The 56222-nt window shown below is 71.3% G+C and carries 56 protein-coding genes (2 of these 56 cut by a window edge); 28 read left to right on the top strand and 28 right to left on the bottom strand.

Translation table 11 applies throughout. From position 1 onward, the window contains the following. The 3 genes from HNR67_RS04115 to HNR67_RS04105 all read left to right on the top strand — a co-directional run. On the top strand, nt 1-134 hold the 3' portion of the coding sequence (locus HNR67_RS04115; protein WP_312986394.1) for a helix-turn-helix transcriptional regulator. 2527 nt of this gene lie to the left of the window's left edge; the window shows 134 of its 2661 coding nt (coding positions 2528-2661); the start codon falls outside the window, past its left edge; it ends in the stop codon at nt 132-134. Nucleotides 135-208: 74 nt separating this feature from the next. Beyond that, nucleotides 209-889, top strand: coding sequence for a S1 family peptidase (locus HNR67_RS04110; protein ID WP_185000790.1), 681 nt, complete (start codon nt 209-211; stop codon nt 887-889). A 5-nt stretch (nt 890-894) separates the two neighbouring features. Next, a complete protein-coding gene (locus tag HNR67_RS04105) occupies nt 895-1602 on the top strand; it encodes a S1 family peptidase (RefSeq protein ID WP_312986393.1) in 708 nt (235 codons plus the stop codon). 44 nt (nt 1603-1646) lie between these two features. Here the strand turns inward: HNR67_RS04105 and HNR67_RS04100 are convergent, their stop codons facing one another. From HNR67_RS04100 to HNR67_RS04085, 4 genes are all read right to left on the bottom strand, one after another. Continuing rightward, the gene (locus tag HNR67_RS04100) at nt 1647-2690 is read right to left on the bottom strand and encodes a glucose 1-dehydrogenase (protein WP_185000789.1); all 1044 of its coding nucleotides are present in this window, start codon (nt 2688-2690) and stop codon (nt 1647-1649) included. After that, on the bottom strand, nt 2687-4558 hold the full coding sequence (locus HNR67_RS04095; protein ID WP_312986391.1) for a glycoside hydrolase family 15 protein: 1872 nt from the start codon (nt 4556-4558) through the stop codon (nt 2687-2689). The genes HNR67_RS04100 and HNR67_RS04095 overlap by 4 nt, the downstream gene beginning before the upstream one ends. A 48-nt stretch (nt 4559-4606) precedes the next feature. Then, nucleotides 4607-7156 (bottom strand): glycosyl hydrolase 2 galactose-binding domain-containing protein, encoded by a 2550-nt coding sequence (locus tag HNR67_RS04090; RefSeq protein ID WP_185000788.1) that lies wholly within the window; start codon nt 7154-7156, stop codon nt 4607-4609. Nucleotides 7157-7294: 138 nt separating this feature from the next. Further along, nucleotides 7295-9988: a glycoside hydrolase family 2 protein gene (locus HNR67_RS04085; RefSeq protein ID WP_185000787.1), complete on the bottom strand. Its 2694-nt coding sequence runs from the start codon at nt 9986-9988 to the stop codon at nt 7295-7297. Between the two features lie 187 nt (nt 9989-10175). Between HNR67_RS04085 and HNR67_RS04080 the strand changes: the two genes are divergently transcribed. After that, nucleotides 10176-11870, top strand: a complete 1695-nt coding sequence (locus HNR67_RS04080) for a glycosyl hydrolase family 28-related protein (protein ID WP_185000786.1) — start codon at nt 10176-10178, stop codon at nt 11868-11870. Nucleotides 11871-11978: 108 nt separating this feature from the next. Then, nucleotides 11979-12521 (top strand): hypothetical protein, encoded by a 543-nt coding sequence (locus HNR67_RS04075; protein ID WP_185000785.1) that lies wholly within the window; start codon nt 11979-11981, stop codon nt 12519-12521. A gap of 233 nt (nt 12522-12754) precedes the next feature. Here the strand turns inward: HNR67_RS04075 and HNR67_RS04070 are convergent, their stop codons facing one another. From HNR67_RS04070 to HNR67_RS04060, 3 genes are read right to left on the bottom strand one after another with little or no spacing between them, the layout of a single operon-like run. Then, nucleotides 12755-13456, bottom strand: coding sequence for a FadR/GntR family transcriptional regulator (locus HNR67_RS04070; RefSeq protein WP_185000784.1), 702 nt, complete (start codon nt 13454-13456; stop codon nt 12755-12757). Nucleotides 13457-13483: 27 nt separating this feature from the next. Continuing rightward, nucleotides 13484-14110 (bottom strand): bifunctional 4-hydroxy-2-oxoglutarate aldolase/2-dehydro-3-deoxy-phosphogluconate aldolase, encoded by a 627-nt coding sequence (locus tag HNR67_RS04065; RefSeq protein WP_185000783.1) that lies wholly within the window; start codon nt 14108-14110, stop codon nt 13484-13486. 13 nt (nt 14111-14123) lie between these two features. Continuing rightward, entirely contained in the window at nt 14124-15836 is a 1713-nt protein-coding gene (locus HNR67_RS04060) for an IlvD/Edd family dehydratase (protein WP_185000782.1), read from the bottom strand. A gap of 110 nt (nt 15837-15946) precedes the next feature. Between HNR67_RS04060 and HNR67_RS04055 the strand changes: the two genes are divergently transcribed. After that, nucleotides 15947-16327 carry a sterol carrier family protein gene (locus HNR67_RS04055; RefSeq protein ID WP_185000781.1) on the top strand — a complete coding sequence of 127 codons (381 nt, stop codon included), beginning with the start codon at nt 15947-15949 and terminating at the stop codon, nt 16325-16327. 39 nt (nt 16328-16366) lie between these two features. On the opposite strand, the gene HNR67_RS04050 is transcribed toward HNR67_RS04055, so the two are convergent. Together HNR67_RS04050 and HNR67_RS04045 are read right to left on the bottom strand one after the other, a co-directional pair. After that, nucleotides 16367-18220 carry an alpha/beta hydrolase gene (locus tag HNR67_RS04050; protein WP_312986386.1) on the bottom strand — a complete coding sequence of 618 codons (1854 nt, stop codon included), beginning with the start codon at nt 18218-18220 and terminating at the stop codon, nt 16367-16369. Next, nucleotides 18217-18528, bottom strand: coding sequence for a hypothetical protein (locus HNR67_RS04045; protein WP_185000780.1), 312 nt, complete (start codon nt 18526-18528; stop codon nt 18217-18219). The genes HNR67_RS04050 and HNR67_RS04045 overlap by 4 nt, the downstream gene beginning before the upstream one ends. A gap of 68 nt (nt 18529-18596) precedes the next feature. Here HNR67_RS04045 and HNR67_RS04040 point away from each other — a divergent pair, with 68 nt between their 5' ends. From HNR67_RS04040 to HNR67_RS04030, 3 genes are all read left to right on the top strand, one after another. Further along, a complete protein-coding gene (locus HNR67_RS04040; RefSeq protein WP_185000779.1) occupies nt 18597-19337 on the top strand; it encodes a maleylpyruvate isomerase N-terminal domain-containing protein in 741 nt (246 codons plus the stop codon). A 43-nt stretch (nt 19338-19380) separates the two neighbouring features. Further along, nucleotides 19381-20661, top strand: a complete 1281-nt coding sequence (locus HNR67_RS04035; RefSeq protein WP_185000778.1) for an MFS transporter — start codon at nt 19381-19383, stop codon at nt 20659-20661. A 70-nt stretch (nt 20662-20731) separates the two neighbouring features. Next, nucleotides 20732-21223, top strand: a complete 492-nt coding sequence (locus tag HNR67_RS04030; RefSeq protein WP_185000777.1) for a hypothetical protein — start codon at nt 20732-20734, stop codon at nt 21221-21223. Here the strand turns inward: HNR67_RS04030 and HNR67_RS04025 are convergent. Continuing rightward, a complete protein-coding gene (locus tag HNR67_RS04025; RefSeq protein ID WP_185000776.1) occupies nt 21190-21789 on the bottom strand; it encodes a VanZ family protein in 600 nt (199 codons plus the stop codon). The two genes, HNR67_RS04030 and HNR67_RS04025, sit on opposite strands and share 34 nt — an antisense overlap. A gap of 167 nt (nt 21790-21956) precedes the next feature. On the opposite strand from HNR67_RS04025, the gene purF reads away from it, so the two are divergent. From purF to HNR67_RS04010, 3 genes are all read left to right on the top strand, one after another. Continuing rightward, nucleotides 21957-23474 carry an amidophosphoribosyltransferase gene (gene purF, locus HNR67_RS04020; RefSeq protein WP_185000775.1) on the top strand — a complete coding sequence of 506 codons (1518 nt, stop codon included), beginning with the start codon at nt 21957-21959 and terminating at the stop codon, nt 23472-23474. A 40-nt stretch (nt 23475-23514) separates the two neighbouring features. After that, the gene (gene purM, locus HNR67_RS04015) at nt 23515-24603 is read left to right on the top strand and encodes a phosphoribosylformylglycinamidine cyclo-ligase (RefSeq protein WP_312986384.1); all 1089 of its coding nucleotides are present in this window, start codon (nt 23515-23517) and stop codon (nt 24601-24603) included. 77 nt (nt 24604-24680) lie between these two features. Then, complete coding sequence (locus tag HNR67_RS04010; protein WP_185000773.1) at nt 24681-25448, top strand: hypothetical protein; 768 nt, start codon at nt 24681-24683, stop codon at nt 25446-25448. Here the strand turns inward: HNR67_RS04010 and HNR67_RS04005 are convergent. After that, nucleotides 25445-26122, bottom strand: coding sequence for a response regulator (locus HNR67_RS04005; RefSeq protein ID WP_185000772.1), 678 nt, complete (start codon nt 26120-26122; stop codon nt 25445-25447). The genes HNR67_RS04010 and HNR67_RS04005 overlap by 4 nt on opposite strands. Then, the gene (locus tag HNR67_RS04000; RefSeq protein ID WP_185000771.1) at nt 26119-27714 is read right to left on the bottom strand and encodes a sensor histidine kinase; all 1596 of its coding nucleotides are present in this window, start codon (nt 27712-27714) and stop codon (nt 26119-26121) included. Before HNR67_RS04000 ends, HNR67_RS04005 begins: the two co-directional genes overlap by 4 nt. Before the next feature lie 132 nt (nt 27715-27846). Between HNR67_RS04000 and HNR67_RS03995 the strand changes: the two genes are divergently transcribed. From HNR67_RS03995 to HNR67_RS03975, 5 genes are all read left to right on the top strand, one after another. Further along, nucleotides 27847-28833 (top strand): Bug family tripartite tricarboxylate transporter substrate binding protein, encoded by a 987-nt coding sequence (locus HNR67_RS03995; RefSeq protein ID WP_185000770.1) that lies wholly within the window; start codon nt 27847-27849, stop codon nt 28831-28833. Next, nucleotides 28830-29351 carry a tripartite tricarboxylate transporter TctB family protein gene (locus tag HNR67_RS03990; protein ID WP_185000769.1) on the top strand — a complete coding sequence of 174 codons (522 nt, stop codon included), beginning with the start codon at nt 28830-28832 and terminating at the stop codon, nt 29349-29351. Before HNR67_RS03995 ends, HNR67_RS03990 begins: the two co-directional genes overlap by 4 nt. A 1-nt stretch (nt 29352) precedes the next feature. After that, on the top strand, nt 29353-30888 hold the full coding sequence (locus tag HNR67_RS03985) for a tripartite tricarboxylate transporter permease (protein WP_185000768.1): 1536 nt from the start codon (nt 29353-29355) through the stop codon (nt 30886-30888). An 80-nt stretch (nt 30889-30968) separates the two neighbouring features. Further along, entirely contained in the window at nt 30969-31469 is a 501-nt protein-coding gene (locus HNR67_RS03980; protein ID WP_185000767.1) for a SigE family RNA polymerase sigma factor, read from the top strand. Continuing rightward, complete coding sequence (locus HNR67_RS03975; protein WP_185000766.1) at nt 31466-32017, top strand: hypothetical protein; 552 nt, start codon at nt 31466-31468, stop codon at nt 32015-32017. The genes HNR67_RS03980 and HNR67_RS03975 overlap by 4 nt, the downstream gene beginning before the upstream one ends. A 50-nt stretch (nt 32018-32067) precedes the next feature. On the opposite strand, the gene HNR67_RS03970 is transcribed toward HNR67_RS03975, so the two are convergent. Continuing rightward, entirely contained in the window at nt 32068-33558 is a 1491-nt protein-coding gene (locus HNR67_RS03970) for a CoA-acylating methylmalonate-semialdehyde dehydrogenase (protein WP_185000765.1), read from the bottom strand. A 1-nt stretch (nt 33559) separates the two neighbouring features. Further along, nucleotides 33560-34570 carry a LacI family DNA-binding transcriptional regulator gene (locus tag HNR67_RS03965; protein WP_185000764.1) on the bottom strand — a complete coding sequence of 337 codons (1011 nt, stop codon included), beginning with the start codon at nt 34568-34570 and terminating at the stop codon, nt 33560-33562. Nucleotides 34571-34690: 120 nt separating this feature from the next. On the opposite strand from HNR67_RS03965, the gene HNR67_RS03960 reads away from it, so the two are divergent. The 9 genes from HNR67_RS03960 to iolD all read left to right on the top strand — a co-directional run bounded on the left by HNR67_RS03960 (nt 34691) and on the right by iolD (nt 43993). Continuing rightward, on the top strand, nt 34691-35701 hold the full coding sequence (locus HNR67_RS03960) for a Gfo/Idh/MocA family protein (RefSeq protein ID WP_185000763.1): 1011 nt from the start codon (nt 34691-34693) through the stop codon (nt 35699-35701). 65 nt (nt 35702-35766) lie between these two features. Beyond that, nucleotides 35767-36579 (top strand): TIM barrel protein, encoded by an 813-nt coding sequence (locus HNR67_RS03955; RefSeq protein ID WP_185010108.1) that lies wholly within the window; start codon nt 35767-35769, stop codon nt 36577-36579. 17 nt (nt 36580-36596) lie between these two features. After that, entirely contained in the window at nt 36597-37577 is a 981-nt protein-coding gene (locus tag HNR67_RS03950; RefSeq protein ID WP_185000762.1) for a sugar ABC transporter substrate-binding protein, read from the top strand. A gap of 1 nt (nt 37578) precedes the next feature. Next, entirely contained in the window at nt 37579-38619 is a 1041-nt protein-coding gene (locus HNR67_RS03945; protein WP_185000761.1) for an ABC transporter permease, read from the top strand. Continuing rightward, nucleotides 38616-39398, top strand: coding sequence for an ATP-binding cassette domain-containing protein (locus HNR67_RS03940; RefSeq protein ID WP_185000760.1), 783 nt, complete (start codon nt 38616-38618; stop codon nt 39396-39398). The genes HNR67_RS03945 and HNR67_RS03940 overlap by 4 nt, the downstream gene beginning before the upstream one ends. Further along, on the top strand, nt 39395-40336 hold the full coding sequence (gene iolC / locus HNR67_RS03935; protein WP_185000759.1) for a 5-dehydro-2-deoxygluconokinase: 942 nt from the start codon (nt 39395-39397) through the stop codon (nt 40334-40336). Before HNR67_RS03940 ends, iolC begins: the two co-directional genes overlap by 4 nt. Beyond that, nucleotides 40333-41220 (top strand): Cgl0159 family (beta/alpha)8-fold protein, encoded by an 888-nt coding sequence (locus tag HNR67_RS03930; RefSeq protein ID WP_312986380.1) that lies wholly within the window; start codon nt 40333-40335, stop codon nt 41218-41220. The genes iolC and HNR67_RS03930 overlap by 4 nt, the downstream gene beginning before the upstream one ends. Beyond that, on the top strand, nt 41217-42107 hold the full coding sequence (gene iolB, locus HNR67_RS03925; protein ID WP_312986379.1) for a 5-deoxy-glucuronate isomerase: 891 nt from the start codon (nt 41217-41219) through the stop codon (nt 42105-42107). The genes HNR67_RS03930 and iolB overlap by 4 nt, the downstream gene beginning before the upstream one ends. Before the next feature lie 20 nt (nt 42108-42127). Next, the gene (iolD, locus tag HNR67_RS03920; RefSeq protein ID WP_185010106.1) at nt 42128-43993 is read left to right on the top strand and encodes a 3D-(3,5/4)-trihydroxycyclohexane-1,2-dione acylhydrolase (decyclizing); all 1866 of its coding nucleotides are present in this window, start codon (nt 42128-42130) and stop codon (nt 43991-43993) included. 21 nt (nt 43994-44014) lie between these two features. Here iolD and HNR67_RS03915 read toward each other — a convergent pair whose 3' ends face one another. The 3 genes from HNR67_RS03915 to HNR67_RS03905 all read right to left on the bottom strand — a co-directional run bounded on the left by HNR67_RS03915 (nt 44015) and on the right by HNR67_RS03905 (nt 45913). After that, a complete protein-coding gene (locus tag HNR67_RS03915) occupies nt 44015-44899 on the bottom strand; it encodes a hypothetical protein (RefSeq protein WP_185000757.1) in 885 nt (294 codons plus the stop codon). Nucleotides 44900-45001: 102 nt separating this feature from the next. Further along, on the bottom strand, nt 45002-45544 hold the full coding sequence (locus HNR67_RS03910) for an HdeD family acid-resistance protein (RefSeq protein WP_221489762.1): 543 nt from the start codon (nt 45542-45544) through the stop codon (nt 45002-45004). Between the two features lie 168 nt (nt 45545-45712). After that, nucleotides 45713-45913 (bottom strand): DUF3073 domain-containing protein, encoded by a 201-nt coding sequence (locus tag HNR67_RS03905; protein ID WP_185000755.1) that lies wholly within the window; start codon nt 45911-45913, stop codon nt 45713-45715. A 197-nt stretch (nt 45914-46110) separates the two neighbouring features. Here HNR67_RS03905 and HNR67_RS03900 point away from each other — a divergent pair, with 197 nt between their 5' ends. Continuing rightward, nucleotides 46111-46989 (top strand): hypothetical protein, encoded by an 879-nt coding sequence (locus tag HNR67_RS03900; RefSeq protein ID WP_185000754.1) that lies wholly within the window; start codon nt 46111-46113, stop codon nt 46987-46989. Here the strand turns inward: HNR67_RS03900 and HNR67_RS03895 are convergent. From HNR67_RS03895 to HNR67_RS03870, 6 genes are all read right to left on the bottom strand, one after another. After that, complete coding sequence (locus tag HNR67_RS03895; protein ID WP_185000753.1) at nt 46986-48161, bottom strand: MFS transporter; 1176 nt, start codon at nt 48159-48161, stop codon at nt 46986-46988. The two genes, HNR67_RS03900 and HNR67_RS03895, sit on opposite strands and share 4 nt — an antisense overlap. A gap of 57 nt (nt 48162-48218) precedes the next feature. Further along, the gene (locus HNR67_RS03890) at nt 48219-49157 is read right to left on the bottom strand and encodes an asparaginase (RefSeq protein WP_246492844.1); all 939 of its coding nucleotides are present in this window, start codon (nt 49155-49157) and stop codon (nt 48219-48221) included. 14 nt (nt 49158-49171) lie between these two features. After that, nucleotides 49172-49759, bottom strand: a complete 588-nt coding sequence (locus tag HNR67_RS03885; RefSeq protein ID WP_185000752.1) for an RsiG family protein — start codon at nt 49757-49759, stop codon at nt 49172-49174. Nucleotides 49760-49820: 61 nt separating this feature from the next. Beyond that, nucleotides 49821-50666, bottom strand: a complete 846-nt coding sequence (locus tag HNR67_RS03880) for a BKACE family enzyme (protein ID WP_185000751.1) — start codon at nt 50664-50666, stop codon at nt 49821-49823. Nucleotides 50667-50715: 49 nt separating this feature from the next. Further along, on the bottom strand, nt 50716-51813 hold the full coding sequence (gene ygfZ / locus HNR67_RS03875; RefSeq protein ID WP_185000750.1) for a CAF17-like 4Fe-4S cluster assembly/insertion protein YgfZ: 1098 nt from the start codon (nt 51811-51813) through the stop codon (nt 50716-50718). Continuing rightward, on the bottom strand, nt 51810-52250 hold the full coding sequence (locus HNR67_RS03870; protein ID WP_312986376.1) for a Fur family transcriptional regulator: 441 nt from the start codon (nt 52248-52250) through the stop codon (nt 51810-51812). Before HNR67_RS03870 ends, ygfZ begins: the two co-directional genes overlap by 4 nt. A 44-nt stretch (nt 52251-52294) precedes the next feature. On the opposite strand from HNR67_RS03870, the gene HNR67_RS03865 reads away from it, so the two are divergent. Further along, complete coding sequence (locus tag HNR67_RS03865; protein ID WP_185000748.1) at nt 52295-53146, top strand: aminodeoxychorismate lyase; 852 nt, start codon at nt 52295-52297, stop codon at nt 53144-53146. Here HNR67_RS03865 and pxpB read toward each other — a convergent pair. From pxpB to HNR67_RS03840, 5 genes are all read right to left on the bottom strand, one after another. After that, nucleotides 53134-53742: a 5-oxoprolinase subunit PxpB gene (gene pxpB / locus HNR67_RS03860; RefSeq protein ID WP_185000747.1), complete on the bottom strand. Its 609-nt coding sequence runs from the start codon at nt 53740-53742 to the stop codon at nt 53134-53136. The genes HNR67_RS03865 and pxpB overlap by 13 nt on opposite strands. Next, nucleotides 53742-54383 (bottom strand): FABP family protein, encoded by a 642-nt coding sequence (locus tag HNR67_RS03855; RefSeq protein ID WP_185000746.1) that lies wholly within the window; start codon nt 54381-54383, stop codon nt 53742-53744. The genes pxpB and HNR67_RS03855 overlap by 1 nt, the downstream gene beginning before the upstream one ends. 173 nt (nt 54384-54556) lie before the next feature. Beyond that, a complete protein-coding gene (locus HNR67_RS03850; protein ID WP_185000745.1) occupies nt 54557-55165 on the bottom strand; it encodes a peptidoglycan-binding domain-containing protein in 609 nt (202 codons plus the stop codon). 50 nt (nt 55166-55215) lie between these two features. Continuing rightward, entirely contained in the window at nt 55216-55830 is a 615-nt protein-coding gene (locus HNR67_RS03845; RefSeq protein WP_185000744.1) for a peptidoglycan-binding domain-containing protein, read from the bottom strand. Between the two features lie 80 nt (nt 55831-55910). Continuing rightward, nucleotides 55911-56222 carry the 3' portion of a peptidoglycan-binding domain-containing protein gene (locus tag HNR67_RS03840; RefSeq protein ID WP_185000743.1) on the bottom strand. 306 nt of this gene lie beyond the right edge of the window, so 312 of the gene's 618 nt are visible here — the last part of the coding sequence; the start codon falls outside the window, past its right edge; the stop codon is at nt 55911-55913.

Here is a 56222-nt window from a genome sequence, read left to right as displayed (position 1 = left end):
TGGCCGCCCGGCTCAACGTCAGCGGCAAGACCGTGGAGGGCGCGCTGACCAGGATCTACCGCAAACTCGCCGTCCGCTCCCGTACCGAACTGGCGCTCCGCCTTCCGGACCCCGCAGCCGAGCTGGGCCGGTGACCGGGATTTCCCCGTTTCGTGCCCAGGCAACGGGTTCCTAGCGTCAGGGTCCCCTGCGACGCCTAGGAGTACCCATGCGCCTGCTCCGCCTGCTCCCGATCACCCTTGCCTTGGCCGCCACCGCGCTGGTGCCGCTGGCCTCCCCGGCCGGGGCCGCGGTGGACCCGTTCATCATCGGCGGCAAGTTCGTCACCTCGGCGCCGTGGGCGGCCGCGGTGTACCGCAACGGTTCCTTCACCTGCTCCGGCACGATCATCGCGCCCACCTGGGTGCTCACCGCCAAGCACTGTGTGGGCAGCGGCCTGACCGTGCGGGTCGGCAACGTCCACCGCGCCCAGGGCACCCTGGCCACGGTGGCCGGTTACACCTCGCACGCCCGCGCCGACCAGTCCCTGCTGCGGCTGGCCGCGCCGGTGCAGACCAGCGAGTACAGCAAACTCGCCGATGCCAACCCCACCACCGGCAGCACCAACCAGATCTACGGCTGGGGCATGACCAGCCAGAGCGCGCCGCCTGCCACCCAGCTCAAGGTCGCCGACGTCCGGCTCACCTCGATCTGCCGGGACTACTACGGCGGCCAGGCCCTGTGCACCAGCCGGATCACCGGCAACGCCTGGTCCGGTGACTCCGGCGGACCACAGGTGTTCAACGGGCTGCAGGTGGGTGTGGCCTCCACCGCGGACGGCCGCAGCACCCAGCAGTACAGCAGCGTCCCGGCGGTGCGGGACTGGATCCGCCAGGTCTCCGGGGTGTGAGGGCGGTGCTGACCAAGCTGCTCAGCGCGGCCGCGATCATCCCGTTCCTGGTCGGCGGCACCCCGGCGGACCAGGACTACCCGTTCATGGCCAGCCTGCAGACCAGCTACGGCGCGCACTTCTGCGGCGGCTCGCTGATCAAACCGGACTGGCTGGTGACCGCGGCGCACTGCGTCAAGGACGAGCAGCCGGGTCAGGTGAAGGTGCGGATCGGCAGCCGGGACGCGGGCAGCGGCGGCACGCTCACCGGGGTGCGCCGGATCATCGCGCACCCGCGCTGGGGCCCGACCGCCTACTACGACATCGCCGTCGTCCAGCTCGACCGCGCGGTCGGCCAGCGCCCGATCCCGATCGCCGCGGACATCCCGGTCGGCAGTGCGACCCGGCTGCTCGGCTGGGGCCAGACCTGCGCCCGCCCCGGCTGCGGTGGCACGCCGAAGGTGTTGCAGCAGTTGGACACCAGCGTGGTCGAGGCCCGGCGCTGCCTCGGCATCGACAGGTCAGAGTTGTGCACGAACAACCCTGGCGGCAACTCCGGTGCCTGCTACGGCGACTCCGGCGGCCCACAACTGCGCTCGATCGGCGGGGCCTGGCAGCTCGCCGGCGCGGCGAGCCGCGCGGGCAGCACGAGCACCACCTGTGCCACCGCGCCCTCGGTGTACACCGCGGTGCCCGCCTATCGGGACTGGATCGCCCAGCAGACCGGAGGCTGAAAGGCCGGTGCCGCCGGGACTGGGCAGCCCCGGCGGCACCGCGCTCAGCCCCGCAGGTCCAGCACGACCTTGACGTCCTCGTCCTTGCGCGCCAACGCTTCCGGCCAGTCCGCCAGCGTCACCCTGCGGGTGATCAGCGCGCCCAGCCAGTCCCGGTCGCTGTCGGCCAGCGCGGCCGCGGCCCGCCGGTAGTGCCGCAGGTTGCCGTTCACGCTGCCCACCACGACCCCGTTGCGCAGCACCATGCCGTTGTTGATCTGCCCGGCCGGCAGCGGCAGGTCACCCTGCTCACCGGACAGTCCGGTGAGCACGGTGATGGAGTTGCGCGAGGTGCGGCGCAGCACCTCGAAGGCCACCTCGGGCGCGCCGGTGCACTCGATCACCAGGTCCGGCTCGAAGCTGATCTCGGCCAGGTCGGCGTGGTACCAGGCGCCCAGGCCGAAGACCAGTTCCGGCTTGGGGCCGGTGCGCATCCGGTCCACCACGTGCACGTCCAGCCCGCGCTGCACGCCGAGCAGGGCGGCCAGCAGGCCGATCGGTCCGGCCCCGGTGATCAGCACCGTGCGCGGGCGGAAGTAGCCGCGCAGGCCGATCCGCTCGATCTGGTCCCACACCTTGGCCACCACCGAGGTCGGCTCGGTGAGCACGCCCAGCTCGCCAAGGGCCGGGTCCAGCCGCACCGCGAACTCCGGCTCGACCGTCCACAGCTGCGAGCCGTACCCGTCCAGCGCCTTGATGCCGCGCTCGGTGTACTTGCCGTTGCGGCAGAAGTCCCACTGCCCGTCCGCACAGGCCCCGCACGGCTCCGGATCGGGCCGTCGCACCAGGCCCACCACCAGGTCACCGGGAGTGAAGCCGCTGCCGTCGGGCGCGGTGCGCACCCGGCCGAGCGACTCGTGCAGCAGCACCATCTCCGACCGGTCCGGCGGCAGTTCGCCGTAGCCCTGTTCGACCACCTCGCGGTCGGTGCCGCACACCCCGGCCAGCAACCCGGTGACCAGCAGTTCCCCCGGCCCCGCAACAGGATCGGGGAGTTCGCGCAGGGCGGTCCGGCTGGGGTCGCCGGGCACCCCGACCACGGCCTTCACGCGTCGAGCCCGTCGGTGCGGTCCCTGGCGTCCCTCGTCCGGCCGCCGTAGAGCACCGCGGCGCTGTTGACCAGCGCGAGGTGGCTGAAGGCCTGCGGGAAGTTGCCGGTGAACCGGCCGTGCGCGGCGTCGTACTCCTCGGCCAGCAGGCCGACGTCGTTGGCCAGCGCCACCAACCGGTCGAACATGGAAGCTGCCTCATTTCTCCGGCCGGACAGGGCCAGTGCGTCCACGAACCAGAACGAGCAGGCCAGGAACGAGCCCTCACGCCCGTGCAGACCGTCCACATCGGACTTCCCGCTGTCGGTGCTGTACCGGTCGACCAGGTCGCCGTTCTTCAGTTCCCGCTCGATCGCGCGCACCGTGCCGACCACCCGCTCGTCGTCCCCCGGCAGGAAGCCGACCGCGGGGATGAGCAGGGTGGAGGCGTCCAGTTCGGTGCCGCCGTAGTACTGGGTGAAGGAGTTCAGCTCCGCGTTCCAGCCCTTGGCCAGCACCTCCGCGTGCACCGCGTCGCGCAGCTCCCGCCAGCGCGCCACCGGTCCCGGCAGGTCGTGCTGTTCCACCGCGCGCACCGCCCGGTCGAAGGCCACCCACACCATCACCCGGGAATGGGTGAAGTGCCGGTCCGGCCCTCGCACCTCCCACAGCCCGGAATCCGGTTGCTGCCACAGCGTTTCCAGGTGCCGCATCATGCCGCGCTGCAACGCCCAGGACTCCGGCGTCTCACCCAGCCCGCGCTCGCGGGACAGGTGCAGGGCGTCCATGACCTCGCCGTAGACGTCGAGCTGGAGCTGGCGGTAGGCGGCGTTGCCGATCCGCACCGGCTTGGCGCCCTGGTAGCCGGGCAGCCAGTCCGCCTCCCACTCGATCAGGTGCCGCTCGCCGTCGATGCCGTACATGATCTGCACATCGGCCGGATCGCCCGCCACCGCGCGCAGCAGCCAGTTCCGCCAGGCCACCGCCTCGCCGGAGCAACCGAAGTTGTCCAGCGCCAGCAGGGTGAAGGTGGCATCGCGCAGCCAGCAGTAGCGGTAGTCCCAGTTCCGTTCCCCGCCAAGGGTTTCCGGCAGCGAGGTGGTCGGCGCGGCGACCATGCCGCCGGTGGGCGCGAAGGTCAGCGCCTTCAACGTGGCCAGCGAGCGGTGCACCGCGTCGGCGTGCGGGCCGTCGTAGCGGATGTTGGCCGCCCACTCCCGCCAGAAGTCCTCGCTGTCCTGGGTCTCCTGCATCGGATCGAGGGGTTCGGCCACCGCCTCGTAGGAGGTGGACCACTGCATGATCCAGGCCAGCCGCTGCCCGGCGGCTATGGTGAACACCGCCTCGTGCGCCCGCTCGCCCGCCACCCGGTAGGGCAGCCGGTCGCCGCGCAGCACCACGGTGTGCGGGCCGGCCACCGCGATGATGCACTCCGAACCGTGCGCTTCGGTCCGGCGCACCCAGGGCACCGAGTCCCCGTAGGCGAACCGGATCACCCAGCGCAGCCGCACCTCGACCTCGCCGGAGACGCCCTCCAGCACCCGGACCAGGGCGGGCTGGTCGTCCATGTTCTTCTCGTGCGGCGGCATCGAGTCGATCAGCCGCACCGAGCCGTCGGCGGTGTGGAACTCGGTCTCCAGCACCAGCGAGGTGTCCCGGTAGCGCCGGTGGGTGTGCTCCACCGGACCGGTGGGCGCGATCTGCCAGTGCCCGGACTGCTCGTCGCCGAGCAGCCGGGCGAAGCAGGACGGCGAGTCGAACCGGGGCAGGCACAACCAGTCCACCGACCCGGTCTTGCTCACCAGCGCCGCGGTGCGCAGATCGGACAGCAGGGCGTAGTCCTCGATCGGTCCCGGACCACCGGAGATGGCTAGCTCGTGATCGGCCACGCCACCGAGGTTAGGCGTCCGCCCCGGCGACTGCCCGACCGGACACGGTTAGCCGCCCACATTGAACCCACCCAGCCGGACCGGCGGCAGCCCGCCACCGCCGTCGTACTCCGCGCGCAGGGTGATCGACTCACCCGGCCACAACGTCACGTAGTTGTCCGACCACCGGACCGGGCCGCGCACCCCGTCCAGACTGGCCTTGATCGCCAGCGCGACCGTGCCGGAGGTGTTGTGCAGCCGCACCTCGGCCCCGCCCGGCACCCGGTGCGCACTGTGCCGCACCGAGGTCATCGGCAGGTCCTGCAACCCGGTGAGATCGGCCGAGCCGGTGACCGGCGTGTGCCACCAGGTGGACCTGGTGAAGTCGAGCACATCGGCGCTGGTGGACAGCCAGTAGACGTTCCGGTCGATCTCCACGCCGTCCCGTTCCAGCAGCAGTCGCACCAGGTAGGTGCCCTTGAACCCGGTGATCTCCGGCAGCGTGAGCACCCTGGCCGAGGAGTTGGCCGGCGCGGTGGCGGTGACCGTCTGCTCGGCCAGCACCCGGCCGTCCACGGTGGTCGCGGTGGCCCGGACCTTCAGCCCAGGCACATCAACCAGCCCGGTGCCGGCCAGCACCACCGAGCGGTCGTCGTAGGAGTACTGCACGTGCAGTGGCCGCAACGCCTTCTTCGCGCCGAAGTAGGAGCCCGCCGCGTCCAGGTTGTGGTCCCACAGGTGCCAGTACAGCGTCGGCCAGGCGTTGTTGATCATCCAGTAGATGACGCCGGTGGCCGGGTTGGCCGGATCGGCGAAGTCCCGGCCGTATGCCTCGAACTGGGCCCGGTTGCCCTCGTAGTTGGCCAGCTGGGCCTTGCGCAGGAAGTCGGCCAGGTCCTTGGGCTGGCCGTACCGCTTGGCCAGCGCGTCCGCGAACAGGCTCAGTGTGGCGAACACTTCCTTCTTGGCCAGGTGGTAGTGCGGTTTGGTCGGCAACCGCCAGAGGTCGTCGATCTCCTGCGGGGTCAGGAACTTCCGCAGGCTGGCCAGCTCCGGGATCATCGGCCCTGACCCGACCTCGGAGGCGAACCCGGCCGCGCCGCCGAGTTTGTCCTGGTACCAGTAGTTCGGCGGGATCCACCAGTACGGCCCGTCCATCTTCATCCCGGACTTGCCCAGCTGCGGGGTGCTCTTGGCCGCGGCCGATGGCAGGATCGGCGCGGTGAAGTCGGCCGCGCGCAGGGCGTCCAGGTAGGTCTGCTCGACCCTGGCGGTGGCCGCGTTGTCACTGCCGATGAAAAAGCCCAGGATGCTCGGGTGGTTGACCAGCCGGGCCGCCTCGGCCGCGGTGGAGGCCCCGGCGATCCGGTAGTCCTCCTCGGTCCAGGTGCTGTACTTCTCCCACTTGGTGCAGCACTCCCAGCCCGGCAGCAGCATGATCCCGAACCGGTCGGCCAGTTCCAGCAGCTCGTGGTCCTCCTGCTTGCCCTCCAGCCGCAGCGTGTTCACACCGAGATCGCGCACGTGCTTCAGCTCCTCGGCCAGCCGCCGCGGCTGGGCCCGCAGGAACAGGTCCGAGGCCCAGCCGCCGCCGCGCACCAGGAACGGCTTGAAGTTGACCAGGAACTTCCGCTGCCCCTGCGGGGTCAGCTCGGAACGCACGTCCCGGATGCCGAAGTCGGTGCTCGCCGTCGAATCACCCGCGGACACGGTCAGCCGGTACAGCGGCTGCTCGCCGAACTGCGCGGGCCACCACACCCTGGGCCGGTCCACCCGCAGCTCGGGGAAGGTCACGACCGTGCTCTCCCCCGGCGCCAGCTCGACCTGCTGCCGCAGCCGGTCGCCGCCGATCGCGGCGCTCACCGTACGGCGTTGTGGCTGGTCGGAGTGGTTGCGCACGGCGGCCTTCACGGTCAGCCTGGCCGCGCTGAGATCGGGTTCCAGCGCGGTGACCACCCTGGGCTCGGCCACCGAGACCGCGCCCGAGGTCACCAGGCTGATATCCCGCCAGATACCCATGTTGTTGTCCGGCGCCGGCGGGCTCCAGTCCAGGAAGCTCACCGTGAAATCGCGGAACGGGTCGGCGGGCATGGCCTTGATCGCCAGCGCGTTGTGCCCCGGCCGCAGCAGCCCGGTCAGGTCGAACTCCGCGCGCGGGTAGGCCCCCGCGGTCTCGCCCAGCCGCACCCCGTTGAGCCACAGCTCCCCGCGCGAGATCACCCCGCCGTTGAGCCGCAGCACGGTGTGCCTGCCCGGCTGCGGTAAGGCCAGGAACTCCCGCCGGTACCACCACGGCACGCTGAAATCGGCCGGGTTCACCGCGTCCCGCAGGTTGGTGGAGTAGTTCAGATCCGGATAGCGCCGGTTCGCGATCAGCCCGGCCATCACGGTGGAGCGCGCTGGCACGGTCAGCCAGCCGCGGTCGCCGTGCCGGGGGCTGGAGATCAGCGAGCCGTCCAGCCCGGCCTTGGCCGAGGTCTGCATCCGCCAGTCCGGCACCACGGTCGTACCGGGTCCGGCCACGGTCAGCCCGGGATCGGGCACCGGGTCGGCCACGGCCGGGGTCAGCGAGGCGCACAGGGCGAGGGCGATCCCGAGAACCAGTGGCGGCAGGCGCATGTCCGGCACTCTGCCGTTGGTTACCCAGTTTCGACAAGACTCCTAACGAAGCAAATTTCTAACCAACCTGGCGCAGGCCGAGGGCGGCCCTCCGGAGCCCTGTACCCGGGAGAGCCGCCCTCAGGTCCTACCTGTCCGCTACCGGATCGGCGCGGGCAACACCTGCTTGGCCACGTTGTGACCGTTGATCTCCACACTCGGCGTCGCGCCACCCAGGTCCGCGGTGCGATAGGTGCCGGTGAGGGTCAGCGTCTCGCCGGGCCACAGCGTGACGTAGTTGTCGCTCCAGTCCGTCGGCAGCACCTCGGGCCCGCCCGCGCCCTTGCGGATGTTGGCGCGCACGAAGAAACCGACCTGCTTGCCGCTGGAGTTGTTGGTCAGCGTCACCGTGGTCTTCGTGTTCTCACCGTCCACAGTGGACTTCGCCGAGGACTGCACGCTGGCCGCGGCCAGGTTGTTCAGCCCCTTGAGATCGGCGTAGCCGGACTGCGGCGTGTGGTACCAGGTGGAGCTGCCGTAGTTGAGCGTGTCGGCCTTGGTGGAGAGCCAGTACACGTTGCGGTCCAACACCTTGCCGCTGCCGTCCTTGAGCAGCAGCCGGGTGAAGTAGGTGGTGGACAGCCCGCTCGGCTGCGGCAGGTTGCCCGCCCGCACCGAACCGTTGGCCTTGGCGCTGACCGGCCGGGTCTCATCGGCCTTGACCGTGCCGTCCAGGTTGAACACGGTGGCCTGCACCGAAAGCCCCGGCACGTCGGCCAGTCCGGTGTTGACCACCGCGATCGACTTGTCGTCGTAGGAGTACTGCACGTGCAGTGGCCGCAACGCGGTCTTGGCGCCGAAGTAGGAGCCGCCGGTGGCCAGGTAGTAGTCGTAGAGGTGCCAGTACATGGTCGGCCAGGCGTTGTTGAGCATCCAGTAGATGACGCCGGTGGCCGGTTTGTTGGTGTCCGACCAGTCCCGGCCGAATGCCTCGAACTGGGCCCGGTTGGTCTCGTAGTTGGCCAGCTGGGCCTTCTTCACCACCTCGGCGGCGTTGGCCGGTTTGCCGTAGCGGCCGTCCAGCGCGGTGCCCCAGAAGGTCAGCTTGTTGAAGGTGTCCGAGCGGGACAGGTGGTACTGGGTGGCGTTGTAGTCGGTGAGCTTGTTGATGTCGCCCTGCGGCAGGAACTTCTTCAGCTCGTCCATCTCCGGGATGGTCGGGCCGGGCCCGATCTCGGAGGCGAACCCGGCCGCCCCGCCGAGCTGCTCGTTGTACCAGTAGTTCGGCGGCTCCCACCAGTAAGGACCGTCCATCTTCATGCCGGGGCTGCCCAGCTGCGGCGAGCTGAGCGCCTTGGCCGAGGAGATCACCGGCTGCTTCCACTCGGCGCGGTTGAGCGCGTCCAGGTAGATCTTCTCCAGCCCCGCGCCGGGCGCCGCGTCACTGCCGATCATGAACGCCAGCATGCTCGGGTGGTTGCGGATCCGCTTGGCCTCGTCCTCGGCCGACTCACCGGCGACCCGGTTGTCCTCCGCGGTGAAGGAGCTGTACTTCTCCCACTTCGAGCAGCATTCCCAGCCGGTGATCAGCATGACCCCGGCCCGGTCGGCCATGTCGTAGAACTCGTCGTTCTCCGGCTTGCCCTCCAGCCGGATGGTGTTCATGCCCATGCTGCGCACCAGGTTCATCTGGTCCTGCAGGTAACGCAGGTCGGTGCGCAGGAACAGGTCCGAGGCCCAGCCGCCACCGCGGACCAGGAACGGCTTGCCGTTGACCGAGAACTCCCGGCCGCCCTTGTTCAGCCGGGAGCTGACCTCGCGCACGCCGAAGCTGGTCTTCGCGGTGTCGGCGACCGTGCCGTTCACGGCTGCGGACAGCGCCGCGTCGTACATCGGCTGGCCGCCCATCTGGAACGGCCACCACACCTGCGGGTTGAGGAAGCGCAGGCCAACGGTGTTGGCAGGGGTGAAGCTGACCGTCTTGGTCTCCTTGGCCGCCAGCGAGACCGTCTGCCGGAAGCCCACGTTGCCCGCGGTGCCGCTGACCTCGGCGGTGACCGGCGCGTTGGTGTTGTTGCGCGCGTTGACCTTCACCGTGATGTCGGCGTGGTTCAGGCTGGGCAGCGGCAGGTCGGTGTCCACCCGCAGGTCGCGCAGGGACACCGCGCCGCTGGCCGCGAGCTGGACATCGCGGAAGATGCCCTGGTTGCGGTCGGCGGGCAGCTGCGCCCAGTCGATGAAGTGGATGATCAGATCGCGGTCCTGGTCAGCCGAGTTCGCGCGGATGGCCAGCGCGTTGTCACCCTTGCGGAGCAACGAGGTCACGTCGAACTCATAGGTCGGGTAGGCGCCGATCACGGTGTCCGTGCCCGCGATCTTGGTGCCGTTGAGCCACACCTCGCCGCGGGAGATCACCCCGCCGTTGAGCTTGAGGAAGGTGTGCGTGCCGGGCGCGGGGTCCGCGGTGAAGGACCGCCGGTACCACCAGGGCACCAGGAAGTCGTTGCGGTTGGCCTTCTGCAGGTTGTTGCCGAAGTTGACGTCGCCGTACTTGTTGTTGGCGATCAGACCGGCCAGCACGGTGGACCGCTTGGGCACCGCGTACCAGGAGCTGTCGTTGAAGCCCGGCGCGGAGATCGCCGCCCCGGTGCCGGTGGCCACCGCCGAGGACTGCAACCGCCAGTCCGGGATGGTGGTGGTCTGCGCGGCGCGGGCGGGGGCCGCCGGGGTCGCGCCGAGCTGGTAGGTCGGTCCGGCGGCGGGCTCTGGGGCGGCGTTGGCGCCCGGTATCGCGGACAGGAGGAGGGCGAGGCTGACGGCTCCCGCCAGCCACGGGGCACGACGTCTGGTCATTGAACGCTCCCGGCAACCACATGGCGGCGGCTGGATGGGGCTTTCCCAGGAAACTCTTGCTGGTCAACGCCTGCTTTGGCAAGGGTCCTTACGAACGAAATTCCCCTCTTGCCCAGGCACCCCCCGGCGGGTGAAGCTGCCCGCGTCAACCAAACCGCCGCCCGCGTTTGGGAGATGGAGACGATCGATGACGATCGAACGCAGAACGTTCCTCGCCGGTGGGGTCGCGGCCGCGGCCTACACCCTGACCAGCGGGGCAGGTTCGGCGCAGGCCGCGACCGAGGTCGCAGCGGAGACCGGCGAAGCGAAGGCGCCGACCGCCGCACTGTGGCAGGAGTACGTCCGCAACCCGCACAACCACCCGCAGATCCCGGACATCTCCTTCGCCGGGTACCGCACCGGTGAGTGCTGGCCGAACCCGCCGGTGCGGGCCAACGTGCTGCGCTACGGCGCGGTCAAGGACGGCTCGGCCGACGCCAGCGCGGCCATCAACGCCGCCATCGTGGACGTGGGCAGGCGCGGCGGCGGCGCCGTGCTGCTGCCTGCCGGCACCTACCGGATCGACAACATCATCCAGATCGGTTACGACAACGTGGTGCTGCGCGGCGAGGGCAGCGGGCGGACCACGCTGTACGCCAACCGGTCCCTGGAAGAGATCGTCGGCATCAACCGCAGCCGCTACGGCAGCGAGAACTCGGCCTGGAGCTGGGCGGGCGGCCTGGTCTGGGTGAGCCACCGGGACCGGCACCAGCCACTGGTCGCGGCCATCAAGGCCAAGAAGTGGCCCCTCGAAGGCTGGCTGGGCAACGAGGGCGAGGGCATCCGCACCCTGACCACCGTCACCGCGCCCGCCGCCCGTGGCGGGTTCACCCTCACCGTGGCCGACGGGCGCGGCCTGCACGCGGGCCAGCGGGTGCTGGTGCAGATCGACGACGACGCCGATTACGGGCTGCTCCGGCACATGTGCGGGGACGGCCCAGGCACCGCCGAGTACGTGTGGTCGAACAAGGACAAGCTGCTCTCCTACCGCCCGTTCCAGTGGCCGGTGCGGATCAGCAAGGTGCGCGGCAACCAGGTGACCCTGGAACAGCCGCTGCCGGTGGACGCCCGGCTGGCCTGGAAACCCCGGCTGACCACCTTCGCCCCGCCGATCACCGGCGCCGGCGTGGAGGGCCTGACCATCCGCATGGTCAAGACCGTCCGGCCCAAGCACCTGCTGGACAAGGGCTACAACGGCCTGGCCTTCCAGTGCGCCTGGGACTGCTGGGCCGACGACGTGGCCGTGGTGGACAGCGACAACGGCTTCCTGCTGGTGGCCACCAAGGGCGTCACCCTGTCCAGGACCAGCGTGGACGGCCGCGGCCAGCACCACTCCTACGCCTGCCGGGAACAGGCGCACGACAACCTGGTGGAGAACTTCCGGATCGGCAAGTTCACCGAACCGCCCACTGCGGGCTCCGGCCACCACGGCATCAACGTCGAGGGCCTCTCCTGCGGCAACGTCTGGTCCAAGGGCGATATGCAGGCGGGCACCTTCGACACCCACCGGGGACTGCCCTTCGCCAACGTGCGCACCGAGGTCACCATCCTCAACGACGGCGCGCACGGCGGCAGCGCCAACGCCGGACCGCTCTACGGCGCCCGGTTCACCCACTGGAACGTCACCGTCACCAACGGCAGGGCGGGCTGCGTGAAGATCGACCACGTGGCCCCCTACAGCGCCACGGTCGGCATCTCCGAGGTCACCGAGTTCGGCCAGATCGACAAACCGGACTTCTCCGGCGCGCTCAACTCCAAGATCGAGGCGTACGGCACGCCCGCGGTGAACCCGCCCAACCTGCACCAGGCCCAGCGCAACCTGCGGAAACGCCACCGTCGGTGACCGATTGGTTTTCGACAGGTTTCTCACAGCCTGGACACAGCTAGCGCGCGCATCCTCGGTGTCAGCCACCCAGAGCCGGGTGGCTGACACCGAGATTTGGAGCGGCACATGTCCGAGGAGAACGAGAAGAGGGCGGCCGGTTCTCCCGAGGAACCCGGCGCCCAGCAGCCTGCCCCCGACGCCCCCACCCAGCCCGTCGCGCCCGTGCCGCCGCAACAGCCGGTCACGGCCCAGCCCGCGGCCGAGGCGCTGGCCGCCCCACCCGCGGCTGAGGCACCCCAGCCCGAGGCCCAGCAGGGCGCGGAAGCTCCAGCCCAGCCCGTCGTCGGCGCCACCGCCGAACACGGCGCCGAAGCCCCCGGCCAGCCCGCGGCTCCGCCGCCCGTGCCGCCCCGCCCCAGCCGTCTCAAGGGCTTCGCCAAGCGCAAGGCCGTGCAGCTGGTGGCGGTCGGCGTGCTCGGCGCGGTGGTCGGCGCCGGGGTGGTCGGCCTGACCGTCGGCGGCCACGGCGGCGGGCACAACCGGCACGACCGGGAGTACGTCGGCAAGGGCCCGAACCGGGACGACGGCCGGTTCGGCGACCGCTTCGACCAGCGTGGACCCGGTCGGGTGGCCCCGCCGTTCCAGGACTTCGAGCGCCCCAACCGCTGATCACTCTAGAGAACCGATCAGCAAATTTGTGACCGCTACTGGCACTTCTGAGTGATCATCTTCCCCAATGGAGTGCACTCGGCGTGCCATTCGTGCACGGAGTGTGCGTGCGCGCTAAGTTTGACTCGTCGGTGGGTGGTTCGCGGATCTCCTTCCAGCCCACCATCGGCGGTGTTTGTGGATCACACGGCTTCGTGGCCTTGGGGTACGGGGAAGATCGCAAGGCCACGAAGCTACCTCCGCGTCAGCAGGGCCGCCACCTCGGCCGCGGCGCCGGCCACGATCTGCCGCAACAACTCCTCGGCCTGCTCCGGCCGTCGCTGCGCGATGGCCCGCGCCACCTCGATGTGCCGCTGGGTGGCCACCGCGTCCGGCACCTCGGGCATCAGGTGCAGCCGGTTGCGCCCGCGCAGCAGCTCGGCGGTGAAGTCACCGAGATGGGCGAACATCTCGTTCCCGGAGGCGGTCAGCACCAGCCGGTGGAAGCGCACGTCCACCTCCACGAACTGATCCACCTCGCCGAGTTCGGCCAGCCGCCCCAGTTCCGCGGCCAGCTCCAGCAGCTCGGCCCGCTGTTCCGCACTCGCCTCCCGAGCGGCCAGCCCGCCTGCCGCGGGTTCCACCGCCGCGCGCACGTGGCTGAGCTGGCGCAGCTGCTCACCGCGCTGCGCGCTGCCCAGCCGCCAGCGCACCAGCTGCGGGTCGAACAGGTTCCACTCGGTGCTCGGCCGCACCGTGGTGCCGACCTTGGGCCTGCTGTGCACCAGCCGCATGGCCTCCAGCACCCGCACCGCCTCGCGCGCCACCGTGCGGGAGACGCCGTGCCGCGCGGCGAGTTCCTCGATCCGCAGCACCTTGCCGCCGGGGATGGCGCCGGAGGTGATGGCCTGGCCGAGCTGGTCCAGCAGCTGACCGTGCAGACCGCGCTGGGTCATGGTCGCTCCACAGGGCTGACGAGCAGATCAACTCACCGTAGCCGGGCTCGCGAGTGATTCGACCAGACTTCGAACTCGTTGTGCCGCCACTTCCGGACCGCCCTCGGTCAGCGCTGCGCCGACCCCGCAGGCCACCGCGCCCGCGGCCACCCACGCCGGCACCTCCGCCAGTGCCACGCCACCGGTGGGCATGATCGGCGCCTGCGGCAGCGCGGCCCGCACATCGGCCAGCCAGCGTGGGCCGAAACCCCTGGCGGGGAACAACTTCACCGCGTCGGCCCCGTGTTCGAGGGCGGTCACGATCTCGGTCGGGCTGGCCACCCCGGGCAGCGCGGCCGCGCCGTAGCGGTGCGCGGTGCGGATGACCTCGGGGTGCAGGCTGGGCGAGACCAGGAAACTGGCCCCGGCCAGGGTGGCCAGCCGGGCGGTGGCCTCGTCCAGCACGGTGCCCGCACCCAGGGTGATCCCCGGCCGACCGGCCAGTTCCTCGATCACCGATAGCCCGCCGGGCGTGGTCAGCGCGATCTCCAGGGTGCGCAGCCCGGCGTCGATCATCGCCTCGGCGGTGGCCAGCGCGGTCTTCGCGTCCCCGGCCCGCACGATGCCGAACACCCGCTGCTCGGCCAGTGCGGCCAGCGTTTCCCATCGGTACAACGACAAGCTCCTCTCAGAAGGCCGCGCGCGGCGGGGCCGAGTCGGTCGAGCCGACCAGGAAGTCCAGGTCCACCCCGCGGTCGGCCTGTTGCACGTGTTCCCGGTACAGCCGCACCCAGCCGCGATCCGGCCCGGCCGCCGGTGGCCGCCACCCGGCCCGCCGCTCGGCGAGTTCGGCATCCGACACGTGCAGGTGCAGTCGTCGGCCTGGCGCGTCCACGGTGATCAGGTCCCCGTTCCGCACCAGGGCCAGCGGTCCGCCGACGGCGGCCTCCGGCGCGACGTGCAGCACGCAGGCGCCGAAGGCGGTGCCGCTCATCCGGGCGTCGGAGATCCGCACCAGGTCCCGGATCCCGGCGTCCAGGAGCTTCTGCGGCAGCGGCAGGTTGCCCACCTCCGGCATGCCCGGGTAGCCGACCGGGCCGGTGTTGCGCACCACCAGCACGGTGTCCGCGGTGACCGGCAGGTCAGGGTCGGCGATCACCGCGTGGTAGTCCTCGACCGAGTCGAAGACCAGCGCGGGACCGGTGTGGTTCAACAACCTCGGCTCGGCCGCGGACTGCTTGACCACCGCGCCGCCCGGGGCCAGGTTGCCGCGCAGCACCGCGGTGCCGCTGTCGGCCGGCTGCACCGGGTTGGCCAGCGGCCGGATCACCTCGTCGTCGTGCACCACCGATCCGGCGCAGTTGGCGAGCAGGCCCTGCCCGGTCACCGTGAGCACGTCCGCGTGCAGCGCGTCCTTGATCCGCTCGATCAGCGCGGGCAGCCCGCCGGCGTAGGCGAACTGCTCCATCAGGAACCGGCCCGAGGGCATCAGGTCGACCAGCAGCGGCAGTCGCGCGCCGAGCCGGTCGAAGTCCTCCAGGTCCAGCGGCACGCCCAGTCGTCCGGCGATGGCCAGCAGGTGCAGCACCGCGTTGGTGGAGCCGCCGATGGCCGCGTTGACCAGGATCGCGTTCTCGAATGCCTTCCTGGTCATCACCTCGGCCGGGTGCGGGCCGCCGGTGGCCAGCGCGACCGCCCTGATCCCGGTCTGCTCGGCCAGCGTGCCGCGCCGGGCGTCCACCGCGGGCAGGCCGGAGGCGCCGGGCAGCTGCATGCCGAGTGCCTCGGTCACGCAGGCCATGGTGGAGGCGGTGCCCATGGTCATGCAGTGCCCCACCGAGCGGTTGAGGCAGCTCTCGAACTCGGTGAACTCGGCCTCGGTGATCGTCCCGGCGCGCAGTTCCTCGGTCATCCGCCAGATGTCGGTGCCGGAGCCGACCTCGCGGCCGCGGTAGTTGCCGTTGAGCATCGGGCCGCCGGTGAGCAGGATCGCGGGCACCCCGGCGCTGGCCGCGCCCATCAGCGCGGCCGGTGTGGTCTTGTCGCAGCCGGTGAGCAGCACCACCGCGTCCACTGGGTTGGCCCTGATCAGCTCCTCGATCTCCATCGCGGCCAGGTTGCGGTAGAGCATGGTGCTGGGCCGCATCAGCGGTTCGCCAAGGCTCATCGCCGGGAATTCGAGCGGGAAGCCGCCTGCCTGGTACACGCCGCGTTTGACCGCCTCGGCGAGCAGCCGCAGGTGCGCGTTGCACGGGGTCAGTTCGGAGAAGGTGTTGCCGATGCCGATGACCGGGCGGCCGTCGAAGTGCTGCCCGCCGTAACCGAGTCCGCGCAGGCTGTGCCGCGCGATGAACCCGTTCTTGCCGGTGCCGCCGAACCAGGCCTGACTGCGGAGTGCCATGACCCTCCCATCGGCAAAAGTATTACTAATACTCCGTCCACTCTGCGACAGCGAACGCGCCGTGTCCAGGAGAACAGTCCTATCGTCGGAGGTCCGGGTTAGCCTTCGGCGTGCCTCTACGCAGAGCGGTGGATCCGCATGAGCTGCGCGCCGCGGTGACCGAGGTCCTGCCCTGGCTGGACGGCGGTGAGCAGCCCGACCGAGCCGCCCTGGCCGCCGCGGTCCGGTTGAGTCTGCGCACCCTGGAGGGCCTGGCCCCCGGGCGCAGCGTGGAGTTGCGGGTGCCGCCGTTCGCCGCGGTGCAGTGCGTGGCCGGACCCCGGCACACCAGGGGCACCCCGCCGAACGTGGTGGAGACCGACCCGCGCACCTGGCTGGAACTCGCGCTGGGGCGGATGGGCTGGGACGCGGCCCTGGACGCGGGCAGCCTCACCGCCTCCGGCAACCGCGCCGAGGAGATCGCGACCTGGCTGCCACTGCTCCGGGTGTAGCGCCGCCGGCCCGCCGCTCCGGCGCGCGCCACGCGTGGCTCAGAACAGCCGACCCAGCCCCCCGAACAGGTCCCGCCCCGACTCCACCAGCCGCCCGGCCCCGGAGACCGCCGCGTCCCCGAGGTCGTTGAGCAGTTCCCGCCCGGTGTCCGCCGCGGCCGCCCGCACCCCGTCCCAGTCCCCGTCCAGCGCGCTGCCGATCACCCGCCCGCCGCCGTCCCACAGGTCCCCGCCCGCCTCGCCGACCTCGCCGCCGAGTCCCGGCCCGGCCCCGGTCACCCGCTCCGGCTGGCCGGTCGCGATGTGGCCCAGGTTGCGCAGCGATTCCGAGCCCTGGTCGAAGTACGCCGAGTGCGCGTGCCGCAGCCCGGCGTCCTCACTCGCCCCGAACCCGCGTGCGCCGAACTGCTCGTCGTAGGGCCCGTGGTTGGCGCCGTCGGCGGTGAACCAGCTGCCGTCGGTGGCCCGCACCACCGGGTCGTGCTCGGTCATCCCGGCCCACACCCGTCCCGGCAACTCCGCCGCGCTGGCCGCGCCGACGCCCGGCGAGCCGACGAAGGCCAGTTCGTCCGCTGCCAGCCCGTGCAGGCCCGCGTACCCGGCCACCGTGCTGCCGTAGCTGTGCCCGATCACGGTGAGGTGCTGCCGATGTTCCGCCGCCGCCCGGTAGCCGTCCACGTCCGCGACCAGCCGCGCCGCGCCCTCGATCGCCTGGTCCGGGCGGCTGACCTGGGCGTTGGTGATCGCGTCCGGGGCGTCGTAGCCCAGCCACTGGATGGTCGCGTTGCCGCCCGGACTGGCCGCGTCCATCTCCGCACGCAGGTTCGCCGCCTGGCCCAGGCTGAAACCACCCAGACCGGAGCCGGTGCCGGGCACGCAGACCGCGACATCCGTTGCCCGGTCGGGGTTTCCGAAGGCGACCGCGAGTCCGCCCTGACCGCGTGGGCCGTCCGGTTCCCAGGCCATGATCAGCACTTCCTCGCGTGGGATGCCGCGTTCGGCCGCCAGTCTTTCCGCCTCGGCCAGGCGGTCCGCGGCGAGTTCGGTGTTGCGCAGCTGCCGCTGGGCCGTGGCGCGTTCGTCGAGCAGGCGGGACAGGGCGGGATCGTTGGCGTTGCGCAGGTTCTCCGTGTCGGTGGGGTCCAGGCCGAGTTCGCGGGCCCGGTCGGCGAGCCGGCGGTCGGCCTCGGTCAGCGCGCCCCGGAATCGCGCGCCGTCCTCGGTGATCCGCCGCCGGTTCGCCGCGTCCAGCACCGGCGCTGGCAGTCCGCGCAACCGGCCGAGCTGGTCGTACCGGGTGAGCAGCAGCCGCTCACGCTCCACAGTGGACAGTCCGGCCCACCAGGCCGCCATCTGCCGCGGATCCGAACCCACCGGTGGCAGCGCGAGCCCGTGCACCGGCAGCGCCTGCCACTCCGGGGTCTGCCCGGCCACCGTGCCGAACCCCGGATCCAGCCGGTCCAGCGCACCGGCCAGTGAGCGCAGCAGTTCGGTGTAGGGCGCGCGGACCGTCTCCAGTGCGCGGACCACGGTCGCGGCCAGTTCCCGTTCGAGCAGCGGATCGGCCCCGGCCGGGCGGCCGCGCCAGATCGCGATGGCCCGGTCCGCGCCGGTGCGCATGGCCTGCTGGGCGCGGGCGGCCGCGTGCACGATGGCCACCGCCGAACGCAGCCGGGCCGCCGAGGTACTGGCCGCGACCTGGCTGAGGTCGCCGCGCCTGGTGAAGGCCACACCCGCGTCCCCGGCCCAGGACCCGGCCGCGGCCCGGCTGTGCCGGACCGACTCGCCTGCCCGGTCCACCGCGCTGACCGCCCCGGTCAGCGGATCGGCCGCCTCGGCCAGCCGGCCCGGATCGCCGACGGTCATCCGTTGGTAGAGCGCCTCCGGGTTCACCGGGTGCCGCCCAGTAACCGCCTGGCCTCGGTCTCACCCTCGGCGTAGCCGTCCGCGTTGCCGGTCAGCGCCTGCGCCGCGTCGGCGAACCAGGCCGAGCCGTGCCGCAGGTCGGTGCCGTGTGCCGCGCCGAAGCGGGTCAGCGCGGCGGCGAACTCGCCCGCACCGTCCACCTCGCCGAGCAGCGCGGGATCCAGCCGCAGGTGGTCGAGCAGGGCCGCGCCGTCGGCGGCCGCGTCGGCCCCGGCGAAGAACTCGCGGGCGGCATGGCGCAACCGGTCCGGTTCGACACGGATGTGCTCGGTCATGGAACCTCCAGGGCTGCTCGGCACGTCTGTGACGGCAGACACCCGACCCCGGTTCCCCTGGAGACGAGATGGCAGGACCGCAGGACAGCCCCTGGTGGCTGGCCGTGGCCACCGAGCAGGCGGCCGCCTTCCGGCAGGCCGCGCAGGCCGCCGACCCGGAGCTACCGGTGCCCTCCTGCCCCGGCTGGCGCTTCCGCGAGCTGGTGCTGCACACCGCGCGGTTCCTGCAGATCGTCGGCGGCCAGTTACGCACCGGTGGGGCCGACCGCGCCCGCCCGGTGCCGGAACCAGCCACCATCAGCGACCCACTCGACTTCTTCGACCAGCAGCTGGACGACTGCCTCCGGCTGCTCGCCGCCTGCCCACCCAACAGTCCACTGTGGACATTCAGTCCGGCAGCGCCCAGCCTGGCCTGGTTCTGGCACCGCCGGGTCGCGCACGAGCTGAACCTGCGCCGCTGGGACGCCCAGGCCACCCTGCGCTGCCTGGTCCCGACCAAGCGCGCACTGGCCGTTGACGGCATCGACGAGGTGCTCGGCACCCTGCTGGCCAGCCGGTACACCGCCGCGTCCAGCCCGGCCGCCACCGGCGCGGTGCTGGTCTCCTGCACCGACGGCCCGGAACGCTGGCTGGTCTGGCTGCAACCCGGCGAGGCGCCGGAGGTGGTCCGCGACCCGGCCGACCTGCCTGCCGCCAAGGCCACCACCGCGGGCCGGGCCACCGCGCTCTACCACGGTCTCTGGGGCCGGATCGAGCTGCCGATGGCCGAAGGGTGCCCGGTGTTGCTCTCCGGAGTGCAAGCCCACTGAATCCGTCTTGTTCGGTCCCGAACGCTCCGGCAGAGTGCTCGGCATGGCGGAGACAGCGCAGCGCGACCGGCCCACCTTCGCCCGGCTGGCGGTGGCCTGCGGGGTCGGCAGCTCACTGGAGTTCTACGACTTCCTGATCTACGGCACCGCCTCCGCACTGGTCTTCGGCCGGTTGTTCTTCCCGCAGAGCGAGCCGTGGACGGCCACCCTGCTGGCCTTCTCCACCTTCGCGGTCGGCTTCCTGATGCGGCCGATCGGCTCGATCATCTTCGGGCACTTCGGCGATCGGCTCGGCCGCCGCCGGATGCTGGTGATCAGCCTGTCCCTGATGGGTGTGTCCACCGCGCTGATGGGTCTGCTGCCCACCTACGCCGCGATCGGCATCGCCGCGCCACTGTTGTTGCTGTCACTGCGGATCGTGCACGGCCTCTCCGTCGGCGGCGAGACCGCGGGCGCCACCCTGCTGGCCGTCGAACACGCCCCGGCTGGCAAGCGCGGGCTCTACGGCAGCCTGGTCACCATCGGCTCGCCACTGGGCGCCTTCCTGGCCAACGGCGCGTTCGCGCTGGTCCTGCTGCTGCCCGAGGCCGATCTCTACGACTGGGGCTGGCGGATCCCGTTCCTGGCAGGCATCGCGGTGGTGCTGGTCGGCCTGTTCGCCCGGCGCAACGTGGCCGAGACCCCCGAGTTCGAGCGGATCGCCAAGACCGCGCGCACCGGGCGGGCGCCGCTGATCGCGGTGCTGCGCGAGCACAAACGCCTGGTGCTGCTCACCGCAGGGGTCAACCTGGGCTTCAACGCGTTCATGTTCATCGTGGTCACCTTCCTGCTCGCCTACGGCAGCCAGGCGGTGGGCATTCCCCGGTCGGTGCTGCTCTACGGCTCGATGGCGGGCAGCATCGCCCAGGTCGCCGGGATCGTGTACTTCTGCCGCCTCACCGACCGGATCGGCCGCAAGCCGGTGCTGATGGCGGGCGCGATCTTCTGCACGGTGTGGGGTTTCCCGCTCTTCGCCCTGGTCGACTCGGGCAGCCCGGCGCTCGCGGTGCTCGGCATCGTGCTCGCCTTCGGCGGCTCGGCGGCCATCTTCGGCCCGATGCTGGCCTACTTCTCCGAGCTGTTCGGCCCGGAACTGCGCTACACCGGCGTCGGCTTCGGCTATCAGATCGGCGCGGTGCTCGGCGGCGGCCTGTCCCCGCTGATCGCCGGCAGCCTGGTGACCGCGGCAGGCGGGTCCTCCTGGCTGGTCGCCACCTACATGTCCGCGGCCGGGCTGATCAGCCTGCTGTGCCTGCTCGGGCTGCCGGAAACTGTCCGTAAGTAACCACTCACCCGATTCGGCACCCCCGTTTCGGTTATCGCCTGATTAGAGCAGCATATGCAGTATTGAGGGCATGATCGGTTATCGCCGCCCGGTTCTCCTCGTCCTTGTTTCCGCGCTCGCACTGCTGCTTTTCGGCAGCGTTTCCCAGGCGGCCCCGGCCGTCCAGGAGTCCTGTTCCGACCCGTTCAGCGACCGTAATGCGGATGCGGGCTTCGACGGCCGCATCTGCCTGACCCCCGCCGTGGAGGGTGAGCTGAAGGTGGTGGTCCGAGGGGACTGCAGGTGGAACTACCACTTCTTCTGGGGTAAGCCGCCGTCGAAATGCCGCACCTCGCAGGCCCGCTACTCGCTGACCGAACCGGCGGGCACGAAGTCGAATGACGACATGTCCACGATGGAGTCGGTCAGCGGCAACGTGCAGGCGACTGGAAAATCATTCAAGTGCGCCGAGGGCAGCTATAAGGTCGAGCTTTACTACAAGATCGAGATGATGGGCTGGTCCGGAAACTGGTCCCGGCAGATCGAACATCAGCGCACGGTGGACATCAAGGCCGCGTGCTGACCGGCTGAGCCCGGCGGGGTGGCGTTCCGGAGCCTGCCGCCACCCCGCCGACCCGCCACCGCCCAGCCGACCAGGGCCGCGAGCACCCCGCCGAGACCGTTGTTGATCATGTCCTGGGTCTCGCAGGCGCCCAGCCCGGTCATGCCCTGGTACAGCTCGATGCCCACCGCCAGCGCCACGCTCAGCAACGCCACCGGCAGGAACCGGCGCACCGCGATCGCGCCGAAGAAGGCGAACGGCATCAACAGCACGAAGTTCAGCCGCTGCCAGGACCCGGCCAGCGAGAACTCGTTCTGGATGCACTCCGCCCAGGCCTGACCCAGCGAGGCTGCCTCCCCGCCCTGCCTGCCCACCCGCACCAGCGTCACCGCGAGCACCCCGCCGAGTGAGCCCAGTGACAGCCCGGTGAACAGCGCCCGCCAGCCGAACAACCGGCCGATCAGCAGTCCGATCAGACCGAGCACCAGCCCGGCGCCGACCGCGTAGGCCAGCACCTCCGGCCGGGCGAAGATCCGCTCGGCCAGGTTCAGATCCCGGTCCAATCGGCCGTTCAGCAACTCCAGCACGAGCACCCACCTCGCCTCTTTTTTGGCTCTCGTCTGTTCAGCAGACGCGCGAGTGGGGTCCGGAGTTGGCCCGAACGAGAGCCGCGTCACCGGCCAGAAGGGGCAGAAGCACTACTCCGGGGCACTTACACTTAGGCGAGTCTGATCCCGTCCCGAGGGAGTTCTCGGTGGTCATCGACCCCAGCCAGACCGATCGCGACCAGGACGACACCCCCCGCGAGGAATGCGGTGTATTCGGTGTCTGGGCCCCCGGCGAGGAGGTGGCCAAGCTCACCTTCTACGGCTTGTACGCCCTCCAGCACCGCGGCCAGGAAGCGGCGGGCATCTCCGTCGGCGACGGACACCAGGTGGTGGTGTTCAAGGATCTGGGGCTGGTAAGCCAGGTCTTCGACGAGCAGGTCCTGTCCTCGCTGCGCGGCCACGTCGCCGTCGGCCACTGCCGGTACTCCACCACCGGCTCCACCACCTGGGAGAACGCCCAGCCCACCTTCCGCAACACCGTCACCGGCAGCGCCCTGTCGCTTGGCCACAACGGCAACCTGGTGAACACCGCCGAGTTGATGAGCCGGGCCAAGGAAGCAGGCGTCGCCACCGCGGGCGCCACCACCGACTCCGACCTGGTCTGCGGGCTGCTCGCCGCGGCAGCGGCCGACCTCGGGTTCGAGCAGGCCGCGATGGAACTGCTGCCCACCCTGCGTGGCGCGTTCTGCCTGGTCTTCTCGGATGAGTCCACCCTCTACGCCGCGCGTGACCCGCAGGGCGTGCACCCGCTGGTGCTCGGCCGGCTGGAGCGCGGCTGGGTGGTCGCCAGCGAGACCGCCGCACTCGACATCACCGGCGCCTCCTTCGTGCGCGAGGTCGAGCCCGGCGAGCTGATCGCCATCGACGAGAACGGCCTGCGGTCCTCCCGCTTCGCCAACCCCGAGCCCAAGGGCTGCGTGTTCGAGTACGTCTACCTGGCCCGCCCGGACACCTCCATCGCAGGTCGCGGCGTGCACGCGGCCAGGGTGGACATCGGCCGCAGGCTGGCCGCGGAGTTCCCGGTCGAGGCCGACCTGGTCATCCCGGTGCCGGAATCGGGCACCCCGGCCGCCATCGGCTACGCCCAGGCATCCGGCATCCCCTACGGCTCCGGCCTGGTCAAGAACGCCTACGTGGGCCGGACCTTCATCCAGCCCTCGCAGACCATCCGCCAGCTGGGCATCCGGCTCAAGCTGAACCCGCTGCGCGATGTGATCAGGGGCAAGCGGCTGGTCGTGGTGGACGACTCGATCGTGCGCGGCAACACCCAGCGTGCCCTGGTCCGGATGCTGCGTGAGGCAGGCGCGGTCGAGGTGCACGTGCGGATCGCCTCGCCGCCGGTGCGCTGGCCCTGCTTCTACGGCATCGACTTCGCCTCCCGCGCGGAGCTGATCGCCAACGGCCTGGACATGGACGGCGTGCGCCGTTCGGTCGGCGCCGACTCGCTCGGCTACGTCTCCCTCGAGGCGCTGATCGCGGCCACCGAGCAGCCCAAGACCCGGCTCTGCTCGGCCTGCTTCGACGGCGAGTACCCGATCGCGCTGCCGGATGACCTCAAGATCGGCAAGCACCTGCTGGAGAACATCGAGAAGGGTGTGGCCGGTCCGGCCGAGCCCGTCCTGCCCAGCGGGTACGGTGCCGAAGACGCCGTTCGGCGTCCCTGACCTGGCTAGACAATTGATCTCGGATGGAGCTGGACGAGCAGTGACCGCGCACGCCGAAAGCGGGAAGGCCACCTACGCGGCCGCCGGAGTCGACATCGCCGCAGGTGACGAGGCTGTGGAGCAGCTCAAGCCGTGGGCGGAGAAGGCCACCCGCCCCGAGGTGCTCGGCGGCATCGGCGGTTTCGCCGGGCTGTTCAAGCTCAAGCTGGACCGGTGGAAGGAGCCGGTGCTCGCCTCCTCCACCGACGGCGTCGGCACCAAGCTCGCCGTGGCCCAGGCCCTGGACAAGCACGACACCGTGGGCATCGACCTGGTCGCCATGGTCGTGGACGACCTGGTCGTCTGCGGTGCCGAGCCGCTGTTCCTGCAGGACTACATCGCCGTCGGCAAGGTGGTGCCGGAGCGGATCGCCGCGCTGGTCAAGGGCATCGCCGAGGGCTGCACGCAGGCGGGTTGCGCCCTGCTGGGCGGCGAGACCGCCGAGCACCCCGGCCTGATGGACCCCGGGCACTACGACATGTCCGCCACCGGCGTCGGCGTGGTCGAGGCGGACAAGCTGCTCGGCCCGGACCGGGTCCGCCCCGGCGACGTGCTGATCGCGATGGGCGCCTCCGGCCTGCACTCCAACGGCTACTCGCTGGCCAGGCACGTGCTGCTGGAGATCGGCCGGATGCCGCTGGAGGGGCACGTCGAGGAGTTCGGCCGCACCCTGGGCGAGGAGATGCTCGAGCCCACCCGGATCTACGCCAAGGACTGCCTGGCGCTGGCCGCCGAGGCCGATGTCCGGACCTTCGCGCACGTCACCGGCGGTGGCCTGGCAGGCAACCTGGGCCGGGTCATCCCCAAGGGCCTCATCGCCGACCTGGACCGCGGCAGCTGGACGCCCGCGCCGGTGTTCGCGCTGATCGCCCAGCGCGGCCGGGTGGAGAAGCCGGAGATGGAGAAGACCTTCAACATGGGTGTCGGCATGGTCGCCGTGGTCGCGCCGGAGGAGGCCGACCGCGCACTGGCCGTGCTGACCGCCCGGCACGTGCCGGCCTGGGTGCTCGGCGAGGTCCGCAAGAGCACCGAGCCGGGCGAGAAGCCCGAGGACCGGGCCGTGCTGCGCGGGGATCACCCGCGGTTCTGATTCCCACGATCGGGTTGCCCTGACAACCTTCCGCGCTGTTTCGCCGTAGTAGCGGTGAGTGCGGAAGGAGGTCAGCGGTGCCAGGCGGGGAGCTACGCGCGAGCGAGTTGCGGTCAGTGCTGGCCGTCGACCCGCCGCCACCCACGGTGAGCTGCGCCGATGTCATGCGGGACGGCCGCAGGGTGGTGCGCAGGCGGCGGTTCGGGGTGGCCATCGTGCTGGCCGCGGTGCTCTCCGTGCTCACGGTCGGCACGATCGTGCTGTTGCCGGCCGCCGCGGTCGAACCGGCCGGGGTCAGCAGCTCGCCGGTGCCGCCGGTCACCTCATCGCCCCCGGGCACCACCGCACCGCCCTCGGTCGCCCCCACCCCGACCAACGGCCGCAGCATCGAGGACAAACCGCTGTTCCCGCCGATGACCACGAAGGACGTCGAGCGGTACAGCGTGCTGCTGGCCAAACAGCAGTGGCTGCCCCAGGGCTACTCCGCGGTCGCCGACAGCGGCGCCAAACCCGGTCAGTTCCAGCTGGTCGAGGACTTCCTCCGGCTCGGCGTCCGGCTGACCGACCGGCAGGGCCGCACCGGCCTGCTGGTGCTCACCGTGCGCTCGCCCACCGGGCACCCGGTCTACTGCCGGGACACCGACGGGTGCCGGGCCGAATCCCTGCGCAGCGGCAAGACCAGGTACTCCTGGGTGAAGCTGACCGACGCGATCACCGCCGAACGCGAGGTGCTGGTCACCACCCAGACCGGGCTGCAGGTCGGCGCGGTGGTCACCGACAACAGCGCCTGGCCGATCCTCTCCGGCAGTGAGATCGCCGAGCTGGTCACCAACCTGGCCAATTAGTCGACCCAGCGGTACAGGCGTTCCGGCCGACCGGTGCTGCCGTAGCGCAACCGCACCTCGGCCCGGCCCGCGCTGACGAAATGCTCCAGGTAGCGGCGGGCGCTGACCCTGGACAGGTTGGTCTCGCCCGCGCACTCGGTGGCCGACACATCGGACTCGGCCGCGCGCAGCACCTCCTCGACCAGCTTGGCGGTCTGCGGGGTCAGGCCCTTGGGCATGGTCGGGGCCGCGGTCGGGCGGGCGCCGAAGACCTGGTCCAGCACGGCCTGGTCCACCGAACCGGTCAGCCGGGAGCGGACCTCGGCGAAGTGCGCGAGCTGATCACGCAGGGCCGCGTACTCGAACGGCTTGATCAGGTAGTGCAGCACCCCGCCACGCACCGCCGCGCGCACCGTCTCCACGTCCCGCGCCGCGCTCACCACGATCACGTCGGTGTGCCCGGCCTGCTCACCGGCCGCCCCGGCCCGCAGTTCGCGCAGCACGTGCACGCCGTCGGCATCGGGCAGGTAGATGTCCAGCAGCACCAGGTCCGGCCGGAGTTCGCGCACCGAGCGGATGGCCTCGGCCGCGGTGTGCGCCACCCCGACCACCTCGAAACCCGGGGTGCGCGCGACGTAACCGCTGTGCACCTTGGCCACCATGAAATCGTCGTCGACCACCAGCACCCTGATCACCGGCTCACCTCCGGCGGGCGGGTGCCCAGGGCCGCGGTGGCCCGGCCCAGGGTGGCGGTGAACACCGCGCCGCCCTCGTTGCGCACCGAGACCGAGCCGCCCCGGCGCACGCAGATCTGCCTGGTCAGCGCCAGTCCGATACCGCGCTGCCCGCCCTGGGTGGCCACCTTGGTGGTGAACCCGTGCTCGAAGACCTCCTCGGCCAGCTCCGGCGCGATGCCCGGCCCGGAATCCCGCACCCGCACCAGCACCTGCTCCGCCGACCCGGCGATGTGCACCTCGACCCACTGCCCGGCCCCGGCGGGCAACGCGTCCAGCGCGTTGTCCACCAGGTTGCCCACCACCGTCACCAGGTCCTGGGACAGCGCCTCGTCAACTCTGTCCACAATGGACTCCTCGGACAGTTTGATGCCCACCGCGCGCTCCGCGGCCAGGCTGGCCTTGGCGATCAGCAACGCGGCCAGCGCGGGATCGGCGATCCGCGCGGTCACCGCGCGGCTCCAGTCCGCGTGCGCCCGGTTGGCGCGGGTGACGTAGCGGACCACCTCGTCGTACTCGCCCAGCTCGATCAGCCCGGCAATGGTGTGCAGCTCGTTGCGGAACTCGTGCGCCTGCGCCCGCAGGGTGTCCGTGGCATGCCGGTTGACGTCGAGTTCCTGTTGCAGCGCAACGAGTTCGGTCCGGTCCCGGAGGGTCACCACGGCGCCGATCTGCTGTCCGTGCAGCCCGATCGGCATCCGGTTCATCACCAGCACCCGCCCACTGCGCAGCACCACCTGGTTGGGCCCGCTGGCCCGCCCGGTGAGCACATCCCGCAGCCGCTCGTTGGCATCGGCCAGCTCGTCCACCTGGGTGCCGATCGCGTCCGGCAGCGCGAGCAGCTCCCTGGCCGAGGTGTTCATCAGGGTGATCCGGTGCTGCTGGTCCAGCCCGAGCACGCCCTCCCGGATGCCGTGCAGCATCGCCTCCCGGTGCTCCACCAGCCCGGTGATCTCCCTGGGCTCCAGCCCCAGCGTCTGCCGCTTCACCCAGCGGGCGGCCAGCAGCGAGCCGATCAGGCCGATCCCGGTGCCCAGCCCGAGGTGGATCAGCAGGTCGCCGGGTGAGCTGATCAGCGACTCCCACAGCCCCGGCTCGTCCTGGCCCGCGCTGACGACGCCGACCAGCCTGCCCTCGTCGGAGAACACCGGCACCTGCGCCACTACCTGCTCGCCCAGCACCCCGTCCCAGCTCCGCCCGGTGGCCACCTGGGGCAGGCCGACCGCGAGCTGCTCGTTCACCCGCCGGGGGTCGGTGGCGGTGCGGATCCGCAGGTCGGTGGTGGCGATGCTGATCGAGCTGTTCCCGGCCTGGCCGCGGGCGGTCTCGGCGAAGATCACCAGCCGGTGGTACTGCCCGTCGGCCAGCGCGTCCTGCACCCCGTCGGTGGCGGCCACCTGCTCGGCGACCAGCAGCATCCGGCGGCCCTGGGTCTCCCGGAAGTTCGCGGTGGACTGGCTCAGCGTGGACGCGGTCACCGCGCCCAGCAGCGCCAGCACGACCAGGAACTGCAACGCGAAGAGCTGCCGCGCCAGCGACCCACGCACACCCACGCCGCGCACCTCCTCGTGCCTCTATCGCGTGAACACAACGACCACAACGAACGCTGCGGACGCAAGAACACGGTTTTCAGCGTAAGTGGTCACTATGGCTTAGCTCACTGCGAGACGAGGAGGCGAGGATCGATGCCGATCCGCAACTGGCTGGCGGGGCTGGCCGCGGTGGCCGCGACGCTGGTCGTGCCACCGCTGTTCACCTCCGGCGCCGGCGGCGACGCCACCGGTCCGCTGCGGGGCCTGCGGCTGCTGGTGCCCAACGCGCCCGGCGGCGGCTACGACGTCACCGCGCGCACCGCGGCCAAGGCCATGGACGAGGTCGAGCTGACCCGCAACGCCGAGGTGTTCAACCTGCCCGGCGCGGGTGGCACGGTCGGTCTCGGCCGCACCGTGGCCGAGACCGGCAACCAGCGCCTGGTGATGTCCATGGGCCTGGGCGTGGTGGGCAGCGTGTTCACCAACAAGTCGCCGAACTCCCTGGCCGAGACCACCCCGATCGCCAAGCTGACCGAGGAACCCGACATCGTCGTGGTCGGCAAGAACTCCCCGTACCGCACCATCGGCGACCTGGTCGCGGCCTGGAAGGCCAACCCAGGCGCGGTCACCGTCGGCGGCGGCTCCAGCCCCGGCGGCCCGGACCACCTGGCCCCCATGCTGATGGCCAAGGCCGTCGGCCTGGAACCCAAACGGGTCAGCTACATCCCCTACGACGGCGGCGGCGAACTGCTCTCCTCGGTGCTCGGCGGCAAGATCCACTTCGGGGTTTCCGGCGTCGGCGAGTACGTGGACCAGGTCAAGGCCGGTGAGCTGCGGGTGCTCGCGGTCACCGGGGCGAACCGAATCAAGGACATCGACGCGCCAACCCTGTCCGAGGCAGGCGTGCCGGTGACCTTCACCAACTGGCGCGGCATGGTCGCCCCGCCCGGCCTCTCCGACGCCGAGCGCACCCGGCTGGTCGAGCTGTTCCAGAAGCTGCACGACTCCCCGCAGTGGCAGGAGGCGGTCAAGCGCAACGGCTGGACCGACGCCTTCCTGCCGGGGGCGAAGTTCGGCGAGTTCCTGGCCGCGGAGAGCAAGCGGGTGGCCGATGTGCTGAAGGAGTTGGGTCTCGCGTGAGTGAGCAGGTGCAGGGGCGCTCGGCGCTGGCCTGGCTGAAGGAACGGTCCGAACTCGGCATCTGCGTGCTGCTGCTGGCCCTGGGCGTGCTCGTCCTGGTCGACGCGATCCGCATCCCGGCCAACTTCGCCCAGCGCGGCCCGGTCGGCCCGGAACTGGTGCCCTACCTGGTCGGCGGCGCTCTGGTGCTGGTGGCCGGGCTGCTGGCCAGGGACGTGCTGCGGGGTGGCCGCGGTGAGGCCGAGGCCGGTGAGGACGTCGATCTGGACGCGCCGGCGGACTGGCGGGTGGTGGCCCAGCTCGCGGCGGCCTTCCTGGCCAACGTGGTGCTGATCAACCTGGTCGGCTTCCCGCTGTCGGGCATGGTGCTGTTCTGGGGCGCGGCCTACGCGCTGGGCAGCCGGAATTACGTGCGCGATCCGCTGGTCGCGGCCGGGCTGTCCATCGCGACCTACCTGGTGTTCAACTCCCTGCTCGGCGTGTCACTGCCGGGTGGGCCGCTGACTGGGGTGCTCTGACATGGACGCGCTGGCCCATCTGATCGACGGTTTCGGCACCGCGCTGACCCCGATGAACCTGCTGTACGCGGTGATCGGCGTGCTGCTGGGCACCGCGATCGGCGTGCTGCCCGGCATCGGCCCGGCGATGGCGGTGGCCCTGCTGCTGCCGGTGACCTACGGCCTGGACCCGACCGGCGCGTTCATCATGTTCGCCGGCATCTACTACGGCGGCATGTACGGCGGCTCCACCACCTCGATCCTGCTCAACACGCCGGGGGAGACCGCGGCCGTGGTGACCGCGATCGAGGGAAACCCGATGGCGCGCAACGGTCGTGGCTCCCAGGCGCTGGCCGCCGCGGCCATCGGGCACTTCATCGGCGGCATCGTCGGCACCATGTTCCTGGTGCTGCTGGCGCCGCTGGTGGCCAGCCTGGCGGTGGACATCGGCGCGCCGGACTACTTCGCGGTCATGGTGCTGGCCTTCATCGCGGTCACCTCGATCCTGGGCAAGTCCCGGATCCGCGGTTTCGCCTCGCTGCTCATCGGGTTGTCCATCGGGCTGGTCGGCCTGGACGAGATGACCGGGCAGCAACGGCTCACCTTCGGGTTGCTGCACCTCAACGACGGCATCGAGGTGGTGGTGGTCGCGGTCGGCCTGTTCGCCATCGGCGAGTCGCTGTGGGTGGCCGCGCACATGCGCAGCAAACCCGCCCTGCCGATCCCGGTCGGACGGCCCTGGCTGGGCAAGGAGGACGTGCGCCGGTCCTGGAAGCCGTGGCTGCGCGGGCCGCTGATCGGGTTCCCCTTCGGCGCGATCCCGGCCGGTGGCGCGGAGATCCCGACCTTCCTCTCCTATGCCGCGGAGCGGAGGCTGTCCAAGCACAAGGACGAGTGGGGCAAGGGCGCGATCGAGGGCGTGGCCGGACCGGAGGCCACCGCGAGTGCCTCCGCCGCGGGCACGCTGACCTCGATGCTCACCCTCGGCCTGCCCACCACGGCCACCGCCGCGGTGATGCTGGCCGCCTTCCAGCAGTACGGCATCCAGCCGGGGCCGCTGCTGTTCCAGCGGGAGTCCACGCTGGTCTGGGCGCTGATCGCGAGCCTGTTCATCGGCAGTGTGCTGCTGCTGGTGCTGAACCTGCCGCTGGCCCCGATCTGGGCCAAGCTGCTGCGCATCCCTCGGCCGTACCTGTACGCGGGCATCCTGTTCTTCGCCAGCGTCGGCGCCTACGCGGTCAGCGGCGACGTGCTGGACCTGGTGGTCCTGTTCATCATCGGCCTGCTCGGCTTCGCCATGCGGCGCTACGGCCTGCCGGTGCTGCCCGCGGTGCTCGGCGTCATCCTCGGCCCGGCCGCCGAACTGCAGATGCGCCGGGCCCTGCAGCTCAGTGACGGCGACGTCACCGGGCTGGTCAACACCCCCTTCTCCATCACCGTCTACCTGGTGGTGGCCGCGATCCTGTTCGCTCCGCTGGTGGGCGCGCTGCTCCGGAAGCGCCGTCGCCCCTCCCACGACCAGCGGGAACAGTCCGATCGCGATTCGGTTGGCGTTTAGTCCCCCAGCTAAATCGCCGATCGAGGCAACCTCCCTCCCGGTCCACCTCGTACACAGGGGTAGACCGGGAGGAGGTCCCCTTGGCGGATCGCAACGCCGAGTTCGTCGAATTCGTCCGCGCCCGCGGACCGGCCCTGCGCCGGACCGCGTTCCTGCTGTGCGGCGACTGGCACCGTGCCGAGGACCTGACCCAGACCGCGCTGATCAAGCTGTACAAGGCGTGGCGGCGGGTCGAGCTGCACGGGGCCGTGGAGGCCTACGCGCGGCAGGTCCTGGTGCGCACCGCGATCGACGAGTCCCGCCGGTTCTGGCGGCGGGAGAAGGTCACCGCCGAACTGCCGGACCTCCCCATCCCCGAATCGGGCGCCGACGACGCGCTGGATGTCCGGCGGGCGCTGGCCGCGCTGCCGAAACGCCAGCGTGCCGTGGTGGTGCTGCGATTCTGGGAGGACCTCCCGGTGCAGGAGGTGGCTCGGCTCCTCGGCTGTTCCGAGGGGACCGTGAAGAGTCAGTCGGCCAAGGGTTTGGCCGCGCTCCGAAAGTCGTTATCCGGCTATCTCGTGCTGGAGGCAGGGCGATGAGCCATCACGAACTGTCCGAACTGGAATGTGCCGAGGCCCGCACACTGCTGGCCAGGGCACTGGGAGAGGAACCAATCATGACCAAGGAGCCAGAGACCGTGCTGGCCTCGGCCAAGCGCAGCCTGCTGCGGGGCCGGGTGCTGCTCACCACCGGCGTGATGGCCGGGGTGCTGACGGTGGGCTTCGGCGCCACCGCGCTGGCCGGCGGCTTCGGCGGCGGGGAGAACGTGCAGCCCGCCAGTGTCACCGATTCCGTGCAGCGCCCGGAGCCGACGCCGTCCTGCGATCGGCCCGGCTCGATGCTCGAGCCCATGCCGAGCGCCTGCCCGACCGTGCCACCGCCGCCGGGCACCACCCGCCCGACCTCGCTGCTCGTCCCGACCAGCCCGCCCCCGCCGGGGACCACCCGCCCGACCTCGCTCATCACGAGCCCGCCGCCGCCGGGCACCACCCGGCCGACCTCGCTCATCACCAGTCCGCCGCCGCCGGGCACCACGGTCGTCACCCCGCCGCCCTCGGCCACCACCCGGTCCGCCACCGGCAAGTGAGGTGACGGCCCGTTTCCCCTGGCGCGCAAGGGGAAACGGGTCAACCAGCCTCAGCCGTGAGTGGGGAAACCCAGATCGATCCCGGACTCCCTCGGCCACCGTGCGGTGACCGCCTTGAGCCGGGTGTAGAACTTCACCCCGTCCGCCCCGTGCACGTGGGTGTCCCCGAACAGCGAGTCCTTCCAGCCCCCGAAGCTGTAGTAGGCCATCGGCACCGGGATCGGCACGTTGATGCCGACCATGCCCACCTGCACCCGCCGCTGGTACTCCCGCGCGGCCAGGCCGTCCGCGGTGAACACGGCGGTCCCGTTGCCGTACTGGTTGGCGTTGACCAGTTCCACCGCCGCCTCGAAGGTGGGCACCCGCACCACCGAGAGCACCGGCCCGAAGATCTCGTCGGTGTAGATCGACATCTCCGCGTCCACCCGGTCGAACAGCGTTGGCGCCAGCCAGAACCCGTCCTCGTGACCGGCCGGGGCGAACCCGCGCCCGTCCACCACCAGCTCGGCGCCCTGCTCGACCCCGGCGTCCACATAGGACTGCACCCGGTCCCGGTGCACCCCGGTGACCAGCGGCCCCATCTGCGACTTCGGGTCCGTGCCCGGTCCGGTGACCAGTCCGGCCATCCGCCCGGCGATCGCGGGCACGAGGCGGTCGCCCACGTCGCCGACCGCGACCACCACCGAGATCGCCATGCACCGCTCACCGGCCGAGCCGAACCCGGCGTTGATCGCGGCGTCCGCGGCCACGTCCAGGTCGGCGTCCGGCAGCACCACCATGTGGTTCTTCGCCCCGCCCAGTGCCTGCACCCGCTTGCCACTGGCGGTGCCGCGGGCGTACACGTGCCGGGCGATCGGGGTCGAGCCCACGAAGGACACCGCGGCCACGTCCGGGTGGTCCAGCAGCGCGTTCACCGCGGTCGCGTCGCCCTGCAGCACGTTGAGCACCCCGTCGGGCAGGCCCGCTTCGGTGAACAGCTCGGCCAGCCGCACCGCCGCGGACGGGTCCCGCTCGGACGGCTTGAGCACGAAGGCGTTCCCGCAGGCCACCGCCATCGGGAACATCCACATCGGCACCATCACCGGGAAGTTGAACGGGGTGATCCCGGCGACCACGCCCAGCGGGTAGCGCGCCGAGTAGGCGTCCACCCCCCGGCTGACCTGCTCGGAATGGTCGCCCTTGAGCAGCTGCGGGATGCCGCAGGCGAACTCGACCACCTCCAGTCCGCGCTGCACCTCACCGGCGGCGTCGGAAAGGACCTTGCCGTGCTCGGCGGTGATCAGCGCGGCCAGCTCGTCCCGGTGCCGGTGCACCAGCTCGCGGAAGCCGAACAGCACCCGGGACCGCGCGGCCAGCGAGGACTCGCCCCACTGTGCCGCCGCCTTGACCGCCGAGGCGACCACGGTGTCCACATCGGACTGATCGGCCAGCACCACCTCGCGAGCCACCTGGCCGGTGGCCGGGTCGAACACCTCGCCGCGGCGGCCGGAGACGCCCTCAGCGCGGGCGCCGTCGATCCAGTGCGGGACGAGCTGGGACATGTCAGGAACCTCCTGGGGGAGAACCGGTGGTCGAGCGGATCACCAGGGCCGGGTGCAGCAGGTGCCGGACCGGGCTGGTGCGGCCGTGCCGGACCCGTTCCAGCAGGGCCTCGGCGGCCAGCCGCCCCATCTCGATCCGCGGCTGGTCCACGGTGGTGAGCGAGACGTGCCGGAGCGAGGCGAGCGCGGAGTTGTCGTAGCCGATGACCGAGACGTCCTCCGGCACCCGCAGCCCGGCCTCCTCCAGCGCGGAGACCGCGCCGATGGCGTTGTAGTCGTTGGCAGCCACGATCGCGGTGGGCAGCGGATTCCCGTTGCGGGAGCTGAGGAACTCGCGCACGGACTTGGCGCCGGCGGCGTCGGTGTACTCGCTGGGCACCACCTCGGCACTCAGCCCGTGCCGCCGCATGGCCAGCTCGTAACCCCGGCGCCGCAACGCCGACTGCGAGCCGCCGCCACCGTCGAGGTGCACGATCCGCCGGTGTCCCAACGCGACCAGGTGGTCCACCGCGAGCAGTGAGCCCACCTCGCCGTCGTCGTTCACGGTGTCCACAGTGGACAGACGGGAGGAGCGGGACACCAGGGTCACCGGCACCTGTTCGGCGGCCGCGCCGATCGCGCTCGCGCTGACCACCGGGCCGAGCAGCACCAGTCCGGCTGGCCGGAAGGAGAGCAGGCTGGTCAGCGCGCCGCGCTCGCGGGCGGCGCTGCGGCCGCCGGTGTTGATGATCAGGTCGAAGCCCTCGGCCCGCGCGGCCGCGTCCACCCCGTCCACCACCTCGGCGAAGAACGGGTTGTGCAGGTCGGAGACCATCACGCCGAGCACGGTGGAGGTGCGGCTGGCCAGTGAGCGGGCCATCGCGTGCGGGGAGTACCCGAGTTCCTCCGCCGCCTTGAGCACCGCTGTCCGCCGCTGCTCGGAGACCTTGGGTGAACCCCGCATCACCAGCGAGACCAGCGCGCGGGAGACCCCGGCCCGCGCCGCCACGTCCTCCATGGTCGGACGGCCCATTTACCCTCCCCGACGAATGTGACCCTTGACACCGGCCGGACGGACGCTACAGCATTAGCGCGCTCCAACCAATAGAGCGCTCTAACGCAAAGTAGCGTTGACCAGGACGGAGATCCCCGGATGCGGATCGGAGTAGCGGGCGTCGGGCGTATCGGCACCATGCACGCCACGAACCTTGCCACGTTGCCCTCCATCGACGAGGTCGTGCTGTTCGACCCGGTGCCCGGCCGGGCCGCGGCCTCGGCGGCCGCGCTGGGCGGCCGGGCCAAGGCGGTGGACACCCTCGACGAGCTGCTGACCGCGGCCGACGGGGTGCTGCTGGCCACCCCCACCGACACCCACCCGGAAATGCTGCGGCGGGCCATCGCCGCCGGCGTCCCCACCCTGTGCGAGAAGCCGATCGCCGGTGACCTGGACACCATGCGGGCCCTGGTCGCCGAGGTCGAGTCGGCCGGGGTGGAGGTGCTGGTCGGCTTCCAGCGCCGGTTCGACCCGGCCGTGGTCGAGTTGCACCGCCGGATCCGCTCCGGTGAGCTGGGCACCGTGTACCTGGCCAGGGCCATCGGCCACGACGCGCAGCCGCCGGACTTCGGCTACCTGCCGGCCTCCGGCGGCATCTTCCGCGACCTGCTGATCCACGACCTGGACGCGGTGCCGTGGCTGGTCGGCGAGCCGGTGGTGGAGGTCTACGCCTCCGGCTCGGTGCTGGTGCACGAGGCGTTCGCGCAGGCCGACGACGTGGACAACGCCGTGGTCACGCTGCGCTTCGCCAGTGGCGCGCACGCGGTGCTGGCCGGTGGCCGCCAGGACGCGCTCGGCTACGACCACCGGATCGAGGTGCTCGGCAGCAAGGACTCCCTGGCCGTCGGCGTCGATCCGCGCACCCCGCTGACCTCGCTGGAACCGGACGGCCCCAAGGTCGCCCCGGACGCCTACCCCGGCTTCACCGAGCGCTTCCACCGCGCCTACCTCAACGAGATGGCGGTGTTCGTGGACGTGGTCGCCGGCAAGGCGGAGAACCCTTCCCCGGCAAGGGAAAGCCTGATCAGCCTGGAACTCGCGCTGGCCTGCGAGCAGTCCCGCCGCTCCGGTCTGCCGGTGCGCCTGGCCAACGCGGCGGTGACCGCGTGAGCGCGCCGAAGCTGGCAGGCGCCCCCATTTCCTGGGGCGTGTGCGAGGTCCCCGGCTGGGGCCACATGATCGACGCGGACACCGTGCTCGGCGAGATGGCCGCACTGGGCCTGACCGCGACCGAACTCGGCCCGCCCGAGTACCTGCCCACCGACCCGGCCAAGCTGCGCGAACTGCTCGGCGGCCACGGGCTGAGCATGATCGGCGGCTTCCTCGCCGTGGTGCTGCACGACGATTCCGTCGAGCAGTCCACAGTGGCGGAGGCCGAGCGGACCGCCGCGCTGCTGGCCGCCACCGGCGCCGAGGTGCTGGTGCTGGCCGCGGCCACCGGCCTGGACGGCTACGACGAGCGCCCCGCGCTCACCGACGCCGAATGGGCCACCCTCATCCGGGTCTCCGGCCGGATCCGCGACATCGCCGCCCGGCACGGCCTGCGCACCGTGCTGCACCCGCACGTGGGCACGCACATCGAGCGCGAGGCCGAGGTGGCGCGGTTCCTGGCCGACTCCGACCTGCAACTGTGCCTGGACACCGGGCACCTGCTGATCGGCGGGACCGATCCGGTCGAACTGGCCCGCGAGCACGCGGGGCGGATCGGCCACATGCATCTCAAGGACGTCCGGGCCGAGGTGGCGGCACGGGTTCGCGACGGCGAACTCCCGTATGCCACCGCCGTCGGCCAGGGACTGTACGTGCCGCTCGGGGACGGTGACGTGGATATCGCAGGCATCGTGCGTTTCCTGCGCGATGCGGGCTACCAGGGCTGGTATGTCCTGGAGCAGGACACCGCGTTGGCCGAGGGCGACGCCGACGCGGCCGCGCGACCGAAGATGGACACCGCGCGGAGCCTTGATCATCTCCGCCCCCTGTTCGGCTGAATCTGGGAAGGACGACGATGTCCAAGTTCTCTCGCGGCGCACTCACCGCCGCGGCCGCAAGTGTTCTGCTGCTGACCGCGTGCAGCGGTCCGGCCGGTTCCAACTCCGGCGGCAACACCAACTCCGGGCAGCCCGCCGGCGGCCCGCTGCGGATCGCGGTGATCTCCCACGGCACCGCGGGCGACTCCTTCTGGAACGTGGTCAAGAACGGCGCCGAGGCCGCGGGCAAGGAACTCGCGGTCACCGTGGAGTACAACTCCGACGGCGACCCGGCCGGTCAGGCCAAGCTGATCGACAACGCGGTGGCCCAGCAGGTCGGCGGTCTGGTGGTGTCCATGGCCAACCCGGACGCGCTGCGCGACTCGATCAGCAAGGCCACCAAGGCGGGCATCCCGGTGATCACCATCAACTCCGGCGAGGGCCGCAGCACCGAGTTCGGCGCGGTCACCCACGTCGGCCAGAACGAGGGCATCGCGGGCGAGGACGCGGGCAAGCGGCTCAAGCAGGCGGGCAAGGCCAAGCTGCTCTGCGTGATCCACGAGGCCGGCAACATCGGCCTCAACCAGCGCTGCGACGGCGCCAAGCGCGGCTTCGGCAGCACGTCCAACCTGCAGGTCGACATCAGCAACCCGACCGACGCGCAGGCCAGGATCAAGGGCGCGCTGCAGTCCGATCCGGGCATCGACGCGGTGCTCACGCTGAACCCGCAGGTCGCGGCCAACACGGTGAACGCGATCAAGGAGTCGGCCAGCAAGGCCCAGGTGGCCACCTTCGACCTCAACCCGGACGTGGTGACCGCGATCAAGGCCGACCAGGTGCTCTTCGCGGTGGACCAGCAGCAGTACCTGCAGGGCTACCTGCCGGTGGTCTTCCTGAAGCTGTACCGGGACAACGCGAACACCGTCGGCGGCGGCCGCCCGGTGCTCACCGGGCCCGGCTTCGTCGACAAGTCCAATGTGGACGCGGTCGGCAAGAACGCGGAACGGGGGACCCGCTGACATGGCGACTGCCGTTGGCAGCCTTGACGAACGAGTGGCCCGCAAGGGCCTGCTGGACCGGCTGGTGGCCCGGCCGGAGCTGGGTTCGGTGCTCGGCGCGCTGGCCGTGCTGTTCTTCTTCTCGGTGCTCACCGAACGGTTCCTGACCCCGCTCGGCGTGGCCACCTGGCTGGACGACTCGGCCACCCTAGGCATCATGGCGGTCGCGGTGGCGCTGCTGATGATCGGCGGCGAGTTCGACCTCTCCGCAGGCGTGCTGACCGCCTCCACCGCGCTGGTCACCGCGATCCTGGCCACCAAACTCGGCTGGAACACCTGGCTGGCCATCCTGGCCTCGCTGGTGTTCGCGCTGGCGGTCGGCGCGCTCAACGGCTGGCTGGTGATGCGCACCGGCCTGCCCAGCTTCATCGTCACCCTGGGCACCTTCCTGGCCCTGCAGGGGCTCAACCTGGGCATCACCCGGCTGGTCACCGGCACCGTGCAGGTCTCCGGCATGCGTGCCGCCGACGGCTACGCCGGCGCCGGATTCCTGTTCGCCTCCACCATCGACATCGGCGGCACCACCTTCCAGATCTCCATCATCTGGTGGCTGCTGGCCGCCGCGGCCGCCAGCTGGCTGTTGCTGCGCACCAGGTTCGGCAACTGGATCTTCGCCGTCGGCGGGGCCGCGCCGAGTGCCCGCGCGGTCGGCGTGCCGGTCATGCGCACCAAGATCCTGCTGTTCATGACCACCGCCTTCGCCGCCTGGCTGGTCGGCACCATCAACATCCTGCGCTTCACCACCGTGCAGGCCAACCAGGGCATCGGCCTGGAGTTCCAGTTCATCATCGCCGCGGTGATCGGCGGCTGCCTGCTCACCGGCGGCTACGGCTCGGCCATCGGCGCCGCGATCGGCGCGCTGATCTTCGGCATGGCCAGGCAGGGCATCGTCTTCGCCCGCTGGGACAGCGACTGGTTCCAGCTCTTCCTCGGCGTGATGCTGCTGGCCGCGGTGCTGGTCAACAACACCTTCCGGCGGCGCGCGGAAAGGGTCCGGAAATGAGCACACCACTGCTTGAGGTCCGCGACGTCGGCAAGCGCTTCGGCAGCGTGATCGCGCTGCAGGAGGTCTCCACCGTGGTCAACGCGGGCGAGGTCACCTGCGTGCTGGGCGACAACGGCGCCGGCAAGTCCACGCTGATCAAGATCCTGGCCGGCGCGCACCAGCACGACGAGGGCGAGTTCCTGCTCGACGGGGTCGCCACCAAACTCGCCTCACCGCGGGAGGCGCTGGACCGGGGCATCGCCACGGTGTTCCAGGACCTGTCCGTGGTGCCGCTGATGTCGGTGTGGCGCAACTTCTTCCTCGGCTCCGAGCCCACCACCGGCTGGGGCCCGCTACGCCGCCTGGACCGCCGCGCCGCCCGGGAGACCACCCGGAAAGCCCTGGCGGACATGGGCATCGACCTGCGTGACGTGGAACAGCCGGTGGGCACCCTCTCCGGCGGCGAGCGGCAGTGCGTGGCCATCGCCCGCGCGGTGCACTTCGGCGCCAAGGTGCTCATCCTGGACGAGCCGACCGCCGCGCTCGGCGTGAAGCAGGCCGGGGTGGTGCTCAAGTACGTGGCCCAGGCCAGGGATCGCGGCCTCGGGGTCGTGCTGATCACGCACAACCCGCACCACGCCTACCCGGTGGCCGACCGGTTCCTGCTGCTCAAGCGTGGCCGCAGCCTGGGCTGCTTCGACAAGCCGGACATCACCCTGGCCGAGCTGACCAGGCAGATGGCAGGCGGCGCCGAACTGGAGGCGCTGGAACACGAGTTGCGCGGGGCGGTGTCGTGACCGGGCTGGAGATCCTCACCGTCGGCCGGGTCGGCGTCGACCTGTACCCCGAGCAGTCCGGCGTGCCGCTCGCGCAGGTGCGGACCTTCGCCAAGTCCCTCGGTGGCACGGCGACCAACGTCGCGGTGGCGGCGGCCCGGCTGGGCCGCCGCACCGCGGTGCTCACCAAGGTCGGCCCGGACGGCTTCGGCGACTACGTCCGGCAGGCCCTCACCGGCTTCGGCGTGTCCCCGGATCACGTTGGCACCGCGGCGGATCTGCTCACCCCGGTGGTCTTCTGCGCGCTGGACCCGCCGGAGGACCCGCCGCTGCTGTTCTACCGGCTGCCCACCGCCCCCGATCTCACCCTCACCGCCGAGGACGTGCCGTGGGAGGTGGTCGAGCAGGTCCCGCTGCTGTGGGTCACCGGCACCGGCGTGTGCGTCGAACCCGCCCGGAGCACCCAGCGGGCCATGCTGGAACGCCGTGGCCGTCGCGCGCACACCGTGCTGGACCTGGATTACCGGCCGATGTTCTGGTCCGATGTGGACAGTGCGCGGCGGGAGATCGGCTGGATGCTGGACCACGTCACGGTCGCGGTCGGCAACCGCACCGAGGTCGAGGTGGCCGTTGGCACCGCCGACCCGGACGAGGCCGCCGCCCGGCTGCTCGACCGCGGCCTGTCCCTGGCCCTGGTCAAGAAGGGCGCCGAGGGCGTTCTCGTTGCCACCCAAGAGGGTTCCTGGACCGTGCCGCCGTGTCCGGTCGAGGTGGTCTGCGGCCTGGGCGCCGGCGATGCCTTCGGCGGCGCGCTGGCGCACGGCCTGCTCGCGGGCTGGGAACCGGTGCGCATCGCCGAGTACGCCAACGCCGCCGGTGCGCTGGTCGCCTCCCGGCTGGCCTGCGCGGACGCCATGCCCACCCCGGCCGAGATCAACGAGCTGCTGGAGCGAGTGTGATCACCGATCAGCGCTGGGCCGACCTGCTGCGCACCAGGGCCACCGACCCCGGCGTCATCGGCCGCGCCTACGCCGCCCGGCGCAGGCGGAACCTGTTCGCGGACAAGGACACCCTGTTCCTGGTCGCCGCCGACCACCCGGCCCGCGGCGCGCTCGGCGTCGGCGCGGACCCGCTGGCCATGGCCGACCGGCGCGGCCTGCTGGAGCGGCTGCTCGTGGCGCTGGCCAACCCCGAGGTGGACGGCGTGCTCGGCACGCCCGACGTCATCGAGGAACTGCTGCTGCTGGACGGCTTGCACGAGCGGGTGGTCATCGGCTCGATGAACCGGGGCGGCCTGGCAGGCGCCTGCTGGGAGATCGACGACCGCTTCACCGGGTACGACGCACAGTCCATTGTGGACTATGGTCTGGACGGCGGGAAGATGTTGCTGCGCCTGGTCGACGACGACCCCGGCACCATCCCCACCCTGGAGGCCTGCGCGAACGCGGTGTCCCAGCTGGCCGGGCACGGCCTGATGGCCATGGTCGAACCCCTGCCCTACCAACGCCTCGACGGCAAACTGGTGCTCCAGCAGGACACCGCCGCGCTCTCCCGCGCGGTCACCATCGCCGCCGGTCTGGGCGTCACCTCCGCGTACACCTGGCTCAAACTGCCCGTGCCGCCAAGTGCGGCCGTGCTGGACGCGACCACGCTTCCGATCCTGCTGCTCGGTGGCGTCCCCTCCGGAAACCCGGACACCGACCTCGAAAAATGGGGCCCGCCACTGCGGCATCCGGCGGTGCGTGGCCTGGTCGTCGGCCGCACCCTGCTCTACCCACCGGACAACGACGTGGCCACCGCGGTGGCCAAGGCCGCCCAGCTGCTCAAGGAGATCCCGGCGTGAACCTGCACCGCCCACTGGGCACGCTCAGCGACGGCGCCGACCCGATCCACCTCACCCCGGCCGAGGCGGGCTGGACCTACACCGGCCTGCGCGTGCTCACCCTCGCCCCCGGTGTCCCCCGGGTGATCGAGACCGGCGAGTTCGAGGCGTTCGTGCTGCCGCTGTCCGGTGGCTGCGTGGTCGAGGCCGACGGTGCGCGCTTCGAGCTGACCGGCCGCGACTCGGTGTTCACCAGGGTCACCGATTTCGCCTACGTGCCAAGGGATGCCACCGTCACCCTGACCTCGGCCGCCGGTGCCGAGATCGCGCTGCCGATGGCCCGCTGCACCCGCCGCCTCACCCCGAAGTACGGCCCGGCCGAGGGCATCCCGGCCGAGACCAGGGGCGCGGGCAACGCGAGCCGCCAGGTCACCAGCTTCGGCGTGCCCGGCGTGTGGGAGCACGCGGACAAGCTCAACGCCTGCGAGCTGATCACCCCGGACGGCAACTGGTCCTCCTACCCGCCGCACAAGCACGACGAGGCCAGTGACTGCGAGGTGGTCAACGAGGAGATCTACTACTTCCGCATCGCCGCCCGCGACCAGATCACCCCCTCCCGCGAGGGCTTCGGCTTCCACCGCACCTACACCGCCGACGGCGGGATCGACGAGGACGTGACCGTCCGCGACGGCGACGTCTTCCTGGTGCCGCGCGGTTATCACGGCCCGTGCGTGGCCGCCCCCGGCTACCCGATGTACTACCTGAACGTGCTGGCCGGACCGGCCGAAGAGCGTTCGATGGCCTTCTGCGACGACCCGGCGCACACCTGGATCAGGGACTCCTGGGCCGATCAGCAGACCGATCCGCGCTGCCCCGTGACCACCGCCGACGGCCGCACCGACCGCTGAGGAGCACCCGCGTGTCCACCGTGAAGCTGACCACCGCCCAGGCCCTGGTGCGCTGGCTGATCGCCCAGCGGACCGAGCTGCTGACCGGCGAGCAGGCCCCGCTGTTCCCAGGGGTGTTCGCCATCTTCGGCCACGGCAACGTGCTCGGCCTCGGCAACGCCCTTGAGGAGCACCGGGAGCGGCTGCCGGTCTGGCGCGGCCAGAACGAGCAGGGCATGGCCCTGGCCGCGGTCGGCTACGCCAAGGCCACCCACCGCCGCCAGGTCATGGTGGCCACCAGCTCGGTCGGCCCCGGCGCGCTGAACATGGTCACCGCGGCGGGCGTGGCGCACGCCAACCGGCTGCCGCTGCTCCTGCTGCCCGGCGACACCTTCGCCGGCCGCGCGCCCGACCCGGTGCTGCAGCAGGTCGAGCACTTCCACGACCCGACCGCCACGGTCAACGACGCCTTCCGCGCGGTCAGCCGCTACTTCGACCGGATCACCCGCCCGGAACAACTGCTGTCCACGCTGCCCCAGGTGGCCCGGATCCTCACCGACCCAGCCGACTGCGGCCCGGTCACCCTGGCCCTGCCCCAGGACATCCAGGCCGAGGCATACGAGTTCCCCGCCGCGCTGTTCGAGCCAGTGCTGCACGTGGTCCCACGCCCCCGCCCGGACACCCGCCAGCTCACCGCCGCCGCGGAGACCCTGCGTGCCGCCCAGCGCCCGCTGATCGTCCTCGGCGGCGGGGTGCGCTACTCCGGCGCGGGCAGCAAGGTGCTGCACTTCGCCCAGCAGCACGGCATCCCGGTCACCGAGACCACCGCGGGCCGCACCCTGGTGCCGCACGAGCACCGCCTGCACGCCGGTCCGCTCGGCGTCACCGGCTCCACCTCGGCCAACACCCTGGCCGCCCAGGCCGACGTGGTGCTGGCCATCGGCACCCGCCTGCAGGACTTCACCACCGCCTCCTGGACCGTTTTCGCCCCCGAGGTCCGGATCATCAGCCTGAACACCGCCCGCTTCGACGCGGTCAAGCACGCCGCCCAGGAACTCGTCGCCGACGCCCAGGAGGGCATCCGCGAACTCGGCCACGCCCTGGGCTCCTGGCAGGCCGCGGCATCCTGGACCGCCAAGGCCGAGACCGAACGCGCCAAGTGGGACGAGCACATCGAGTCCCTGCGCAGCACCCCCGCCGACCTGCCCACCTACGCCCAGGTGGTCGGCGTGGTCAACGAGGAGTCCGGCAAACACGACTACCTGATGACCGCCTCCGGCGGCCTGCCCGGCGAGCTGATCGGCGGCTGGCGGGCCAAGGGCGCGCAGACCATGGACGTCGAGTACGGCTTCTCCTGCATGGGCTACGAACTCGCCGGGGCCTGGGGCGCGGCCATGGCCAGGGCGGAAACCCACCCCGACGGCGTGGTCACCACCCTGCTCGGCGACGGCTCCTACCTGATGCTCAACGCCGAACTGTTCTCCGCCGCCTTCGCCGGCCACGGCTTCGTCGCGGTGGTCTGCGACAACGACGGCTACGCGGTGATCAACCGGCTGCAACAGGGCCAGGGCGGCGCGGGCTTCAACAACATGTACGAGCACTGCCGCTCCGGCACCGGCGGCAAGCCCAGGGTCGACTTCGCCGCACACGCCGCCAGCATGGGCTGCGCGGTCACCGCGGTGGACAGCCTGACCGGCCTGGCCCAGGCCTACCGCCAGGCCAAACAGACCGCGCTGACCGAACACCGGCCGGCCGTGGTGGTCATCCGCACCCACCCGTCCTCCTGGACCGAGGCGGGCGCCTGGTGGGAGGTCGGCGTGCCCGAGACCTCGCACCGCGCCGAGATCAGCGCCGCCCGCACCGCGGCGCAGGACGCCAAGCGGGCCCAGCTCCGGTATCTGAGCTGAGCCCGTTCGCCAGTGCGCTGATCAGCCGAAGAAAATGGAGGAGATGTCGTTGTCAAAACCGACCTTCGCCAGATCCGCGATATCGGCGTCCACGGCCAGCGACTTGCCCTTGCAGTTCTTCTCGGTCCAGATCTTCACCGGACCGCCGGAAATCTGCAGCGAAGAGGTGACGTTGTCCCTGGCCACATTCTGGCAACCCGGCCCGGCCAGACCCTGGGACGCGCCATTGTCACTGAAATTCGCGTCGTCGTGCAGCACCGCGGAACCCCGCCCACCCGCCGGAGTGGTCGGGCTCGCGGTCGGCTGACCCGCCTTCTTGCCGTCCGGGGTAATGCCGAACCAGGTCCCGCCCACGCCCTGGCCCTTGGCGTCACCGGGCTTGAGGTCCTTGTTGAACCGGTACAGCGGCCAGCCCTTGATGGTCAGCTGCCGGGTGCCGTCCGGCCGGGTCACGGTGCCGACCGCGGAACGCTGCACGCCGTCCACGAACACCCGCCCACCCTTGGCGAGCAGCACCGGCGGCCAGATCTTGGCGCACTCGTCCACACAGGTGGTCTTGGACGGGTTCGCGGTGTCCTTGTCGAATCGGTACAGCGTGAACCCGCCGCCGTCCAGCACCACCGGGTCCAGCGCCCCCGCCTTGCCCGCGGAGAGCTGGACCCACCGCTGCGCGGCGGCCGAGTCAACCGATTCGCCGTTGTCCCGCCGCTTCACCCAGTCCCCGGTATTGCGCTCGGCTTTGTTCCCCTGCGCCGTCCCGGACAGCAACTGAATACCGTCCTGGCTCGTTTCCGGCGCCGCCACGGTATTCGCCACGTTTTCCACTCCGCCACCACTGCAGGCGGAAAGGGTAATGGCGCCGGCGGTCAAGACGGCAGCAAGCATCGCAAAGCGAGTTCGAGACATTGACGCACCCCTGAGTTCTTCGGACCCAGGTCGCTCCCAAGTCCGGCGCCCTTTCAAACGCCGGTGGGGCCAGCACGGTTCAACGCCGCTTTGTGACCCCGGTCACTCCCGCGTCAACCGGCGCAAACGCACCCCGAGCATGACCAGCACGATGCCCCACAGGATCGCGAACGCGGCAATGGTCACGATCAACGCCACCGCCCCCTGTCCTGGGAAGGCGAACAGCAGGAACCCCAGCACCACCGACAGCGCGCCACTGACGAACAGCAGCCACTCCCCGGTGATCACCTTCCGCAGCTGCCACCCGGTGGCGATCTCCAGCACGCCGGTCACCACCGCCCAGGCCCCGATCACGAACAACAGCGCCAGCGCCGTGATCCCCGGCCAGAACAAGGCCACCAGCCCGGCGAGCACACCCAGGCCACCCAGCAGCCCCACCAGCCACCGATCCGCCGCGGGCGCCACCCGGTCCGCCGCCGCCCCCGCGATCGCGGCCACCCCGTCGACAAGGGTGTAGAAGGCGAACAGGAACACCAGCACCAGCACCGTGACCCCAGGCCAGAGCAGCCCGATCACCCCGAACAGGATCGCGGCCACACCACGCACGACCACCAGCCACCAACGCCGCAGCAGCAACTCACCCATGCCCGGCATTGTCGACCCGAGACGGCCCATCGGCCATTCGGCGCAGGGCAGCAACGAGCGCCAAGGCGGTCCCTGCCCACTGCGCTGACTCGGGGAAGCGCGACCCAACCATGAAGGCGCGCACTAGGCGGTGGCCGGGAAGATCGGCCACCGCCTAGTGCGCGTCATTCAACGCCGGTCGTCTTGTCCGTCGTCGTACGAGTCGTCGACGCGGTCCTCATCGGACCGGTCGCCATCGGACTGATCGCCACTCGACAGTTCGCCGCCCGACAGCTCGCGCTGCAGGGCGTCGAAGTCCGTGGACCGAGTGCTGTACTTCAGCTCCCGGGCCACCTTCGCCTGCTTGGCCTTGGCACGGCCGCGCCCCATGGCTCGACCCCCTCGCACAGGGACGGGGGCGGCCGGGGGAACGGCGGCCCCACTCGTCTCAACGGTATTTTCCTGGCCGCCACAGTACCGTGTCAGTGCCCCGGATCGCGACGTGGCCACGCCTGTGCAGGCGTGCGTCACACCACCTCCGCCGACCGGGGTGCGGCCGTGCTCTGCCCGCGTGGCACGATTCCGGCGTGCCACGTCCGTTCGTCGCCTACCTGCGGGTGTACGAACCACTGTCCGTGCTGGAACAGCCGTTGCGCGCCCAAGTGGAGCAGGCTCTTGGGGTCGGCGGGACGGCGCGGAACGCGGTGGGTGACCGGGAACGCGAACTGTGGCTTCGATCACAGTTGGCCGCTCCGCCACGCCTCCTACCGGCCGACACGGTCGGCGCGCAACCGCTGGACGTGCTGGTCCTTGACCCGGCCGAGGTAGCGCTGGCCGAGGGCGCGGAGATCGGCCCCGGCCCCCTGGTCTGCCCGCTGGACGTCCGCGCGCGCAGCGCGGCCGGCCTGGTCGGCTTCGTCGGCACCGCCACCCTGCCGCTGCTGGACGCCGCGTTGCAGCAGCCGGCCGATGTGGTCAAGGCCCGCGCCGCCGCCGCACTGGCGGAGATGCCCGGCGGCGCCGCGCACGTCATCTCGGCCACCTGGAGCGTGCCGCTGCCCTGGTTCGCCATGGTCGAACCCGAGGCCAGGCACCTGGTGCTGGCCGCCCCGGACGACCCGGACCGGATGTGCTGCTGGCGGGTCGGCATGACCGACGCGCGCAGCCGGGTCGCACACGCCTTCACCGTGGTGCACAACGCCCTCGGCGAGGAGAGCCCGGCCAAGGTGCTGCGCGACACCGGCCGCTGGCTGGCCCACTTCCACCCCCGCTCGGTGGTCGAACTCGACTACGGCGGCCTGGTCCAGCTCATCGACGACGACACCCTGCTCGCCGACACCTCCGCCCAGGACGTCCAAGCCGTGATCGCGGCCCTGGAGTCCGGCGACGCCGAGGAGGTCGCCGAGCGCTACGCCGAGTTGCGCGAGTTCTGGGACGAACTGGTCAACCGAGAGCAGCACAACTAGCGGCCCTCGCGCAGTCCGCGCAGCACCACCCAGGCCAGCCCGCCACCAGCCGCCGCCAGCAGCAGCGCGGCAGGCCAGGACAGCGCCGTGGCCACCCAGCCCGCCGTGGCCGGGGTCAGCGCGGCCCCCACGTAGTTGGCCGTGTTCTGCATGCCCAGCGCCACCCCGGTGCGCTCCGGCGGGGCCATCTCCCCGGCCGCGGTCAGCGCCAGCCCGTTCCAGCTGATCGCCAGCCCCACCGCGGGCAGCAGCACCGCCACCAGCACCCACACCGGCACCGTGCCCGCCAGCGGGTCCAGTGCCGCGGCCAGTGCGAACAGCACCAGGATGCCCAGGGCCACCATCCGCAGCGGGCCCAGCCTGCTGCCGACCCGGTCCGACCACACCCCGTTGCCCAGCCTGCCGAAGCCGCCGATCACCTGGGCCACCGCGAGCAGGCCGCCGGCCGCGGCCAGTGAGAGGCCGTACCGGTGCAGCAGTTCCACCAGCATCGAGGCGCCCACGAACTGCGGCACCACCAGCAGTCCGCTGGCCAGGCTGATCCGCAGCATCCGGCGGTCGCGCAGCAGGCCGAGGCCGCCGAGGGAACTCGCCGGGCGGGTCCGGCCGGGGGGTTCGCGCACCCAGATCGCCACCGCCACCCCGGCCACCGCGTTCAGCGCGGCCAGCGCCAGGAAGGCCGCCGGGGCCTGCCACCAGGCCGCCACCGCGGGCAGCAGCACCGCGGCCAAGGCGGCGCCGAGCGGGGTCGCGGTCTGCCGCACGCCCATGGCCAGGCCGCGCTGACCACTGGCGAACCAGGTCATCACGGCCCGGCCGCTGGCCGCGTTGGTGCTCGCGCCGAATATTCCGGAGGCCAGCAGGGCCAATCCGGCCCGCACCGGGGAGTCGACCAGTCCGGCCACCGCCAGGCAGCCCGCGGTCCCGGCCAGGCCGACGGTCATCACCAGCCGCTCGCCATAGCGGTCCGCGGCCAGCCCCCAGGCGACCAGCGCGAGCACGTTGCCCAGGTTCACCGCGCCGACCAGCAGTCCCACCTCGGCCAGGTCCAGGCCGAAGTGCGCGCGCAGCTGCGGGGAGATCGCGGGCAGGCCGAGGAACCCGGCCGCGTTGACCCCCTGGGCGAGCGCGCCGACGGCCAGCACGACCCAGCGGTACCCAGAGGTGGTCACTCACCTCACGCTAGATCGCCCGCCCACGATACGGGAGTACTTTCCCGGTGACTGGGATCAGAACACGCCGGGCAGCAGCCGCGCGGAGCCGACAGGGCGACCGCCGCCGAGGATGGTCTCCTCGGCCAGTTCGGCCAGTTCAGGGGTGCCCGCGCCGAGGAACCGGAGTGCGCCTGCCATCACCGGCAGCCGGGCCCGCTGGTGCCCGTCGTCGATCTTGATCGCGATCGCGGTGCCGTCCGGCAGCGCCGCCCCGTACACGCCCTCCGCGCCCGCCTTGGACAGCAGCCCCGGCACCGCGTTCATCAGCCGGGTGTCCTCGCGGCCGGTCCCGGCCACCATGAACGGGTTGGCCCGCATGGCGTCGGCGATCCGCCGCTCGTGGCTGCCGTCGGCGCCCTGCACCAGCTTGCCGAAGGCCCTGGCCAGCCCCACCAGGGACAGTCCGAACATCGGCGCGCCGCAGCCGTCCACCGTGGTCACCGTGATCGGCTCCTCGCCGAGGTCGGCCATGGTGTCCCTGATGGTGACCTGCAGCGGGTGCGAGGGATCGGTGTAGTTCGCGGTGTTCCAGCCGCGCTGCACGCAGGTGGTCAGCATGGCCGCGTGCTTGCCGGAGCAGTTCATGGTCACCGGCTCGGCCTTGCCGCCGGCGGCCAGGATCGCGTCCGCGCTGGCCTCGTGCACCGGCAGGTCCGGCGGGCAGCGCAGATCGGCCTCGGACAGCCCGTGCTTGGCCAGGATGGCGCGCACCCTGGCCACGTGCTCCGGCTCGCCGTTGTGCGAACCGCAGCCCAGCGCCAGGTCGGTGTCATCGGGCAGGTCCAGGCCGCAGCGCAGCATGCCCAGTACCTGGAACGGCTTGTTCGAGGAGCGGGGCAGCACCACCTGCCGTCCGTTGCCGCGCACGTGCCGGAGCACGCCGTCGGGCCGGACGATGACCACCGAACCGCGGTGCACTCCTTCCCGGAAGCCGGAACGGACCACCTCGACCAGTTCGGTGCTCAGGGCTACTCCTCCTCGCGTGGCTCCACGACCGGCTGCCGGGTGCGTTGCGCGTTCAGCAGCTCGTCCACCGAGGCGCCGCCGTCCCGGTAGCGCCGCGCGATCTCCTCGTTCAACCGGTCCACGACCAGCTGAACCTCGCGCCGGTGCCTGGACACGGCCTCTTCCTCGGCTCTATAGGCTCGCAGGGTCTCCAGCAGCTTGTCATCGGAGAGCGATGTGACATCCGACAAGTCCACGTCGGAGACCAGCGCCTCCACATGCCGCCGGTGCGCCTCGGCCCTGGAGGGCTCCTGGGTCTGGTAGCGGCCGAGCCCGGTAGCCGGGCCCACCGCGTTCTTGGCCAGGATCGCCACCAGCTGCTCGACCACCGAGGTGGACCCGCCGTCCCGCCGCCGCTGCTGCTCGGCCTGCACGATGTCTATCCGGCCGTGCAGCAGCCTGCGCACGTAGGACAGGTCGGTCTCCTCCTGCGCGGCCTCGTCCCGCAGCGCGCGCACCTCGTTCAGCGCTCGCTGCTCACAGTCCTGGGCGTAGTCCGGGGCGAGCACCCGGTCGATGCGCCGGCGCCCACCTGGACGGACCTCCATCACATGACCATCCTGCGGGACGTTTCGGTCAGCCGCCAACAATCGTTTCGCCTCTCCCGGTTATTCACCCAGCCTGACGCACCCCGAGCAGCTTTCGGGCCTGCTCCGGCGTCAGCGGGGGACGTTGGGCAATCCTGGACACGGCCGCGGCCCGCGCGACGAGCTGGGCGTTGTCCCGGACCCGCTCGCCCCTGGCATAGGAGAGCGTGTCCTCCATCCCGACCCGCAGATGACCGCCCGCGGACAGAGAGGCGAGCAGCACTGGCAACGTGCTCCTCCCGACCCCGGTGGCGGAGAAGGTAGCGCCCTCCGGCAACAGCCGCAGCGCCGCGGTCAGCGTGGTGGTGTCCCCTGGCATCCCGCCGGGCACACCCATGACCAGGTCGACGTGCACATGACCGCCCGCCGGCAGGCCGTGCTGGTCCAGCAGCCGCTGCAGCGAGGAGAGCTGGCCGAGGTCGAAGATCTCGTACTCGGGCACGATCTGGCGTTCCTGCATCCGCTTGTGCAGCTCGACGATGAACTCCCAGCGGTTCATGAACACCGCGTCGCCGAAGTTGACCGTGCCCATGGTGCAGGAGGCCGAGTCGGGCAGCGCGTCCAGCACCGCCAGCCGGTCCTCCTCCGGGTCGGTCACCGCGCCGCCGGTGGAGAGCTGCACGACCAGGTCGGTCTCCGACCGCAGTGCGTCCACGGTCTCCTTCAGCCTGCCGAGGTCGAGGGTGGGCTCGGCATCGTCGTCCCGGATGTGCACGTGGATGAGCCCCGCCCCGACCCGCTGGCAGTCCGCGGCGGTCTTGACCAGCTCGTCCAGGGTGACCGGGAGGTTGGGGACCTCGGCCTTCTCATGCTCGGCCCCGGTGGGGGCGACGGTGAGAAGCGTGCCGGTGGTGGGCAACGGCGCTGTCATGTCCGGGATCCTGCCAGGCAGGCCCCGGACAAGTCAGCATCCGGCAGTCTCAGCCCCTCAGCCGGCGCAGCGCGGCCTTGCCCGGCGGCTCGCCGGTCGGCGCGGGCACCGAGTCGGGGTCCACGGTGGCCGCGACCAGCCGGTCCTCGGCCCCGGCCAGCAGCTGGGCGTCCACCGGCACGGACTGCTTGAGCAGCGCCAGCCCGATCGGGCCCAGCTCGTGGTGCATCACCACGCTGCCCAGCCTGCCGACCGCCCGGCCGTCCAGGGTCACCGGATCGCCGGTCTCGGGCACCGCGTCGGCGGAGCCGTCCAGGTGCAGCAGCACCATCCGGCGCGGCGGGCGGCCCAGGTTGTGCACCCTGGCCACGGTCTCCTGACCGCGGTAGCAGCCCTTGTCCAGGTGCACCGCCACCCCGATCCAGTTGACCTCCTGCGGGATGGTCCGGTTGTCGGTGTCCTGGCCCAGCCGCGGCCGCAACGCCTCCACCCGCAGGGCCTCGTACGCCAGCGTGCCGGTGGGCCGGGCCCCGGCGTCGGCCAGCCGCTGGAACCAGGTGATCAGCTCGGCGTGCGGCACCAGCAGGTCCACCACGTCCAGGGTGGGCCAGGGCATCCGGCGGACGAAGCCGCCGCCGGGCAGGTCGGTCAGCGCGTAGGCGGTGTCCGGGACCTCGGCGCCGACCTTGGCCAGCACCTCGGCGGTGTCCGGGCCGAGCACGGTGAGCAGTGCGAACTCCGCGCTGACGTCCTTGGGCTCGACCTTGCTCCAGAAGACCATCTTGGTCAGGTAGGACAGCAGCGCGGGCGCGGTCTCCGCCTCGGTGTCCAGGTAGATCGTCTCGCCGTGGTGGGCGACCAGCATGTGGTGCTCCACCCGGCCCTGCGCGTCCAGCACCAGTGCCTCCCCGCCGGTGCCGGGGGCGAGCTGGTGGAAGTGCTGGGAGGTCAGCGAGTGCAGCCAGTCCAGCCGGTCCGCGCCGGGCACCGCGATGATCACCCGGTGCGAGCGGTCCACCACGGCCGCGCGCCGGGCCGCGGTGCGGGCCTCGGCAGGCGGGTCACCGAAGTGCCATGGCACGCCCAGGTCCGGTGAACCCTCCGGCGCGGCGATCGCGCCCGGCCTGCCCAGCAACGGTGAACTCACGATGTCTCCCTCGGCTCTTTCGCACCACACTGCCCGCACACCCCGGAAAGTGCGAGGTGGCTCGGGTCCAGGCGGAAGTTCTTGGCCGCCCGCAACGCCTCGCCCAGGTCCGCCAGCGCCTCGCAGGGGACCTCGTCCACCCGGCCACAACGGTGGCACACCAGGTGCACGTGCTCGTGCTCGTCCAGGGAGTAGACCGGCGCACCGTGGCCGAGGTGGGTATGCCGGACCACGCCGAGCCGCTCCAACAGTTCCAACGTCCGGTAGACCGTGGTTATGTTCACCGTCGGTGTGATCCGCCGCACGTGCGCGCAGATCTGCTCGGGGGTGGCGTGCGCCAGCGCGGTGATCGCGTCCAGCACCAGCTGTCGTTGCGGCGTCATCCGCAGGCCGCGTTCGTGCAAGGTCCGGCGAAGCTGCTCCGGCGCGGTGTCCACACCCCAGATCCTAGGCGTCCTTAGCAGGTCTACGCTTGGACAACATGCGCGTGCTGGCATTGCTGGACGGAACAATCCTCGACCCGGACGCCCCGCTGCTGCGTGCCGATGATCTGGGCGTTCTCCGCGGCGACGGTGTCTTCGAGACCGTGCTCGTGGTGGATGGCAAGCCCCGCGAACTGGGGCCGCACCTGGATCGCCTGGCGCGATCGGCGCACATGCTGGAACTGCCCGAGCCGGATTCGGCCGAGTGGGAGCACTGCGCCAAGGCCGTCATCGACGCCTGGGACTGGGCGGCCAGCCCGGAGATGGCGCTCAAGCTGGTCTACAGCCGCGGTCCGGAGTTCGGCGAGGGCCAGACCGCCTACGCGATGGGCCTGCAGATCGGCGCAGGCGTGGTGCGCCGCCGCCAGGACGGCGTGTCCGCGCTGACCCTGGCCCGCGGGTTCGAACCGGCCGAGGCCGAGCGCTCGCCCTGGCTGCTGCTGGGCGCCAAGTCGCTGTCCTACGCGGTGAACATGGCCGCCATCCGCCACGCCGAGGCCAACGGCGTTGACGAGGTCATCTTCACCGCGGCCGACGGCAGCGTGCTGGAGGGCCCGACCGCGAACGTGGTGGTGGCCAACGGCCGCACCCTGCGCACCACCCCGCCGGTGATCGGCATCCTGCCCGGCACCACCCAGGCCGCGTTGTTCCGCGCGGCGGAGAAGGCAGGCTGGGAGACCAGGATCGAGCCGATCCAGGCCGAGGAGCTGACCAGCGCGGACGGCCTCTGGTTCCTCTCCAGCGTGCGCCGGGTCACCCAGATCCGCACGTTGAACGGGCAGCCGGTGGCGGCCAGTGCCGAGCTGCACGCCGAACTCAGCGAGCTGTACGAGTCCAACTACCGGGACTGAGCCTGGAAACGCACCCGGTCACCGGGTGCCAGTAGTGCGGGCGGGTCGCGGTCGACGTCGAACAGCGTCGCCGCGGTCCGCCCGATCAGCCGCCAGCCACCGGGCGAGGCCCGCGGATAGGCCCCGGTGTACTCCCCGGCCAGGCCGACCGACCCGGCAGGCACCCGCTCCCGCGGTGAGTCCAGCCGGGGCTGGCGCAGGGCTTCGGGCAGGCCGGTGAGGTAGCCGAAGCCGGGCGCGAACCCGCAGAAGGCCACCGTGTACGCCGCGCCGGTGTGCAACTCGACCACCTCGGCGGTGCTCAGCCCAGCGGTCCGGGCGACCAGGTCCAGGTCGGGGCCGTCGTAGACCACCGGCAGCAGCACATCGCGGCCCAGCGCGGGCGGCTCCCGCTCGTCCAGCGTCTCCAGCACAGCCCGGACCCCGGCCAGCCCGGCGCCCGGCCGCACCTCGACCAGCACGGTCCGCGCGGCGGGCACCAGGTCGAGCACCTCGGGCAGCCCGGCGGCCCGCAGTGTGGCGTGCACCGCCTGCACCGCGGCCGCCGAGTCCAGCTCGACCAGCAGGGCGTGCGCCCCGCAGGGCAGCAGCCGCATCAACCAGCGATGCGGATCAAGCGGGCTGACAGGTGGGGCTGCATTTCCTCGCCGACCATGGCGCGCTCGTCCACGTAGGCCAGGTCGCCGCCGTCGACGATGCCGTAGAGCCGCTGGCTGGCGGTGACCTCCTTGGCGCCCACGGTGCGCACGATGGCGTCCGTGGCGATCTCCCAGGAGGTCTGGTTGCGCGGCTTGCCGTAGTACATCTCCATGATCCCGGTCGCGTGCGCGAGCAGGACCTCGATGGTGTCGTCGGCCTGCACCCGCCACCAGCCAACCTCGCGGGCGGCCGGCCGCAGCACGCTGCCGTCCTCGTTGAGCAGCCAGGAGCGCGACTCGTAGTACAGGAACGGCCTGCCGTCGTGCGCGAAGGTGATCTGCTGCCCGAAGCGGTACGGCCCGCCCTCCAGGGAGCTGTAGGCCACCTCGCCCTCGCCGCGCCAGACCCCGACCAGGGGCAGCAGGGCGAGTAGCTGGTCGTGCAGGTTCGGGCCGAGCCGCAGGTTCGCGGTGTCGGCTGCCACCGGCAGATCGTCGAACTGCGGCAGGTTGCGGTCACGGGTGGCCGCGGCCCGCGCTTCGGCGGCCTGGATCGCCGCGTCACCGCTGCCGGGCTGGGGCGTGGTCGGTTCCGTCATGGGTCAGCGCTGGTCGGAGTACAGCCGGTACACCACGTACACGGCGAACCAGGTGATCACCAGGCAGGCCGCCACGAGCAGGCCGGTGAAGAAGATTTCCACAACGACGCAGCATAACGGCCGGGGCGACGGGACACCTGCCCCGCCACCCCGGCCGTGATGAGCGTTATAGGTCAGCAGCCGGAGCGGCCCGCGACGCGGAAGGTGGTGTAGAGCGCCCGCCAGGTCGGCGCGTTCACCACGGCGTCCTCCGGCAGGCCGACCGTGCGCTGGAATTCGCGCACCTTGGCCTGGGTCCCGGCGTCGTAGGTGTCGCCGTACTCCCCGGTGCTGCCGTTGATCCGGTTCAGCGCGTTGTGCAGGAAGAACATGTCCTCCGGGTAGTGCCCGCCCGGCTGGAACACCGTGGCAGGCGGCTCACCGGCGTAGGTCTGGTGCTGCGGCATCCGGCCGACCAGTGCCTGCCAGGTCTTCGAGCCGACGATCCCGCTGTCCTTGATCCCGTGCTCGCGCTGGAAGTCCTTGACCGCGGCCAGTGTGTTGTCGCCGTAGAAGCCGGTGCCGGTCAGCCCGTACCCCTTGTCTTTGAGCGCGAGCTGCATCCCCCGCACCTCCGCACTCCGATCACCCTGGTTGACCTGCGGCAACGTGGCCGCGAACGCCGAGGAGTTCTCCTGGCTGGAACAGGCCGACGCCGGTGTCGCGCCGACGGTCGAACTCACCCCGATGGTCCCCAGCGCCAGCATGGCCATGACCAATCCCCGTGCAGCGAACTTACGCATGACAATTCCCCCCTGTGATTATTTCCGAATTTGTCGCCGGTTGAGCGGGCTCAGCAGCCCCAGTTGCCCCGGACCGAGACCACGGTGCTGAGCGCGTGCCAGGTCTTGGCCCCCACGATGCCGCTGTCCTTGATGCCGACCTGCCGCTGGAACTGCTTGACCACGTCGGCCAGCGGCGCGTCGTAGACCCCGTTCGCCCCGCCGGGCACCTCGCCGTCGGTGATCCGCATGAGGTGGTCGATCACCTGGGTCACCGCGGCCGGGTTGCGGTCGCCCGGGTTGAGCTGCGGTGTGGTGGCCCAGAGGTTCTCGGTGCGGAACTTCGGCAGCACGCCGACCAGCTTCTGCCAGGTCTTCGAGCCGACGATGCCGCTGTCGTTGATGCCGTGCTTGCGCTGGAAGTCCTTGACCGCGCTCAGCGTGTTGTCGGCGTAGAGCCCGGTGCCGTTGAGGCCGTAGCCGAGTTCGCGCAGCCGGAGCTGCATGCCCTTCACCTCCGCGCCGCGGTCGCCCGGGTTGACCTGCGGCAAGGTCGCCGCGTACGCCGAGGAGTTCTCCTGGCTGGAACAGGCCGAGGCGGTCGGCGCGGTGCTGGTGGCGGCGATTCCGGCGGTGGCCAGTGCCAGCAGTGCCATAACCATGCCGCGGGCAGCGAATTTACGCATGACAAATCCCCTTGAGTTAGCTGTGGAGGTTTTTGCTGAGAATTGGTGCTGAATTGCTTTTGGGAAAAGGCCGACCGCGGTCAGCAGCCCCACTGCCCGGCGACCGCGGTCACCCTGGCCAGCGCGCGCCAGGTCTGAACCCCGACGATGCCGCTGTCGTTGATGCCCACCGAGCGCTGGAACTCGCGCACCACCTGCTGCCAGCCCTGGTGGTAGACCGGGCTGCCCCAGGCGGGCACCGCGCCCGCGTTGGGCAGCCGCTCGAAGTAGATGGCCAGCAGCTCCACCCCGCGCGGGTTGTGCGCGCCCGGCTGCATCTGGTGCAGCTCCTCCGCCGGGGTGCTGGTCCGGCCCAGCGGCAGCACGCCGACCAGCTTCTGCCAGGTCTTGGC

It is taken from the genome of Crossiella cryophila (assembly GCF_014204915.1).
GTDB classification, from domain to species: Bacteria; Actinomycetota; Actinomycetes; order Mycobacteriales; family Pseudonocardiaceae; genus Crossiella; species Crossiella cryophila.
This window is presented reverse-complemented; position numbering and strand designations above follow the sequence as displayed.

What these genes read in the sequence shown, in the direction of transcription:
- HNR67_RS03940 (WP_185000760.1), top strand. Translation starts at nt 38,616, where the DNA reads ATGAGCACACCACTGCTTGAGGTCCGCGACGTCGGCAAGCGCTTCGGC.
- HNR67_RS04110 (WP_185000790.1), top strand. Translation starts at nt 209, where the DNA reads ATGCGCCTGCTCCGCCTGCTCCCGATCACCCTTGCCTTGGCCGCCACC.
- HNR67_RS04085 (WP_185000787.1), bottom strand. Translation starts at nt 9,988, where the DNA reads ATGACCAGACGTCGTGCCCCGTGGCTGGCGGGAGCCGTCAGCCTCGCC.
- HNR67_RS03945 (WP_185000761.1), top strand. Translation starts at nt 37,579, where the DNA reads ATGGCGACTGCCGTTGGCAGCCTTGACGAACGAGTGGCCCGCAAGGGC.
- HNR67_RS03915 (WP_185000757.1), bottom strand. Translation starts at nt 44,899, where the DNA reads ATGTCTCGAACTCGCTTTGCGATGCTTGCTGCCGTCTTGACCGCCGGC.
- HNR67_RS03865 (WP_185000748.1), top strand. Translation starts at nt 52,295, where the DNA reads ATGCGCGTGCTGGCATTGCTGGACGGAACAATCCTCGACCCGGACGCC.
- HNR67_RS04075 (WP_185000785.1), top strand. Translation starts at nt 11,979, where the DNA reads ATGTCCGAGGAGAACGAGAAGAGGGCGGCCGGTTCTCCCGAGGAACCC.
- HNR67_RS03970 (WP_185000765.1), bottom strand. Translation starts at nt 33,558, where the DNA reads ATGTCCCAGCTCGTCCCGCACTGGATCGACGGCGCCCGCGCTGAGGGC.
- HNR67_RS03855 (WP_185000746.1), bottom strand. Translation starts at nt 54,383, where the DNA reads ATGACGGAACCGACCACGCCCCAGCCCGGCAGCGGTGACGCGGCGATC.
- HNR67_RS03995 (WP_185000770.1), top strand. Translation starts at nt 27,847, where the DNA reads ATGCCGATCCGCAACTGGCTGGCGGGGCTGGCCGCGGTGGCCGCGACG.
- HNR67_RS04060 (WP_185000782.1), bottom strand. Translation starts at nt 15,836, where the DNA reads ATGGCACTCCGCAGTCAGGCCTGGTTCGGCGGCACCGGCAAGAACGGG.
- HNR67_RS03880 (WP_185000751.1), bottom strand. Translation starts at nt 50,666, where the DNA reads ATGACAGCGCCGTTGCCCACCACCGGCACGCTTCTCACCGTCGCCCCC.
- HNR67_RS04030 (WP_185000777.1), top strand. Translation starts at nt 20,732, where the DNA reads ATGATCGGTTATCGCCGCCCGGTTCTCCTCGTCCTTGTTTCCGCGCTC.
- HNR67_RS03955 (WP_185010108.1), top strand. Translation starts at nt 35,767, where the DNA reads ATGATCGACGCGGACACCGTGCTCGGCGAGATGGCCGCACTGGGCCTG.
- HNR67_RS03965 (WP_185000764.1), bottom strand. Translation starts at nt 34,570, where the DNA reads ATGGGCCGTCCGACCATGGAGGACGTGGCGGCGCGGGCCGGGGTCTCC.
- HNR67_RS03905 (WP_185000755.1), bottom strand. Translation starts at nt 45,913, where the DNA reads ATGGGGCGCGGCCGTGCCAAGGCCAAGCAGGCGAAGGTGGCCCGGGAG.
- HNR67_RS04045 (WP_185000780.1), bottom strand. Translation starts at nt 18,528, where the DNA reads ATGACCGAGCACATCCGTGTCGAACCGGACCGGTTGCGCCATGCCGCC.
- HNR67_RS03975 (WP_185000766.1), top strand. Translation starts at nt 31,466, where the DNA reads ATGAGCCATCACGAACTGTCCGAACTGGAATGTGCCGAGGCCCGCACA.
- pxpB (WP_185000747.1), bottom strand. Translation starts at nt 53,742, where the DNA reads ATGCGGCTGCTGCCCTGCGGGGCGCACGCCCTGCTGGTCGAGCTGGAC.
- HNR67_RS03850 (WP_185000745.1), bottom strand. Translation starts at nt 55,165, where the DNA reads ATGCGTAAGTTCGCTGCACGGGGATTGGTCATGGCCATGCTGGCGCTG.
- HNR67_RS04090 (WP_185000788.1), bottom strand. Translation starts at nt 7,156, where the DNA reads ATGCGCCTGCCGCCACTGGTTCTCGGGATCGCCCTCGCCCTGTGCGCC.
- HNR67_RS03950 (WP_185000762.1), top strand. Translation starts at nt 36,597, where the DNA reads ATGTCCAAGTTCTCTCGCGGCGCACTCACCGCCGCGGCCGCAAGTGTT.
- HNR67_RS03960 (WP_185000763.1), top strand. Translation starts at nt 34,691, where the DNA reads ATGCGGATCGGAGTAGCGGGCGTCGGGCGTATCGGCACCATGCACGCC.
- HNR67_RS04070 (WP_185000784.1), bottom strand. Translation starts at nt 13,456, where the DNA reads ATGACCCAGCGCGGTCTGCACGGTCAGCTGCTGGACCAGCTCGGCCAG.
- HNR67_RS03910 (WP_221489762.1), bottom strand. Translation starts at nt 45,544, where the DNA reads ATGGGTGAGTTGCTGCTGCGGCGTTGGTGGCTGGTGGTCGTGCGTGGT.
- HNR67_RS03985 (WP_185000768.1), top strand. Translation starts at nt 29,353, where the DNA reads ATGGACGCGCTGGCCCATCTGATCGACGGTTTCGGCACCGCGCTGACC.
- HNR67_RS04080 (WP_185000786.1), top strand. Translation starts at nt 10,176, where the DNA reads ATGACGATCGAACGCAGAACGTTCCTCGCCGGTGGGGTCGCGGCCGCG.
- HNR67_RS03845 (WP_185000744.1), bottom strand. Translation starts at nt 55,830, where the DNA reads ATGCGTAAATTCGCTGCCCGCGGCATGGTTATGGCACTGCTGGCACTG.
- HNR67_RS04035 (WP_185000778.1), top strand. Translation starts at nt 19,381, where the DNA reads ATGGCGGAGACAGCGCAGCGCGACCGGCCCACCTTCGCCCGGCTGGCG.
- HNR67_RS04040 (WP_185000779.1), top strand. Translation starts at nt 18,597, where the DNA reads ATGGCAGGACCGCAGGACAGCCCCTGGTGGCTGGCCGTGGCCACCGAG.